This is a genomic window from Novosphingobium terrae (assembly GCF_017163935.1).
In the GTDB taxonomy this organism is placed as follows: Bacteria; Pseudomonadota; Alphaproteobacteria; order Sphingomonadales; family Sphingomonadaceae; genus Novosphingobium; species Novosphingobium terrae.
Map to the genome: position 1 here is coordinate 1,297,325 of NZ_JABVZR010000001.1, position 57,671 is coordinate 1,354,995.

The 57,671-nt window shown below is 64.7% G+C and carries 48 protein-coding genes (2 of these 48 running past the window's edge); 15 read left to right on the forward strand and 33 right to left on the reverse strand.

What is annotated here, in order from left to right:
• Both HGK27_RS06100 and HGK27_RS06105 read left to right on the forward strand, forming a co-directional pair.
• Nucleotides 1-656, forward strand: partial view of a squalene/phytoene synthase family protein gene (locus HGK27_RS06100; protein WP_241126872.1) — the 3' portion only. 1 nt of this gene lie to the left of the window's left edge; the window shows 656 of its 657 coding nt (coding positions 2-657); its start codon straddles the left edge of the window (only 2 of its three bases are visible, at nt 1-2); its stop codon occupies nt 654-656.
• A 35-nt stretch (nt 657-691) separates the two neighbouring features.
• A complete protein-coding gene (locus HGK27_RS06105; RefSeq protein WP_206239583.1) occupies nt 692-1,222 on the forward strand; it encodes an EF-hand domain-containing protein in 531 nt (176 codons plus the stop codon).
• Nucleotides 1,223-1,430: 208 nt separating this feature from the next.
• Here the strand turns inward: HGK27_RS06105 and trmFO are convergent, their stop codons facing one another.
• Genes trmFO through gyrA form a run of 3 tightly spaced genes read right to left on the reverse strand, consistent with a single transcriptional unit; the run spans nt 1,431 to nt 5,891 of the window.
• Nucleotides 1,431-2,771 carry a methylenetetrahydrofolate--tRNA-(uracil(54)-C(5))-methyltransferase (FADH(2)-oxidizing) TrmFO gene (gene trmFO, locus HGK27_RS06110; protein ID WP_206239584.1) on the reverse strand — a complete coding sequence of 447 codons (1,341 nt, stop codon included), beginning with the start codon at nt 2,769-2,771 and terminating at the stop codon, nt 1,431-1,433.
• Nucleotides 2,772-2,799: 28 nt separating this feature from the next.
• Nucleotides 2,800-3,168 (reverse strand): DUF952 domain-containing protein, encoded by a 369-nt coding sequence (locus HGK27_RS06115; RefSeq protein ID WP_206239587.1) that lies wholly within the window; start codon nt 3,166-3,168, stop codon nt 2,800-2,802.
• Nucleotides 3,165-5,891, reverse strand: coding sequence for a DNA gyrase subunit A (gyrA, locus tag HGK27_RS06120; RefSeq protein ID WP_206239588.1), 2,727 nt, complete (start codon nt 5,889-5,891; stop codon nt 3,165-3,167). The genes HGK27_RS06115 and gyrA overlap by 4 nt, the downstream gene beginning before the upstream one ends.
• A 363-nt stretch (nt 5,892-6,254) precedes the next feature.
• On the opposite strand from gyrA, the gene HGK27_RS06125 reads away from it, so the two are divergent.
• Nucleotides 6,255-7,556, forward strand: coding sequence for a hypothetical protein (locus HGK27_RS06125; RefSeq protein ID WP_206239590.1), 1,302 nt, complete (start codon nt 6,255-6,257; stop codon nt 7,554-7,556).
• A 325-nt stretch (nt 7,557-7,881) separates the two neighbouring features.
• Here the strand turns inward: HGK27_RS06125 and HGK27_RS06130 are convergent, their stop codons facing one another.
• Complete coding sequence (locus HGK27_RS06130; RefSeq protein ID WP_206239592.1) at nt 7,882-8,049, reverse strand: hypothetical protein; 168 nt, start codon at nt 8,047-8,049, stop codon at nt 7,882-7,884.
• 371 nt (nt 8,050-8,420) lie between these two features.
• On the opposite strand from HGK27_RS06130, the gene HGK27_RS06135 reads away from it, so the two are divergent.
• Entirely contained in the window at nt 8,421-9,785 is a 1,365-nt protein-coding gene (locus HGK27_RS06135) for a YeiH family protein (protein WP_206239594.1), read from the forward strand.
• 288 nt (nt 9,786-10,073) lie between these two features.
• Here HGK27_RS06135 and HGK27_RS06140 read toward each other — a convergent pair whose 3' ends face one another.
• From HGK27_RS06140 to HGK27_RS06150, 3 genes are all read right to left on the reverse strand, one after another.
• Complete coding sequence (locus tag HGK27_RS06140) at nt 10,074-10,889, reverse strand: ferredoxin--NADP reductase (protein WP_206239597.1); 816 nt, start codon at nt 10,887-10,889, stop codon at nt 10,074-10,076.
• Between the two features lie 16 nt (nt 10,890-10,905).
• On the reverse strand, nt 10,906-11,370 hold the full coding sequence (locus HGK27_RS06145; RefSeq protein WP_206239599.1) for a hypothetical protein: 465 nt from the start codon (nt 11,368-11,370) through the stop codon (nt 10,906-10,908).
• Nucleotides 11,371-11,448: 78 nt separating this feature from the next.
• Nucleotides 11,449-12,960: a glycoside hydrolase family 125 protein gene (locus tag HGK27_RS06150; RefSeq protein ID WP_206239601.1), complete on the reverse strand. Its 1,512-nt coding sequence runs from the start codon at nt 12,958-12,960 to the stop codon at nt 11,449-11,451.
• A gap of 537 nt (nt 12,961-13,497) precedes the next feature.
• On the opposite strand from HGK27_RS06150, the gene HGK27_RS06155 reads away from it, so the two are divergent.
• From HGK27_RS06155 to HGK27_RS06170, 4 genes are all read left to right on the forward strand, one after another.
• Nucleotides 13,498-14,670, forward strand: coding sequence for a PepSY-associated TM helix domain-containing protein (locus HGK27_RS06155; RefSeq protein ID WP_206239603.1), 1,173 nt, complete (start codon nt 13,498-13,500; stop codon nt 14,668-14,670).
• Nucleotides 14,667-14,870 (forward strand): hypothetical protein, encoded by a 204-nt coding sequence (locus tag HGK27_RS06160; RefSeq protein WP_206239605.1) that lies wholly within the window; start codon nt 14,667-14,669, stop codon nt 14,868-14,870. The genes HGK27_RS06155 and HGK27_RS06160 overlap by 4 nt, the downstream gene beginning before the upstream one ends.
• Nucleotides 14,870-15,670, forward strand: coding sequence for an energy transducer TonB family protein (locus tag HGK27_RS06165; protein WP_206239607.1), 801 nt, complete (start codon nt 14,870-14,872; stop codon nt 15,668-15,670). The genes HGK27_RS06160 and HGK27_RS06165 overlap by 1 nt, the downstream gene beginning before the upstream one ends.
• A gap of 187 nt (nt 15,671-15,857) precedes the next feature.
• Nucleotides 15,858-17,141, forward strand: a complete 1,284-nt coding sequence (locus HGK27_RS06170; RefSeq protein WP_206239608.1) for a cystathionine gamma-synthase family protein — start codon at nt 15,858-15,860, stop codon at nt 17,139-17,141.
• Here the strand turns inward: HGK27_RS06170 and HGK27_RS06175 are convergent.
• Nucleotides 17,138-17,992: an alpha/beta fold hydrolase gene (locus tag HGK27_RS06175; protein WP_206239610.1), complete on the reverse strand. Its 855-nt coding sequence runs from the start codon at nt 17,990-17,992 to the stop codon at nt 17,138-17,140. The genes HGK27_RS06170 and HGK27_RS06175 overlap by 4 nt on opposite strands.
• A gap of 368 nt (nt 17,993-18,360) precedes the next feature.
• On the opposite strand from HGK27_RS06175, the gene HGK27_RS06180 reads away from it, so the two are divergent.
• Nucleotides 18,361-21,267: a TonB-dependent receptor plug domain-containing protein gene (locus HGK27_RS06180; protein ID WP_206239612.1), complete on the forward strand. Its 2,907-nt coding sequence runs from the start codon at nt 18,361-18,363 to the stop codon at nt 21,265-21,267.
• A gap of 56 nt (nt 21,268-21,323) precedes the next feature.
• On the opposite strand, the gene HGK27_RS06185 is transcribed toward HGK27_RS06180, so the two are convergent.
• The 18 genes from HGK27_RS06185 to HGK27_RS06270 all read right to left on the reverse strand — a co-directional run bounded on the left by HGK27_RS06185 (nt 21,324) and on the right by HGK27_RS06270 (nt 43,708).
• Nucleotides 21,324-22,052: a DUF3142 domain-containing protein gene (locus HGK27_RS06185; protein ID WP_206239613.1), complete on the reverse strand. Its 729-nt coding sequence runs from the start codon at nt 22,050-22,052 to the stop codon at nt 21,324-21,326.
• Nucleotides 22,052-24,202: a hypothetical protein gene (locus HGK27_RS06190; RefSeq protein ID WP_241126873.1), complete on the reverse strand. Its 2,151-nt coding sequence runs from the start codon at nt 24,200-24,202 to the stop codon at nt 22,052-22,054. The genes HGK27_RS06185 and HGK27_RS06190 overlap by 1 nt, the downstream gene beginning before the upstream one ends.
• Before the next feature lie 90 nt (nt 24,203-24,292).
• Nucleotides 24,293-25,591 carry a cation:dicarboxylate symporter family transporter gene (locus HGK27_RS06195; RefSeq protein ID WP_206239615.1) on the reverse strand — a complete coding sequence of 433 codons (1,299 nt, stop codon included), beginning with the start codon at nt 25,589-25,591 and terminating at the stop codon, nt 24,293-24,295.
• 34 nt (nt 25,592-25,625) lie between these two features.
• Nucleotides 25,626-26,501: a type 2 periplasmic-binding domain-containing protein gene (locus tag HGK27_RS06200; RefSeq protein WP_206239617.1), complete on the reverse strand. Its 876-nt coding sequence runs from the start codon at nt 26,499-26,501 to the stop codon at nt 25,626-25,628.
• 6 nt (nt 26,502-26,507) lie between these two features.
• Entirely contained in the window at nt 26,508-27,365 is an 858-nt protein-coding gene (locus HGK27_RS06205; RefSeq protein WP_206239619.1) for an amidohydrolase family protein, read from the reverse strand.
• 129 nt (nt 27,366-27,494) lie between these two features.
• Nucleotides 27,495-28,763 (reverse strand): LysR substrate-binding domain-containing protein, encoded by a 1,269-nt coding sequence (locus HGK27_RS06210; RefSeq protein ID WP_206239621.1) that lies wholly within the window; start codon nt 28,761-28,763, stop codon nt 27,495-27,497.
• 31 nt (nt 28,764-28,794) lie between these two features.
• Nucleotides 28,795-29,334 carry a cupin domain-containing protein gene (locus HGK27_RS06215; protein ID WP_206239623.1) on the reverse strand — a complete coding sequence of 180 codons (540 nt, stop codon included), beginning with the start codon at nt 29,332-29,334 and terminating at the stop codon, nt 28,795-28,797.
• Between the two features lie 13 nt (nt 29,335-29,347).
• Nucleotides 29,348-30,244, reverse strand: a complete 897-nt coding sequence (locus HGK27_RS06220) for a hypothetical protein (RefSeq protein WP_206239624.1) — start codon at nt 30,242-30,244, stop codon at nt 29,348-29,350.
• A 3-nt stretch (nt 30,245-30,247) separates the two neighbouring features.
• On the reverse strand, nt 30,248-30,832 hold the full coding sequence (locus HGK27_RS06225; RefSeq protein ID WP_206239627.1) for a cytochrome b: 585 nt from the start codon (nt 30,830-30,832) through the stop codon (nt 30,248-30,250).
• A gap of 11 nt (nt 30,833-30,843) precedes the next feature.
• Entirely contained in the window at nt 30,844-32,502 is a 1,659-nt protein-coding gene (locus HGK27_RS06230) for an MFS transporter (RefSeq protein ID WP_241126875.1), read from the reverse strand.
• Between the two features lie 29 nt (nt 32,503-32,531).
• Entirely contained in the window at nt 32,532-33,623 is a 1,092-nt protein-coding gene (locus HGK27_RS06235; protein WP_206239630.1) for a peptidyl-alpha-hydroxyglycine alpha-amidating lyase family protein, read from the reverse strand.
• A 99-nt stretch (nt 33,624-33,722) separates the two neighbouring features.
• On the reverse strand, nt 33,723-34,190 hold the full coding sequence (locus HGK27_RS06240; protein WP_206239633.1) for a cupin domain-containing protein: 468 nt from the start codon (nt 34,188-34,190) through the stop codon (nt 33,723-33,725).
• 11 nt (nt 34,191-34,201) lie between these two features.
• Nucleotides 34,202-37,027: a TonB-dependent receptor domain-containing protein gene (locus tag HGK27_RS06245; protein WP_206239635.1), complete on the reverse strand. Its 2,826-nt coding sequence runs from the start codon at nt 37,025-37,027 to the stop codon at nt 34,202-34,204.
• Nucleotides 37,028-37,204: 177 nt separating this feature from the next.
• On the reverse strand, nt 37,205-37,501 hold the full coding sequence (locus HGK27_RS06250) for a putative quinol monooxygenase (protein WP_206239637.1): 297 nt from the start codon (nt 37,499-37,501) through the stop codon (nt 37,205-37,207).
• Nucleotides 37,502-37,573: 72 nt separating this feature from the next.
• Nucleotides 37,574-38,305, reverse strand: coding sequence for a COG4705 family protein (locus tag HGK27_RS06255; RefSeq protein WP_206239638.1), 732 nt, complete (start codon nt 38,303-38,305; stop codon nt 37,574-37,576).
• Nucleotides 38,302-41,334, reverse strand: a complete 3,033-nt coding sequence (locus HGK27_RS06260) for an efflux RND transporter permease subunit (protein ID WP_206239640.1) — start codon at nt 41,332-41,334, stop codon at nt 38,302-38,304. The genes HGK27_RS06255 and HGK27_RS06260 overlap by 4 nt, the downstream gene beginning before the upstream one ends.
• An 8-nt stretch (nt 41,335-41,342) precedes the next feature.
• The gene (locus HGK27_RS06265; protein ID WP_206239642.1) at nt 41,343-42,362 is read right to left on the reverse strand and encodes an efflux RND transporter periplasmic adaptor subunit; all 1,020 of its coding nucleotides are present in this window, start codon (nt 42,360-42,362) and stop codon (nt 41,343-41,345) included.
• On the reverse strand, nt 42,359-43,708 hold the full coding sequence (locus HGK27_RS06270; RefSeq protein WP_241126877.1) for a TolC family protein: 1,350 nt from the start codon (nt 43,706-43,708) through the stop codon (nt 42,359-42,361). Before HGK27_RS06270 ends, HGK27_RS06265 begins: the two co-directional genes overlap by 4 nt.
• A gap of 127 nt (nt 43,709-43,835) precedes the next feature.
• Between HGK27_RS06270 and HGK27_RS06275 the strand changes: the two genes are divergently transcribed.
• Together HGK27_RS06275 and HGK27_RS06280 are read left to right on the forward strand one after the other, a co-directional pair.
• Entirely contained in the window at nt 43,836-44,516 is a 681-nt protein-coding gene (locus HGK27_RS06275) for a winged helix-turn-helix domain-containing protein (RefSeq protein ID WP_206239645.1), read from the forward strand.
• A complete protein-coding gene (locus HGK27_RS06280) occupies nt 44,516-45,883 on the forward strand; it encodes a sensor histidine kinase (RefSeq protein ID WP_206239647.1) in 1,368 nt (455 codons plus the stop codon). The genes HGK27_RS06275 and HGK27_RS06280 overlap by 1 nt, the downstream gene beginning before the upstream one ends.
• A 77-nt stretch (nt 45,884-45,960) precedes the next feature.
• Here HGK27_RS06280 and HGK27_RS06285 read toward each other — a convergent pair whose 3' ends face one another.
• The 4 genes from HGK27_RS06285 to HGK27_RS06300 all read right to left on the reverse strand — a co-directional run bounded on the left by HGK27_RS06285 (nt 45,961) and on the right by HGK27_RS06300 (nt 51,457).
• Complete coding sequence (locus HGK27_RS06285) at nt 45,961-48,333, reverse strand: TonB-dependent receptor (protein ID WP_206239649.1); 2,373 nt, start codon at nt 48,331-48,333, stop codon at nt 45,961-45,963.
• Nucleotides 48,334-48,359: 26 nt separating this feature from the next.
• On the reverse strand, nt 48,360-49,076 hold the full coding sequence (locus HGK27_RS06290) for a phosphatase PAP2 family protein (RefSeq protein WP_206239650.1): 717 nt from the start codon (nt 49,074-49,076) through the stop codon (nt 48,360-48,362).
• 312 nt (nt 49,077-49,388) lie between these two features.
• Nucleotides 49,389-50,750: a sensor histidine kinase gene (locus tag HGK27_RS06295; RefSeq protein ID WP_206239652.1), complete on the reverse strand. Its 1,362-nt coding sequence runs from the start codon at nt 50,748-50,750 to the stop codon at nt 49,389-49,391.
• Entirely contained in the window at nt 50,741-51,457 is a 717-nt protein-coding gene (locus HGK27_RS06300; RefSeq protein ID WP_241126879.1) for a response regulator transcription factor, read from the reverse strand. Before HGK27_RS06300 ends, HGK27_RS06295 begins: the two co-directional genes overlap by 10 nt.
• A 128-nt stretch (nt 51,458-51,585) precedes the next feature.
• On the opposite strand from HGK27_RS06300, the gene HGK27_RS06305 reads away from it, so the two are divergent.
• Together HGK27_RS06305 and HGK27_RS06310 are read left to right on the forward strand one after the other, a co-directional pair.
• The gene (locus HGK27_RS06305; RefSeq protein WP_206239654.1) at nt 51,586-52,125 is read left to right on the forward strand and encodes a DedA family protein; all 540 of its coding nucleotides are present in this window, start codon (nt 51,586-51,588) and stop codon (nt 52,123-52,125) included.
• Between the two features lie 71 nt (nt 52,126-52,196).
• Nucleotides 52,197-52,868 carry a LamG domain-containing protein gene (locus HGK27_RS06310; protein WP_206239656.1) on the forward strand — a complete coding sequence of 224 codons (672 nt, stop codon included), beginning with the start codon at nt 52,197-52,199 and terminating at the stop codon, nt 52,866-52,868.
• 9 nt (nt 52,869-52,877) lie between these two features.
• Here HGK27_RS06310 and HGK27_RS06315 read toward each other — a convergent pair whose 3' ends face one another.
• Nucleotides 52,878-54,233 carry an anti-phage deoxyguanosine triphosphatase gene (locus HGK27_RS06315; protein ID WP_206239657.1) on the reverse strand — a complete coding sequence of 452 codons (1,356 nt, stop codon included), beginning with the start codon at nt 54,231-54,233 and terminating at the stop codon, nt 52,878-52,880.
• Nucleotides 54,234-54,418: 185 nt separating this feature from the next.
• On the opposite strand from HGK27_RS06315, the gene HGK27_RS06320 reads away from it, so the two are divergent.
• Nucleotides 54,419-55,852 (forward strand): sensor domain-containing diguanylate cyclase, encoded by a 1,434-nt coding sequence (locus HGK27_RS06320; RefSeq protein WP_206239663.1) that lies wholly within the window; start codon nt 54,419-54,421, stop codon nt 55,850-55,852.
• Nucleotides 55,853-55,901: 49 nt separating this feature from the next.
• Here the strand turns inward: HGK27_RS06320 and HGK27_RS06325 are convergent, their stop codons facing one another.
• Together HGK27_RS06325 and HGK27_RS06330 are read right to left on the reverse strand one after the other, a co-directional pair.
• A complete protein-coding gene (locus HGK27_RS06325) occupies nt 55,902-56,669 on the reverse strand; it encodes a hypothetical protein (protein ID WP_206239665.1) in 768 nt (255 codons plus the stop codon).
• A gap of 31 nt (nt 56,670-56,700) precedes the next feature.
• Complete coding sequence (locus HGK27_RS06330; RefSeq protein ID WP_206239667.1) at nt 56,701-57,144, reverse strand: MerR family transcriptional regulator; 444 nt, start codon at nt 57,142-57,144, stop codon at nt 56,701-56,703.
• A gap of 68 nt (nt 57,145-57,212) precedes the next feature.
• Between HGK27_RS06330 and HGK27_RS06335 the strand changes: the two genes are divergently transcribed.
• Nucleotides 57,213-57,671, forward strand: the 5' portion of a protein-coding gene (locus tag HGK27_RS06335) for a MauE/DoxX family redox-associated membrane protein (protein ID WP_206239669.1). It continues 282 nt past the right edge of the window; 459 of the gene's 741 nt are visible here — the first part of the coding sequence; it begins with the start codon at nt 57,213-57,215; its stop codon lies off the right edge, out of view.

Sequence of the window (57,671 nt, forward strand, 5' to 3'; positions counted from 1 at the left end):
TGAGCGATATATCCCAGCTTGATACGCAGCTTGAGACACTGCCGCCGCCATGGCGTCTGGCGCTTGCCTATGCCCCGCGCGAGGCGCGTGAGGCTTGGCTCTCCTTCCTGGCGCTGGATGTGCGTCTGGCGGGCGTGGTGCGCGCCGCTCGCGAGCCGATGCTGGGCCAGATGAAGCTGGCCTGGTGGCGCGACCGCCTCAACGCCGACCCCGCGACATGGCCCAAGGGCGAGCCTCTGCTGGCGATGCTGAAAAGCTGGGGCGAGCATGCCAGGGGTCTCGTCCCGCTGGTAGATGGCTGGGAAGTGCTGCTGGACGAATGGGACGGCGGCGCGGCGCTGGAGAGTTTGACGCAAGGCCGGGTTGCGGGCGTGGAGGCTCTGGCGCGCGTTCTGGGTGTAAGCCATGACCGCATCGCCCCCATGACCCGCTGCTGGGCCGCGATGGATCTGGCCAGCCATCTGGGCGATCCCGCCGAACGTGAGGCCGCCATGGCCAAGGTTACGGCGCTAGACTGGCGGGCAGGGCGTCTGCCCAAGGCGATGCGTCCGCTGACCGTGCTGCATGGTCTGGCGTGGCGCGAGAGCAAGGGCGGTGATGCGGCGTCTCCGATGGCGCTGCTTTCTGCCATGCGGCTTGGCATTTTCGGTATGTAAGCTAGGCTGGCCTCTCTGGTTGAAGAGGGGCTGGGATGAACCGGATCGCTTTGGGGGCGGTGTCTGCGCTGTTGCTGGCGGGCGCGGGCTTTTTCTGGTGGCAAGGCCGCGCCGAGGTCGAGCGCGGCGCGCCGCCGCCCGATCTCTCCGGAAGCCATGCCGAAGCGCCTCTGGAACTGCCCAGCGCCGATTCGCATGGTCGCGGGCCGGGGCTGCCCGATCTGAAGACCAAGAAGCGCCCCAAGCAATCACCCGAGGAGCGGCGTTTCAACCGTTTCGACCGCAACCGCGATGGCAAGATCACCCGCGTCGAGATGCTCTCCACCCGCGTAAAGGCTTTCCAGAAGTTGGACACCAACCACGACAATCTGCTGACCTTCGAGGAATGGGCGGTGAAGACCTCGGAGCGGTTCAAGGCGGTGGATCGCGATGGGGACGGGATTGTTACCCGCGATGAGTTGAACGCGTTTTATGCCGCGCAGGAGGCGGCCAAGGCGCAGCGGGCTCAGGCCAAGGCGATGCAGTGTTCTTGCAGCAGTGCGCCTTCGGCGGAGGAAGAAGATTAAGAGAGAAACTTGAGGGCGTTACGCCCTCAAACTCCCATAACGTCTCCCGACGAAAGGGCAGTGGCGCCCGATCCTGGCGCGTGACCTCTCCGCCCCGCAGGGAAGGAAAGCCTGCGGCGCCGCGACCTTGCTCCATGGCCGAACCCGAAGCGCAACGAAGACATTTATGGGAGCGCGAGGGGGTAACCCCCTCGCATTTCTTCTTTTCTTAAACCCCGGACCCCGGCAACCAAGAAGCCAGATCCTCCTTGGCCCGCTCCGTATAAGCCACCTTGCGCTCAGGCTTCTTGCGCTTACGGCCCTCGGCATTCTTGGGATCGACGGGCGGGAACAGGCCGAAGTTGATGTTCATCGGCTGATAGGTTTCGGCCTCGGCGTCGCCGGTGATATGGGCCAGCAGTGCGCCCAGAGCGGTCGTCGCGGGCGGGCTGACAAACTCACGACCGGCCAGTTCGCAGGCGGTCATGATGCCCACCAGCATGCCGACGCTGGCGCTCTCCACATAGCCCTCGCAGCCGGTGATCTGACCGGCAAAGCGGATATGCGGCGCGGACTTCAAACGCATCTGGCGGTCCAGCAGCGTGGGCGAGTTCAGGAAGGTGTTGCGATGCAGCCCGCCGAAGCGCGCGAATTCGGCGTTTTCAAGGCCGGGGATCATGCGGAAGATGCGCTGCTGCTCGGCGTATTTCAGCTTGGTCTGGAAGCCGACGATGTTCCACAGCGTGCCCAGCACATTGTCCTGACGTAGTTGGACCACGGCATAGGGCCAGCGGCCGGTGCGGGGGTTGTCGAGCCCGACGGGCTTCATCGGGCCGAAGCGGAGCGTGTCCTCGCCGCGTTCGGCCATCACCTCGATGGGCATGCAGCCGTCGAAATAGGGGGTGTTGGCCTCCCATTCCTTGAAGACGGTCTTGTCGCCGGCCAGCAGCTCCTCGCGGAAGGCGAGGTACTGGTCCTTGTCCATCGGGCAGTTCACGTAATCCTTGCCGCCCTTGTCCCAGCGAGCGGCCATCCAGGCCACGTCCATATCGATGGACTCATGGTAGACGATGGGGGCGATGGCATCGAAGAAGGCGAGGGAGTCCGCGCCGGTTGCGCCGCCGATGCTGGTGGCAAGGGAGGCTGCGGTGAGGGGGCCGGTGGCGACGATCGTCAGACCTGCCTCAGGCAGCGTATCGATGCGTTCGCGCACCAAGGTCAGCGTGGGCTGGCTGGTCAGCGCTTCCTCGATCGCGTGGGAGAAGACCTCGCGGTCCACGGCCAGCGCGCTGCCGGCGGGGACGCGGGCCTTGTCGGCGGCGGCCATGATCAGCGAGTCGCATGCGCGCATCTCGTGATGCAGCAGGCCGACGGCGTTCGACGTGTCATCGTCGGAGCGCAGCGAGTTGGAGCAGACCAGTTCGGCCAGATTGTCGGTCTGATGGGCGGGGCTACGTTCGCCCGTTCCGCGCATTTCGGAGAGGCGCACCCGGATGCCGCGCTTGGCGAGCTGCCATGCCGCCTCGCTGCCCGCGAGGCCGCCGCCGATGATGTGAACGTCATAAGTCATGGCGGGGGCCTTTGCCCCAAGCCGGGGCTCAGGGCAAGTTTGTCGAGGGGAGGGCTGGCAGGTTCGGTTCGCCTTCAGCGGCCCATGTCAGGGGCCCGTGCGCCACCACGGCAGAAAGAGGCAGGTCGGCATAGATATGCGGGAAAAGGGCGCCGCCGCGCGCCTCTTCCCACTTCACCGCATCGCCCAGCGCCGTCAGATCGACAGCGGCCAGATAGAGATCATCCTGCCCGGCGAACCATTTGGCGAGCGTACCCGCTACCTGATCCTGCGCCGAGAGATGGATATACCCATCGGCCAGATCGACCGGCGCCCCGGCGAAGCTGCCCTTTTCAGACAGCTCCGCCCATTGGGGGCCGGTCAGGATCTTCCAGGCGATGGTCGGCAAGGTGCTCACGCTTCGGTTTCGCCTTCGGGGGCAGTCGAGGGTGCTTCACCCTCATCGCCCTCTTCTTCCTCGGCGAGGCGGACGGCGGAAACGACATGCTCCTGATCGGCCACGTTGAACAGGCGGACGCCCGCGCTGCCGCGACCGATGACGCGTAGGGTCGTCAGCGGCAGGCGGATCAGCTTGGCCTGATCGGTCACCATCATCAGCTGCTCGGCCTGAACGGTCGGGAAGCTGGCCACCACAAGGCCGTTGCGGGCGATGTTGTCGATGTTGGTGATGCCCTGACCACCGCGACCGGTGCGGCGATACTCATAGGCCGAGGACATCTTGCCATAGCCATTGGCGCAGACGGTCAGGATGAACTGCTCGTGCTCGGCCAGATAGGCGTAGCGCTCGGCGTCCAGCGTGGGTTCGCCTTCCTTCTCGCCCTTCCACGGGGCGAAGCGCAGGTAATCCTCGCGCTCTTCCGGCGTGGCGTTGCTGCCCTTCAGCACCGAGAGCGAGATCACTTCGTCCTCGCCCTTCAGCGTCATGCCGCGCACGCCGGTCGAGGTGCGTGAGGTGAATTCGCGCACTTCGTCAGCGGCAAAGCGGATCGCCTTGCCCTGACGTGAGGCCAGCAGCACATCGTCACCCGCGTCGAGCAGGGCCACACCGATCAGGCGATCCTCGTCCTCCTCATCGAACTTCATGGCGAATTTGCCGTTCGAGGGGATGTTGGCGAAGGCATCCATGCTGTTGCGGCGCACATTGCCCTTGGCGGTGGCGAAGACGACCGAGAGGTCACCCCAAGCGGCCTCATCCTCGGGCAGGGGCAGCACGGTCTGGATCGTTTCGCCCTGATCCAGCGCGGGCAGCAGGTTGACGATCGGGCGACCGCGCGTGGCCGGGCCACCCTCGGGCAGGCGATAGACCTTCAGGCGGTACACCTTGCCGGCGGTCGAGAAGAACAGCACCGGATTGTGCGTGGTGGTGACGAACATTGTCGCCACGGCATCCTCATCCTTGGTGGCCATGCCCGCACGGCCCTTGCCGCCACGCGCCTGCGCGCGGAAGGTGCTGAGCGGCGTGCGCTTGATGTAGCCATCCATGGTGACCGTCACGACCATCTCGTCGCGCTCGATCAGGTCTTCATCGTCGATGCTGTCGCCAGCGGGGACGATTTCCGAGACACGCGGCGTGGCGAATTGCGCCTTCACCGCTTCCAGCTCGGTGCGCATCACGCCGTACAGCTTCACGCGATCGGCCAGGATCGAGAGATACTCGCTGATCGCCTTGGCCAGACCTTCCAGCTCGTCGCCGATCTCGTCGCGGCCCAGAGCGGTCAGGCGGTGCAGGCGCAGGTCCAGAATGGCCTTCACCTGCACTTCGGACATGCGATAGGTCGGCGCCGACAGCTCGTCCGCGCCTTCCTCGATGGCTTCGACCAGACGGATGTAGGGCGCGATCTCGCCCATCGGCCATTCGCGGGCCAGCAGGGCAGCGCGGGCAGCGGCCGGATTGGGCGCGCCGCGGATGATCTTGACCACCTCGTCCAGATTGGTGACGGCGATCACCAGACCCAGCAAGATATGCGCCCGGTCACGCGCCTTGTTCAGCTCGAACTTGGTGCGGCGGGTGATGACCTCTTCACGGAAGCTGATGAAGCTGGTGATGATGTCCTTCAGGCCCAGCACTTCCGGACGACCGCCACGGATCGCCAGCATGTTGGCCGGGAAGGACGACTGCGCCGGCGTGTTGCGCCAGATCTGGTTGAGCACCACTTCGGGCGTGGCATCGCGCTTCAGGTCCACGACCACGCGCACGCCTTCGCGGTTCGATTCGTCGCGGATGTCGCTGATGCCCTCGATCCGCTTGTCCTTGGCGGCCTCGGCGATCTTTTCGACCAGGCCGCTCTTGCCGACCTGATAGGGGATGGAGGTCAGCACGATCGAGCGGCGATCGTTGCGGCCCGTCTCGATCACATGGCGGCAGCGCATGATGATCGATCCGCGCCCGGTGTTGTAGGCGTTGCGCGCCCCGCCCATGCCCAGAATGAGCGGCGCGGTGGGGAAATCGGGGCCGGGGACGATCTGGATCAGCTCATCGGTGGTGATCGCCGGATTGTCCATCGTGGCGAAACAGGCGTCGATCACCTCGCCCAGATTGTGCGGCGGAATGTTGGTGGCCATGCCCACGGCAATGCCGCCCGCGCCATTGACCAGCAGGTTGGGGAAGCGGGCCGGAACCACCGAAGGCTCCTGACGGCTGCCGTCATAGTTGTCGACGAAATCGACAGTGTCCTTGTCGAGATCATCGAGCAGGCTGTTGGCCACGCGGGCCAGACGCGCTTCGGTGTAACGCATCGAGGCCGGCGGATCGGGGTCCATCGAGCCGAAGTTGCCCTGACCGTCGATCAGCGGCAGGCGCATCGACCACGGCTGGGTCATGCGCGCCAGCGCGTCATAGATCGCCGCGTCGCCATGGGGGTGATAGTTACCCATCACGTCGCCGACGATCTTGGCCGATTTACGGTAAGGCCGCCCAGCGACCATGCCGCCTTCCTGCGCCGCGAAAAGGATGCGGCGATGCACGGGCTTCAACCCGTCGCGCACATCGGGGAGGGCGCGCGCCACGATCACGCTCATCGCGTAGTCGAGGTAGCTGGTCTTCATCTCGTCGACGATGTCGACGCGGGTGAATTCGCCCATGGGGCTCGCGGGGTCGGTCAGGGAGGTTTCGTCGCTCACGCGGGATATGTCGCTTTGTTTGCAGAAAGGTCGATGGTCCGCTCTAGGGCAGGATGCGGGCCATGGCCAGCACTGGTGGTGCCCAGCCCCCTGCTAAGTGACGTTTTTCCACAAGGGTGTGGGGCTCATAGGCCCATATGCTCCACCCATGCGGCGGGGTGATGGCGCTGTGCGATGGGGCGGGTTCAAATGGGGTTCAGTCGTCATGGTCGACATATTCCCCGGTTGCCAATCTGGCGAATCCCTTGCACTAAAACGGAACAGGCAAGGTCTCTGAAGCTTTGCATCAAGGATTTCGCCGTTACCAAATTCTGCCTGGCCGCGCAGGGTGCGCAAGCCGGGGGCATAACAGGAGTTGAATGCATGAACCGGACCAGCTCGCGCCAGCGCGGACCGCTCCTCGCGCGTGTCGCCATGGCCGCTGCCCTGTCGCTGGGCGTGGTGTCCTCGCTCGGCGTTTCCTCGCCCGCCTTCGCGGCGGACAAGAACAAGGGCGCCAGCAGCAGCGCACCGAAGTATTCGCCCGGCTTCCTGGCCGTGGCCAGCCCGCTGCAGACCGCTGTGAACAAGGCCAAGGACAATCCTGCTTCGGTGCCCGATCTGGTCAAGCAGGTCGATCCGCTGATCGCCGCCGCCACCTCGCCCGATGACAAGTTCGGCGCCGGTGGTCTGGTCGTGGCGATCGGTCTGGCCGCCAAGGACACCGCCCTGCAGCGCAAGGGCATCCTGCTTGAGCTGGACAGCGGCAAGGCCCCTGCCGACATGATCGGTAAGCTGAACGTCTATGCCGCCCAGTTCGCCTATGACGCCAAGGATTACGCCGATGTGCGCGCCCGCGTCGCCGCGGCTCAGGCCGCCGGTTACAAGGATGTGCAGCTGGAGATCCTGGCCGCCGACACCTATTTCCAGGAAAAGAACATCCCGCAGGGTCTGGCTGCTCTGAAGACCGTGATCGAGCATGCCCGCGCCAGCGGCGTGAAGGTGGATGAGGCCTGGTATCGCCGTGGTCTGGGCGGTTCGGAAGACACCACCAACCCTGAATATGGCACTTTCTTTGCCGCCGGTCTGGCTCAGGACTATGGCACGCCCGCCAATTGGGCGCTGGCCGCCGCCGTGGTGCGTGACACGCACAAGTATGGCCTGCCCGAGACGCTGGATATCCTGCGCCTGCAGTCGCGTCTGGACGCGCTGCAGACCGAGCGTGACTATCTCGACTACATCGAGGCCGCTGACCCCATCCGCAACCCTGCCGAGGTCAAGGCCGCTGCCGACAAGGGCATTGCCGCTGGCAAGCTGAAGGCGGCGACGCCTTTCGTGGCTGACGCGGTGCGCATCGCCTCGGGCCGTATGGCCGCGGACAAGGCGGCTCTGCCCGAGCTGGAGAAGAGCGCGCGCGGCGCCAACGCCAAGACCACGCTGATCGCGGGCACGGGCGATGCCTATCTCGGCTTCTCGGAGCCGGCCAAGGCTGCCGAAATCTACAAGCTGGCGCTGGCCCGGCCCGATGTCGACAAGGCGCTGGTCAACACGCGTCTGGGCATCGCCCTGTATGACGCTGGGGATTATGCCGGTGCCAAGGCTGCCTTCACCGCCGTGGAAGGGCCGCGCACGGGCGTGGCTCAGCTGTGGCTGGTGCAGGTCGCCAACAAGGCCGGCGGCAAGTAAGGGTTGGAGTGAGAGGTTCCTGCCGGGCGCATGCCGTTGGAGGCATGGCCCGGCGCCTCTCGCACTGGCTTTAAAGCCGATGAATCAACAAAGCCCCGTTCCGGATGAATGTCCGGGGCGGGGCTTTGTTTTTGGGCACCGGGTGGGCGTGACAAGGGCATGATCAGCCCCTTGGCGGTGCCTTAGGCGTCCTGCCGAGTGCGATCTTTCCAAGATACGAAACGTCAGCCAACATCAGCGGCTTTGAAAATCGGCCTGCAGGAGAAGGACGCAGAAAAGCTTTCGCAATTCTGCGTCATCGCTTCCCCATGTGCCGATCGAAGCGTCAGTAGCGACCGTAACCCGTGACCAGCAGGGCCGGATGCAGCACCGGCTTGCGCTCCGAATCGACCAGCAGTCTGAAACCGGTCCCCCACGACCAGCAGACCAGCGTTACAGCCAGCACGCGGCACAGGCCGACGATGTTTTCTGAAACAAGCGCTTGCAAGACCATGACAGCCTTCCTTTCCCCAGCTTGCGCGTGCTGTCTTTGTGACAGCTCCGGCAAACTCTCCCGAATGGATACGTATGAAATGCCTTGTCTGTTCCCTTGTCAATCGATTCTCTTTCCGCATGTGAGCGCGGTTTGAAGCGGTTTGCGGCGATGCCTGAGGGGTGGTGATCGGTTCGACAAAAAATCCGCTTTGGCTCAACCGCTTGAAGTCTTGTTGCGTTGCGGAATGTTCTATTCGAACATTCAATATTCTGTGGCTCGAATTGTGTCATAAAACTGCCGAATGTCGGCGGTTATCGCCTGTCGATCGGGCTTGATATCCAAGCTCTCCAATCTGAATATGGATCGATTCGAGCCGGGAGTGGAAATTCATGAGCGCATCAAGTGCCCCGCCAGCCACCTTCCGCCTGAAAGAGGATTGGTGGGCCATCCTGATCGGGCTGGGGCTGGTGATCGCGGCCACCCTGCTTTTCGTGAATGGCGGTACTTTGCGCTGGCTGGCTGTGCTGCCGCCGCGCTGGAAGGAATTCGCTCAGGTCACCGCCGATCTGGGCGCGAACTGGCAGCGCTATCTGGCGCAGTTCCTGTTCTGGCTGGTGAGCTTTTCCATCGCCTTGCGGGCTTTGGGTTACAGGCTGGTCGAGGTGATCCCGGCCTTTGTCGCGCTCTATCTGGCCGCCTATGCGATTTTCGTTGTCGGCCAATGGGATCGCGCGGTGGTCTACAATCTGGAGCCGCCGCTGGTGGCGCTGTTCGCCGGGCTGGTGATCGCCAACACGGTGGGCCTGCCTCAGCGTCTGGCAGCGGGCTTTCGCGGTGAGCTTTACGTCAAGACCGGCATCATCCTGCTGGGCGCGACGGTGCCTTTCACGCTGATCGCTCTGGCCGGGCCGGTGGCGATCCTGCAGGCCTCGATCGTTTCCATCGTCACCTTTCTGGTGATCTACTGGGTGGCGGTGAAGCTGGGCCTTGATCGCCGCTTTGCCGCCACTTTGGGGGTGGGCGGCGCGGTCTGCGGCGTTTCGGCGGCGATTGCCGTGGCGGGCGCGGTGGGCGCGAAAAAGGAGGATGCCTCGGTCACCATTTCCTCGGTGGTGGTCTGGGCCATCGTGATGATCTTCGTGCTGCCGCTGGCCGGGCGAGCGCTGGGCCTGCCGACAGGTGTGGCCGGGGCGTGGATTGGCACGTCGGAGTTCGCCGATGCGGCGGGGATCGCAGCGGCTCAGGCCTATGGCGGCTATGCGGGCAAGGTGGCGGGCATCGCGGGCACATCCGAGCAGGCCTTGCAGGCCTTCACGCTGATGAAGGTGGTGGGCCGCGATGTGTGGATCGGCATCTGGGCGGTGGTGCTGGCGGTGATCTCGGTGACGCGCTGGGAGGGGGAGGCCAACGGCAGCGCGCCGGATCTGCGCGAAATCTGGCGCCGCTTTCCCAAATTCGTGCTGGGCTTTCTGGCGGCTTCGGTGATCGTCTCGCTGGTGACGGCGCAGGATACGCTGGCCGATTACAACAAGGTGGCGGTGGTCAAGCTGATCGCGCCGCTCAAGGATCTGCGCAGCTGGGCCTTTATCTTCTGCTTTTTCAGCATCGGTCTGACGACGCGCTTCAAGGATCTGGCGAGGGCCGGGCGCAAGCCGTTTACGGCTCTCACCGCTGGTGTGGTGGTGAATGTGGCGCTGGGCTTTGTGCTCTCGGTGCTGGTGTTCGGCAGCTATTGGGCGCGGCTGGGGCAGTGAGCTGGCTTTCCCTTTTGCGAAGGGCGCCTGAGCCAGCCGCTTGCCAGACCTGCCAGCATTTCGCGACAGATGCGCTGCTGGCCGAAGCCGCTTTGCCGGGCATGGCCAGCCTGTCCTCCGCGCATGCCTCGGTACGGGCTGGGGACGGGCTTTGCCTGCTGCATGACCGGCTGATCAACGGGCAGGGAGGCTGCGCCGGCTTTAGACCTGCATAAACGAAAACGGAGGGATGGCAGTGCCACCCCTCCGCTCTTTGGTCAGTCGAACCGGGGCATGGGTCCCAGCGCATCAGTCAACGAATGCGCGTTCGATCACATAGCTGCCCATCTTGGCGTTCGAGCCTTCCTCGAAGCCCTGCTCATCGAGCATCTTGGCGAAATCGCGGATCATCTCGGTGCTGCCGCAGAGCATCACGCGGTCATTCTCGGGATCCAGCTTGGCCGGGCCGGTCAGCGGTGCGGCAAACAGGCTGCCATCGTCGATCATCGTGTTGATGCGGCCGGTGTTGCGGAAGGGCTCGCGCGTCACGGTCGGCACATAGTGGAACTGCAGCAGCGCCTGATCGGCCACCAGCGGATCGTCGGCCAGCTGGGCGGTCAGCTCGTCATGATAGGCCAGATCGCTGACGCGGCGCACCGAGTGAACCAGCACGATCTGCGAGAAGCGGTCATAGACCTCGGGGTCGCGCACCAGGCTCAGGAAGGGCGCCAGGCCCGTGCCGGTGGAGAAGAGGAACAGGCGCTTGCCGGGTAGCAACGCGTCGAACACCAGGGTGCCGGTGGGCTTGCGCGAGAGATAGACCTGATCGCCCTCGCGGATGTTCTGCAGGCGCGAGGTTAGCGGGCCGTCCTGCACCTTGATCGAGAGGAACTCCAGCTCCTCGGCATAGGCCGGGCTGGCGATCGAATAGGCGCGCATCAGCGGGCGCGGGCCATTGTCGAGCCCGACCATCACGAACTCACCCGAGCGGAAGCGCAGCGAGGCGGGACGCTCAATGCCGAAGCTGAAGAGGTGCTCGTTCCAGTGGCGGACCCAGCGCACGGTGGCGGTGTGGAAATTGGGCAGATCTTCAAGAAGGCGCGGCTGCTGGACCTGGACATTCATGGTACGACAATTCCGTTCAGTCGAATCGGGTAGAAACATGGGTAGCGGCGATGTGCGCGGCGGTAACGGAGACTGATTGCATCAGCCGCGCCATGGCCGGTTCCTCGACCAGGGTTGCCGCGAGCTGTTGCAGCCGGTAACCATCGCCGTCCGCCGCGCTCTGAAACAGAGCGAGCAGCCGCGCTTCATCGTCCCTTACGGCCAGACAGCCCGGTTTTGCAAGTTGCAGCTGTTGCAACCCATCGCCATTGAGGGTGAAGAGCGCCATGCCGAAATCCTCGGCGATGCTTTCCAGCCCGACTGTGGCGAAATTGCGTGCGGTTGTCCGGCAGGGGCAGCGCCCGGCTTGCACCGAACTGACCCATTCGCGAATTTCCCTTAGCAGAAAGAGGGATGCGGCGTCCAGTTCATCGAGTTTGCGATCGAGGAATTGGTACATAAAGCCTCCGGCGCCTGTGGGAAGGGCCGTGCTGACGGCCATCCCGACTGCCTAAAGGGGATTTATTTGCGAGTCAATCGCATTAGCAAAATCGTTTTCCTGAGGGTCCGGCAAGACATTCTATCCCAGTTTTTGCGTCAACAGAGCGGGATAGCGCCGCGCGACATCCAGAATCAGCTCGCCAAACAGGCTGTTGGCCCAGGCAAACCACGAGCGGGTGTACTGCCTGGGATCATCCTTGTTGAAGGCCTCATGCATGAAGCCCGTGCCGGCATGGGTGGCGCGCAGGCTGCGCAGCAGGCCGAGGATTTCGGCGGGACTGTCGCTGGAGAGGGCGCGGATGATCAGAGACATCGGCCAGATCATGCCCAGACCGGCATGCGGCCCGCCGATCCCGGATGCGGCCTTGCCCTTGAAGAAATAGGGATCGCGCGTGGACCAACACAGGGCCTGCGTGCGGCGGAACAGCGCATCGTTACGCGGGGTGCAGCCCAGATAGGCCAGCGAGGCGAGGCCCGGCACATTGGCATCATCCATAAAGAAGCCATTGCCGAAGCCATCGACCTCATAGGCCCAGACCGGCGAGCCGTTGGGCCCCGCCATCCGCCCGTAACGCAAGAGCGCCCGGTCCAGCTGCGCGGCCAGTGCCGAGGCATCGCGGGCCAGCGCCATATCGCCGCGCGCTTCGGCAGCCACCTTGGCCAGCCCTTTGAGAGCGCTGGCGGCAAAGAGGTTGGACGGGATCAGAAAGGGAAAGGTGCAGGCGTCATCAGACGGGCGGAACATCGAATGGATCAGTCCCACCTTGCGGCTCGCCGCGCCATAGCCGCCGAGCATCAGCGTTTCGGTGGCGCTGCCGTTGGCGCGCTGGAAGCTGTAGGGGCCATTGTCATGCAGCCGCTGCTGCTCGCGCATGGTGCGCAGAACGGCGCGGGCGCCATCGGCCCAGAGTTTGTCGAAGGGGCGCTTGTCCTGCGTGGCCTGCCAATAGCCGCTCGCCAGACGCAAGGTCCAGCACAGCGAATCCAGCTCCCATTTGCGCTCGGCGACGCCCGGTTTCATGTCGGTACGGTCACCTTGCGCCCATGAGAGATTGGTGCGCGCCGATGGGTCCTGCATAAAGGCATTGGCGTAAGGATCGATCAGCAGGCAGCGGGCCTGACGGGCGATCAACCCGTTGAACAGCATCTGAAGCTGCTGATCGCCCTTGGCCAAAGGCAGATAGGGCCAGACCTGAGCGCTGCTGTCCCGCAGCCACAGGCAGGGGATGTCTCCGGTGATGACAAAGGCATCGGGCTTGCCGTCCACCGTGCCCATGCGCACCGTGGTGTCGAGCGTATTGGGATAGCAATTGGCAAACATCCACGCGAGTTCAGGATCGGCAATCTGCGCCGAAACCTGCTTGATGCGCTCCTCGACAGCCGGGCTGGTGAACTTGCGGTCCCCGGGTGCGGGGCGGCGCGAGTTGAGGTCGGTGGTGTGCCCCGGCCCGGGCGGAACCGGAATGGGGGTGGCAGGGCCGGTCGGCGTGGGCAGGGGAGCAGGCTGGCCCGCCAGCGCCCGGCCGGACGTCAGCGCTCCGGCCAGCAAGGTGGCGCTGGAGGTCAGGAAAGAACGGCGCTGGGTGTTCATTGAGCGTGTGTGCCTTGTGTCATGTGCATAAGAGATAGGGGAAGTTAAGAAAGATGCGAGGGGGAAGCCTTTGTTGGCCACGCCCTCGCGCTTCCATACCACCTTCTGAGGAAGCAACCGTGGCTCCCGATTGTTGCGCCCGGCTGCCCAAGGCTAAAGCGCCGCAGGCAGCCATTCTTTGAACGCGAGGTTGTGCTGGCAAATCCCGCCTGCGACGCAGCGACATGGCTCCAGGGCCGAACCCGATACGCAACGCAGACAAGAAAGGGAGCGCGAGGGTGATGACCCTCGCTTTTGCTTTTCCCTTATTTTTCTGGAGGTTCTGCTCACCTCTGGTCGCGCTGAAACCACGCCATGACGAATTTCCTGAAAATTGCCTCCGCTCAAACGTCTGAGTGTTGAATGGCTAATGCGAGGCGATCTCATTCATGATATGCCGCGCGGGCCGGGCCCTGATGGAACCTCTGAGATGATCTTTTGCATTGCCATGGCTGGATATGCGCTGGCCCCTTCCATGCGGCGGGCGGGCTGAAACTGATGCGGTCAACCCAACTGGCGCGCTGGAAGGCGGTGCACACCTGGTCCAGCCTGATCTGCACCCTCTTTCTGCTGATCATCTGCGTGACGGGCCTGCCGCTGATCTTCTCCGAGGAGATCGATGGCTGGCTCGAACCCAGGCATTATGCCGCTCTGCCTGCTGATGCGCCGCATGCCTCGCTCGATGGGCTGAAGGCGCGGGCGCTGGCGGCCTATCCGGGGCAGGTCGTCACCTCGATCTTTGTCGATGATGACGAGCCGCAGGTCTATGTCTGGATCGCGCCAAGCTTCGCGGCGGTGGAGGCCAATCCCAAAGTCGCGCATTTTATGCGCTTCGATGCGCGCAGTGGAGAGATGCTGGAGCGTTCCGGCGCGCTTGGGGCGCGGCCGGCCAGCTTTATGACCATCATGCTGCGGCTGCATAGGGATCTGTTCGCGGGCCTGCCGGGTGAACTCTTCATGGGCGTGATGGGCGCGCTGTTTGTGGCGGCGGTGGTCTCCGGCATCGTGCTGTACGGGCCGTTTACCCGCAAGCTGGACTTCGGCGCGGTGCGGACCGAGCGTGCGCGCCGCACCCGCTGGCTCGATCTGCACAATCTGTTGGGCGTGGTCACTCTGGCCTGGGCCGGCGTTGTGGGCGCGACGGGCGTGATGAACGAACTCTCCACCCCGCTGTTCGCCCTGTGGCGCGGCACGGAGGTGGCGACGATGCTGGCCCCCTGGAAGGACAAGCCGCCGCTGCAGGCGCGCGAGATCTCATCGCCTCAGGCTGCCTTCGATACGGCGGTGCATGCGCTGCCCGGCATGGTGGTGACCAGCATCACCTTCCCGGGCGATCGCAACGGCACGCCTTTCCATTACGTGCTCTGGGCGAAGGGCAGGTCGCATCTCACCGCCCAGCTGTTCAACCCGGTGCTGGTGGACGCGCGCACGGGCATGCTGACGGCGGTGGTGAAGATGCCCTGGTATCTGCGTGCGCTGGAACTCTCACGCCCGCTGCATTTCGGCAATTATGGCGGAATGCCGCTGAAGATCCTCTGGGCGCTGCTCGATCTGGTGACCATCGTGGTGCTGGGCAGCGGGCTCTATCTCTGGCTGGCCCGGCGCCGTCGTGACCGCGTGGCCGCGCCCCGGTTTACCCTCTCAACCCCCGCTCTGGAGCCTGCTGAATGAGCCGCCGCACATCCGCTTTCGCCCGCCAATGGAGCTGGCCGATCGCTCTGGCCGTGCTGACCTGCTTCGGCCTGCTCTCCGCGCTGATCGGCGAGGGCGGCCTGTGGTGGGGCCTCTCATGGATCGCGCTGGCCATGCCCTTGCTGGTGATCCTGCGCTATTGGCCGCTGCGACGGTTGCTGATGCGAAAGACACGCTGATGACGTCTTCCCCCGGATTGCGCCTTGTCGATGATCTGCTGACCGCCGAGCGAGAGCCCCCGCGTGCTGCCCGCGCAGACGCCGCGCCGGACATTTTCTACACCCCCGCGCCGCGCCGGGACTACCGCGCCGCAGACAGCCGGTTGAAAAGCCTTGGCGCCACAGTCTCGATCTATGGCGTGGTCGCGGCTGTGCTGCTGCTTTCGATCTCGGTGTCTTTTGTGAAGCCCGTGCCGCCTCAGGCGCTGACGGTGATGAACACGCAAGCCGCCGCCTCGCCGCCCGAAACGCCGCCCAAGGAAAAGGATGCGCCCAAGCCGGTCGAGAAGAAGGAGGTCATCCAGCAGCCGGTCAAGACCGAGCCTCTGCCGCCGATGAAGGTGTCGATCTCGCCGATCGTCGCGCCGGTGCCGGTGATCGTGCCCAAGCAGGCCGAGCCCGCCCCCAGGGAGCCCGAAACCGCCGCCCCCAAGACGGCTCCTGCGCCGCCAGCGCCCCGTATCGCCAGCAATGGGCCGGACACATGGGAAGGCCGCGTGCTGATGCAGCTCAGCAAAAAGCGCCACTATCCCATGGGCGCCATGGCCCGGCATGAGCAGGGCGTGCCCTATATCCGCTTCGTAATGGACCGGCAGGGCAAGGTGTTGTCGGTCAGTCTGGAGCGCTCCAGCGGGGTTTCCGAACTGGACCGGGAGGCACTGAGCCTGCCCAAACGCGCTCAGCCGCTGCCCAAGCCTCCTGAAGACAGGCCGGGCGAAACCCTCGAACTGGTCGTGCCGGTCGAGTTCTTTATCCGCTGAACACCGGCGACTCGGATGATCCGGCAAGATGCCGCGCGCGGTAGGCTGTGCTGCATTCTTACGTCTGGATGCGCTGAAGGGTAACGTTTTTTCAAAACGGAGAAATTTTCGCAACAACCTGCTGCGCGATTGCTGTTAGGCTCGGCCCCGGAGACGGATGACAAAACCGTATAAAGGGAGAACCCGGATGACCGCGCCCCGTGACAGCAAGACCCATATCGGCAGCCATCAGCTGCACCCTGAAACGCAGATGCTCAATTACGGCTATGATCCGGCGCTTTCGGAAGGGGCGGTCAAGCCGCCGGTGTTTCTCACCTCCACCTTCGTGTTCCCGACCGCCGAGGATGGGCGCGACTTCTTCGACTATGCATCCGGCCGCAAGGAGCCGCCTCCCGGTCAGGGCCGGGGGCTGGTCTATTCGCGCTTCAACCACCCCAATGCCGAGATCGTCGAGGACCGCCTCGCCATCCATGAGGGCGCGGAGGCGGCGGTGGTCTTTTCCTCGGGCATGGCGGCGATCACCACGGCGCTGCTGGCTTTTGTGCGCCCGGGCGATGTGATCCTGCATTCGCAGCCGCTCTATGGCGGCACGGAGACCTTGCTGGCCAAGACCTTCGCCAATTTCGGCATCAAGGCCGTGGGTTTCGCCGATGGGCTGAGCGAAGAAGCGGTGAGAGCCGCTGCTCAGCAGGCTGCCGCTCTGGGGCGGGTGTCGATGGTGCTGGTGGAAACCCCGGCCAACCCCACCAACAGCCTTGTCGATATCGCGATGATCCGCCGGGTCTGTGATGAGCTGGAAAAGCAGCAGGGCAGCCGCGCCTTGCTGGCGGTGGACAACACCTTGCTGGGGCCGGTGTTCCAGCATCCGTTGCGGCATGGGGCCGATATCTCGCTCTATTCGCTCACCAAATATGTCGGCGGCCATTCGGATCTGGTGGCAGGGGCCGCCTTGGGCTCGACGAAGGTGATCGGTGAGATCCGCATGCTGCGCGGTGCTTTCGGCACGCATCTCGATCCGCATAGCTGCTGGATGCTCAGCCGCTCGCTGGAAACCTTGGGTCTGCGCATGGAGCGGGCCAACACCAATGCCACTGCCGTCGCCGCCTTCCTGAGGGACCATCCCAAGGTCGAGCGTGTGGCGTATCCGGCCTTCTTCCCGGAAGGTTCGGCCGCGCAGCGAGTTTACGCGGCGCAATGCAGCGGGGCAGGTTCGACCTTCTCCTTCGACATCGCGGGCGGGCTGGAGGCGGCGTTCCGCTTCCTCAACGCCTTGCAGATCTTCAAGCTGGCGGTCAGCCTTGGCGGCACGGAAAGTCTGGCCAGCCATCCGGCCACCAACACCCATTCCGGCGTGCCGGTGGAGGTGCGTGAGCGGATGGGCGTGCTGGCCTCCACCGTGCGCCTCTCGATCGGCATCGAGCATCCCGACGATATCATCGCCGATCTGGCTCAGGCGCTGGAAGCAGCCTAGCCCAGATGAACGTGAAGCACCCGCCGTATCTCCTCGGGCGCCGAGAGATGCGGCAGGTGCCCGCGCGCCGCGATCCACACCAGTCGGCTGTCCTTGATCGCGCGGTTGAGATAATGCGCCACCGCATCGGGCACCACAATATCGCCATGTGAGTGGATCAGCACGGTGGGCACCTTCAGTCTGCCCAGTTTCGAGCGCACATCCGAGAGAAAGATGGTGCGCGCGATCTGCACCGTCACATCGGGGCGCATCGCCAGCAGGCCTGCCGTGAAATCGCGCACCGCTTCAGGCATGTCCTCGGCCACGGCCAGCGGGGCGAAGCCTTCCACCCAGCCCTGGTAATGCGCAGCCATGCGTGAGAGCAGGGCGTCGATGTCCTCGGGCTCCATGCCGCCGACATAGTCATTGTCGTTGATGTAATGCGGCGAGGCGTTGAGGAAGACCAGCTGCTCGAAGAGCTGCGGCGCGCGGATCGCGGCCAGCGCGCCGATCATCCCCGAAACCGAATGGCCGATGTAGCGGCAGCGGGTGATCCCCACCTCGGCGAAGAGGGCCAGCAGATCGTCGGCAAAGCGGTCGAGCGTGTCATAGGCCTTGGGATCGAAATCATCGGGCAACAGCGGCCCGGCGCCGGGCAGGTCGAAGAGCACGGCGCGATAGCGTTCGGGCAGGCCCTCCAGCATCGGGTTCCAGATGCTCTGGTCGGTGCCTAATCCGTGGGAGAAGACCAGCAGATCGGGCCCTTCGCCCACCACCCGCAGGCGATGCCGCTGCGCCAGCGGGCCATCGAGCTGCAATTCACTGGATTGGGGGACGGGGCGGGAGCCAGTCAATCGACGCAAGATGCTCATAGTCTTGTCAATTCCCCTGCTGTGGTGGCCGGCAAAACCTGTCGCTTCAACTAAGGCCAAGGGATGTCAAAAAGATGAATTTTCCCTTGCCGCCGGGCCTTGCTGCGACCGGTGGAAGGCATGGCGCGCTGATCGCCTTCCGATGGACTGGTGATGTACAAGTTCTCTGGCTGGGTGTGAACACGAAGCAATCAAGCTTATGAAATTGAAGTATAATGCTTGAACGGTTCCGGCCTGTTCAAGTCATTGGGGCATGGTCTGGGCGAATTTGGCGGCTAGGATAAAGGCCAGAAACCAGACAAGCGCGACCGGGTGAGGGGCACTCTCAAACAAGCGGTCGGCGACTGGGCCAGAGGGGGAGTGAGACCATGTCGATCAAGGGGCATATCAAGGGTTCTGGCATGATCTGGGGGGCATCGGTTCTTGCCGTTGTTTCGGTGCTGACTGTGCCGGGGGCAGCAATGGCGCAAGATACGCCGCAGGCCGATGCCGCAAAGCCCGAAGCGCCCCCGGTCGCCGCGCCTTCGGCAGGCCTGCCCGCCAACGCCAACACCGCCCCCGCCGATACCGAGCAGCAGAACCGCGAGATCGTCGTGACGGGCACCGCCATTCGCGGCGTGGCGCCGGTGGGGTCGGCCACGGTCAACATCGGGCGGGAGAACATCGTGCAGTCCGGCGTGCGCGATGCCGGATCGTTGATTTCCAACATGCCGCAGGGGTCTTCGCAGGGCACAACCCTGGCCAACACCGGCGGGCGCTCGGGCGGCGTCAATCTGCGCGGGCTGGGCAACAACGCCACGCTGCTGCTGTTCGATGGGCATCGCACCGTCACGCAGGGCGTGCAGAATTTGATTCCCGATCCCAACACCATCCCCTTCGGTGCGATCGAGCGTGTGGAGGTCGTCACCGATGGCGCCTCGGCAGTCTATGGGTCGGATGCGGTGGCCGGCGTGGTCAATTACATCTTCCGCCGCCCCTTCAATGGCGCGGAGCTGACCTATCACTACACCCATACCATCTATGACGAGCAGGCTGTCGATGGCGTGTTCGGGCGCAAATGGGATGGTGGCGGCATTGTGGTGGCGGCCAGCTACAAGGGCAACACGCCGGTCATTCAGGGCACGATCCCGCAGCTGCGCGCTGATCTGAGCCAATATGGCGGGCTCGACAGCCGCTTGCAGGGCACGACTTTCAACTCGGTGGGGGCCAATGGCGCGCTGATCGTGGGCAACACGGTCTATGGCCTGCCTGCCAACCTCAATGGCCGCACGCCGACCACGGCGGAGGTGCTGGCGCTGAAGGGCAATCCGCAGCTGACGGATCTGTCCGATTACACCGATTACTACACGGCCCGAGCGCAATACAGCGTGGTGGTGCGCGCCCAGCAGGACTTCGGCACATACGGCGATCTGACGCTGACCGGCATGTTCAACCGCCGCACCAATGATGCCATCGGCTCGGGCGATGGCGCCTTTCAGAGCATCGCCGTCGCCATTCCCACCACCAGCCCTTACTATGTGGCGGGGCTGGGCACCGGCAGTGAATCGGTGGTCTACAATTTCCGCCTGAACAATCCGGGCCGCGCTTTGGACCGCCATGATTTCGAGAACACGCGCAATATGCTCTTCGACTATCATCTCGGCCTTGTGGGTGATCTGCGCTTTACCGCTTCGGGCGGGATGGGCACCTCTACGGGCTGCGCGGTCTGTCAGCCCCAGCCCAACACCATCCTGACCAGCACCATCGGCGGGGCCAGCACCGCCTCGCTGTTCAACCCCTATCAGCAGGGCGCGCAGGCGGGGGCCAATGGCATCTTCGGCGTGTTCATCCAGAACAGCCACAATGAGATGTATGACTTCCTGCCCAAGATCGACGGCAGCCTGTTCCGCCTGCCCGGCGGCAAGGTGCGCATCGCCATCGGCGGTGAATGGACGCGCACCTATTATCAGCAGGAATCCGATTATACGCTCAACCCCACCACCACGCTGACGACCTTCCGCTACACTTCCACACACCGCAACGTCTATTCGCTGTTCGGTGAGGCCTATGTGCCGATCTTCGGGCCGGACAATGCGATCCCCGGCTTCAAGCGGCTCGATCTGTCAGGCGCGGTGCGTTACGACAAATATTCCGACTTCGGCTCGACCTTGAACCCCAAGTTCGGCCTGACCTGGAAGCCGATCGACGATCTGCAGCTGCGCGGCTCCTACGGCACATCCTTCCGCGCGCCCACTTTGGCGGAATCGAGCTTCAATGTGGTGGGCGCGGCCAACCGCACCTTCATCGCCAACAATTTGAACGATCCGACCATCCCGGTGAGCAATGCATCGAATGGCACCTCGCTGGTGCTGGTCTCCACCTTCCGCTTCACGCCTCTGAAGCCTGAGCGGGCCAATGTCTTCTCGCTGGGGGCGGACTATGCGCCGCATTATGTGCCGGGGCTGAAATTCGGCGTCACCTTCTACAGCGTGAACTATCGTGACCGCATCTCGACGCTGCCCAATTCCTCGGTGGCACTGTCCAGCGCGGCCAATTACGCGCTGTATAAAAGCTTCTTCACCGTGGCGCCCCAGCCTGCGGGTTGCGTCAACGGGTCGGTCAACGGCAATCCGGGCACGCCGCAATATGCCACCTACAATCCGGCCTATCTGCCCTATCTGAACGCGCCGGGCAGCTACCCTCCGACCACGGCGAATGACTGCCAGCTGGTGGGCATCCTCAACGCCGCCACGCTGAACCTTGGCCGGGTGGAGCAGAGCGGGCTCGATTTCACGCTGAACTACCGGCATGATCTCAACTTCGCGATTGTGAGCGTGGATGGGGCTTTCACCGACATCCTAAAATTGAAGCGCAATCTGCTGCCCGGCGCGCCGATGTATGACGCGCTCGACACCATCGGCGAGCAGGTGAGCAAGCGTGGCCGCTTCTCGCTGGGGCTGGAAAAGGGGGCCTTCAACGGCAACATCGCGGCCAATTACATCGGCGGCTATCTCAACAATCAGACTCCCACGGTGAATGGCGTGAAGCTGCCCAACCAGCAGGTGCCTTCGTGGACGACCTTCGATCTCAACCTCAGCTTCACGCCGAAGGTCGATGGCACCAGCATGTTCGCGGGCACCCGCCTGACGCTGAGCGCGCGCAACTTTACCGACAAGGCGCCGCCCATCGTGCTCAACAGCCTGAACACGCAGAACGGGCTGCCCACGGCGGTGGATTTGAACACCCACAACATTCTGGGCCGCATTTTTACGGTTGAGGTTTCGAAGAAATTCTGATCTTTCAAAGGTCCAACCTGCCTGGGGCCGGGCGGCACTGTTCGCCCGGCCTCTCTTTACCGGCCGGAAGGTTTGAACAGAAACACCACATAGCCGCGAAACCTGGGGTGATGCTTCAGCGCAGGCGGCGCCTGCCATGCCCCATGCTCCACCAGCGCGACGCGGAAGGGGATGGGAAAATGCTCCATCCGGCGGAAATAGGTTTCATAGCCCGGAATGGTGCTGCGGCCCTGATAGGTCTGGACGACCACCTCATCCACCGTCCCCGCCAGCGAGGTCAGCGTCTGCGGATCGCCATGCGCGCTCCAGTCCATCAGCCCGGTGACGGAGAGGCGGTATGCCTTGGGCAGGCGATGGCGCAGATCGCTGAGGAACGCAGCATAGCCGGAGATGCCCTTTGTCGCCGCATCGAAATCCACCTGCAGGCCGACAACCCCGTTGCCTGCCTTCCGCCATGTTTCCAGATCAGCGAAGATGGCATCGCGCGTCGCCTCGTTCCAGTCGAGCCGGTCGGCGCGCACCACCAGCCAGACTGCCTGATCGGGCAGATGCGGCGTGCCCATACGCAGCCTTTCCATACGCGCCGCGCCGCCGCGCCGCACCTCGCCATCGAGCAGATAGAGCGTGCGCGGGTGAAGGGTCTCGGCAGGGCGCACCCCCGGCCAGAGATAGAAGGCATCATAGGCGGAAGCTTCGACCGGGGGCCCATCCGCGCTCTGCTGCTGCCTGCATCCCGGCAGCAGGCAGAGCGCCAGCAGCAGGGCGCCCGAAAACCGCTTCGGCATCACCAGTAATAGCGCAAGGATTTGGCCCATGTGCTGGCCGGATAGCGCTGTTTCAGCTCATTGTACCAGGCCTTGCGCTGCTCCTTGGGCACCTCGGGCGGCAGCGAGTCCGTCGCCAGCGAGGCACTGCAACCATTGTAGCCCGAGGGCGCATAGCACATCACTGCGCGATAGAGCGCATAGGCGCGCTCATCGGGCAGGGCCTTGGGATCGGCGATCACTGCGGCATAGATATCCCCGCGCGACAGCAGCCTGCCGGAGAAGCCCTCCGGCCCGCTGCCCAGTCCCGGATGTTTGGGATCGGGCCGGTACAGCGAGAAACCGTCAAAGCCGTTGAGGCGATAGAATTCACCCAGACACAGCTGCGCCTTGCGATCCACCGGGGAGCGGGCCAGCGCCGCAGCCGTCTGGCTCAGGGGCCCGCAGGCGATGCTGCCGTCCGACCATTTGCCCTTGCTGAACAGCCCGACGGGGATCGTCTCCTGCATCGAGAAATTCCAGAGATGATCCTCGGAGGAAGCATTGGCGGGCACCAGCGAGAGATCGCCGCCGAAATCGCCATAGGCGCCTTTGGCCAGATCCTTGTAGAGCAGGGTGAAGCGGGCGATATCGCGCTCATGCGCCGGGCGTGAGGCATCCCGGGCACTGCCGCGCAGGATCGCCGGAGTGGCCATGGTCTGCAGCAGGATTTCGCGCGTCATGCTGTCCGTGATGGGCGATCCCGGCGCGAAGACCTGCGCCAGCCTGCCGTCGCGCTGCCAGCGCAGCACCAGACCCATCTGCACCAGCGGCCGCTGGTAGAAGGGGCTCGCGCCGCTCAGCAGCTCCTGCCAGAAACCCGCCTCGTTGGGATCGCGGGCCTTGGCCAGCGCCATGCCGCGCAGCATCTGGCGGCTGAAGGCAATGGGTGTGAAGCTTTTCGCCCGCGCCGCATCGGGCAGGATGCTGAGGATCTCGCGCGGATTGTCGGTCGAGTAAAAGGCGTGGGTTGCTTCCAGCAGGCCGTAAAGATCGGGATGCTGGGCAAATTGCGCTTTTTGCGCCGCCAGTTGGGTGCCGGGCAAGCCGTCTTTGGTGCTTTGCGTGCCATCGCTGTCGCGGCGCATGCGCTTGAAATCGGCGACGGCCAGCAGCAGCGGGGCATTGTCCAGCTTGTCGAAAACGGCATCGGCATCCTGACGCTCGAACAGCTTGATGTCGATTTCCTCGGCGATGTCGGCGGCGGCTTCACTGTCGCCCGAGGTGGTGGCGAGCAGCTTTTCATAGCTCTGCACCAAGCCTGCATCATCACCGCTCAGCCATGCCACACGCCGCAGCAGTCCTGTGGCCGAGGCAGCATAGCGCCCTTGCGGCCAGGCCTTGAGATAGGCCGCGATGGCATCACGCGCCGCAGCCACGGCGGCGGTGTCGACCTTCTCCGTCCCGGCGAAATCGCCATATTTATCGACGGCGCCGGCGATAGCCGCGCGCAGGGCGATACGGATCGGCATATAGGCGGCGGTTTCGGCGATCCAGCGGCTTCTGGATCGCGTCAGCGGCGCAAAGCCTTGCCGGGCTCCGGCCCAGTTACCGGTGTAGAAGGCCTGAGAGGCTTTCAGATAGGCCAGATAATCGCGCCCCGCAGGGCTGGTGATGGCGGGGCCATCCCATGCAACATCGCCGCATCCCACCTTTGCGCGCCATTGGCCCAAAGCCTTGCGTTCGGCCTCGGGCACGCCCTTGTCGGCGGCCAGCGCCTCGTTGAAGGCCGGGACAGCTGTGGCGAAAGTCTCGCAGGAGGAGGCTGGCTGGGTGTCATCCGCAGGCTTGCCCTCGGGCGCGGGCCACAAGGCAGAGCGCAGGCCCCGCCATGACAGCCAGGTCTGCCCGAACTGCCGCTCATCGGAAGAGGTCGGGGCAGGGCCGCGCGGCGCGGTCTCGCTCAGGCTGCGCATCAGCCAGAGCATGTTGACGCGTGTATCATTGCCGGGGCTCAGCATGGCCTGACTGGCACAGTCGTAAGAGGCCAGATTGAACCGCCAGTCGGGATAGCAGGAGGAATCGGCGCAGGCCCAGACCACACCGCCGGCAAGACAACCGGCACCGGCCAGCGTGGCCGCGCCCAAAGCCAGCCGACGCTTGCGCTCCATCCGCGCCAACCTCTTGATCATCTGATCCTGCCCCAAGATATTTCCCGGCGAATTTCTGGCAGGTTTCTTATGAAAACAAAAGAGATCGGCGCGTGTTTTACTGTTGATCCTTTATCCCAGCCTTGCGCGCATCTGCTCTGTGTCCAGCGCCTTGTCCCATTTGGCGATGCCCATGGTCGCCGCCGCATTGGTGATGATGAAGGTGGGCGTAAAGCCCTGAGACATCAGGCGGTGAATGCCCAGCAGCAGCGCCACGCTGCCCACCGGAATGGTGTGATCCATCGAGATGGTCGCCGCCAGCACCACAAAGGCCGCGCCCGGAATGCCCGCCGCGCCCTTGGAGGTGACGGTCATCAGCAGCACCAGACCAAGCTGATGGGCAAAGCTGAGCGGCGTGTTCGTCGCCTGCGCCAGAAAGATCGTCGCCATGCCCAGATAGAGGCAGGCCCCGGTCAGGTTGAAGGAATAGCCCGCAGGCACGGTGAAGCCCGCCAGACCTTTCTCACAGCCAGCCTCGGTCAGCTTGGTGATGATGCGGGGCAGCACCGCTTCTGAAGAGGTGGTGGCGATGCTGATCAGCAGTTCGTCGCGGAACAGGCGCAGGAATTTGAAGGGGCTGAAGCCGCACCACAGGGCAATCGGCACGATGGCGCAGAGGATGAAGGCAAGGCAGGCCAGATAGAACTCGCCGATCAGCGTGCCCAGCGACGCCAGCGATGCCACGCCGAACTTGCCCACCGTAAAGGCGATCGCGCCGAAAGCGCCGACGGGCGCCACCCACATCACCATGCCCACGATGCGGAAGATCATTTGCAACCCGGCATCCAGCACATCGAGCAGCGGCTGGGCCCGCGCACCCATCCAGATCAGGGCAAAGCCGCTCAGCACCGCCAGAAACAGCACCTGAAGCACATTGCCTTCCACAAAGGCGCCGAAGAAGCTCTTGGGGATGATGTTGAGGATAAAGGCCATCGGCGTGATCTGTTCGGCGCGGTTGAGGTAATCGGCCAGATTGGTGCTGTGCAGGGCGGCAGGATCGACATTCATCCCCACGCCCGGCTGCAGGATGTTGGCCGCCAGCAGTGCGATCACGATGGCCAGCAAAGTCATCGCATAGAAGACCGCCAGCGTCTTGATCGCGATGCGCCCCACCCGCGACATATCGGCCATATTGGCGATGCCGCTCACGATGGTGCAGAAGATCAGCGGCGCGATCACCATGGAGATCAGCCGGATAAAGGCATCGCCCAGCGGCTGCATCAGCAAGCCCGTATGGGGCGCCTCCATGCCCAGCACCACGCCCAGCACCATGGCCAGCAGCACCCAGAGCCACAGCTGCTTCCAGATGCGGGGCCGCGCCGGGGCGGGATGCGCGCGGGCCGGGTCCATGGTGTGCGACAGAACAGTCATCCTCTACCCCTTCTTGTTGCGTGCCGCTTTGCGGTCAGGCCAGCAGATCTTCGGACACGCCCGCGAAGAGTTCATCCAGGCTCAGGCGGCGCGGGATGATCTTCTGCTCCAGCGCCAGATCGATCGCCGCCTCGATGCCCTTGCGGTTGGCCTCCAGCCCCACGGGAGGCAGCTTGGCGGTGACGCTTTCAGGCGCGGCTTCGCGCGATTCCTTCAGCATGCGGAAGATTTCGCGCTGCACCTCGGGGCTGGCCACATCCTTGTGCAGCACGAACATATGGTTGATCGGGATGTAACCCTCACGCGCGGCCCAGCGCGCGCCTTCCGCCATGGCATCGGGGATCAGCGTGGCGACGCGCTCATCCTTGGGCATTTCATTGCCCATCAGCGCGGCGGTGATCTCGCCGCTGAACATCATCTCTGCCAGATCGGCGCCGGCGGGCAGGCGGGTGCAATTGGCCGGATCGTCATATTCGGCCAGATGCGATGTGCCGATGGTCAGCCACTCCACCTTGCTCAAATCGACGCCATACTCGCGGCTCAGAATGCCGCGCACCCACAGGCCGGTGGTCTGGGCATAGGTGCGTACGCCCACCTTGCGGCCCTCGATATCCTTGGGGCTGAGCGGCCCCAGCTCGCGGTTGTAGCCGATGCAGTGATGCTGCGTGCGGCCCGAGACGGCGAAAGGCAGCAGCACATAGGGCTTGTCGTAGATCTTCGCCTGAAGAAAGGTGACGATGGCCAGCTCGCCCGCCTGATAGCGGTTGTTGCGGATCATGTCCTTGAAGCCGCTGGAGGCCGATTTGGGCCCCTGAAAATCCAGCGTGACGCGGGGGGAGGTGATCCGCCCCTCCTTCAGCGCCAGCGTCGAGGGATAATCGGCAAGGTTGGTGGGAAGGATGAGGGTCATGGCCGCTTAGTCCTTCAGTGCGGGATAGAGGGTCTGGGCGGTCCCGGCGAAGATCCAGTGCCGGTCCTCCTCCGACAGGGTGCCGAGCGCCTGTCTGGCGATCTCCAGATTGCCCGAAAGCGTCCCTTCAGAGGCCGGGAAGTTCGACCCCCAGGCCAGACGATGCGCGCCAAATTCCGCCACCAGACGCGGGAAGAGGGTTTCGGCGCTGGCCTCGCCCTTCAGATCGTCGATGAAGGTGCGGGGGGTCAGCTTGAAATGGATGTTCTCGAAAGGCGCGAGGCCGAAATGGGCCGAGGCCTTCTTGTAAGGCGCGCCATCGCTGAGATCCGGGCGCCCGAAATGGTCGATCAGGATCTTCACCTGAGGAAAGCGCCTGGCCAGCCCCGCCACCTGCGCCAGCCCGCCCGCATCGGTCTGCAGGCAGATCGAGAGGCCCAGCTCGCCCGCCAGCTCCCACGCCGGGAAGGAGCGCTTGTCATCGATCCAGCTGGGATCGAAAGCCGCGGTGGAGCCGCCGGTGAACAGGCGCAGGCCGGTGAGGCCGCGCTCTGTCCAGTAACGGATTTTTTGCGCGGCATCCTGCGCCAGAACATCGACCGAGCCGACCACGGTGAAGCGCCCCGGATGGGCCGCCGCCGCATCGCAGACATAGCTCATATCATAGCCATAGCAGGTGGAGGCCTGCACGATGGCGGCCTTGTCGACCCCGGCCTCATCCATGGCGGCGATCAGCTGCTCGATGGTGATCGGGCGGTCCTTCGACCAGCCCGACTGCTTGCCGAACAGCGGCGCCAGCGGATAGGTTTCCAGATCGGGCGAGACGATATGGGGATGAACGTCGATAAAGCGCGAGGTGGTCATGATGCTCTTTCGAAAAGGGCGAAGAAGGAGGGCGTGGCGGCCAAGTTGCGGGGCGCCTTCACCGATGTCTTTTGTCTAGGTTGGTTGGGCCGGTGGCGGGAAATTGGAAGTCGCCGCGCCAGCATAACTTCAGGCGCCGGGCCCGGCCTCGCGCGCATGGTCATGCAGACAGCGGGCGAAGGCGGCCTGCAGGCGGGTGGGCAGCCAGCCCCGCCGCGTGGTCACCGCAATGCGTGAGGGTGTTTCCAGCGGCCCGAACTCCAGCGCCACCAGACGGCCACCCAGCTGCTGCTCCAGAAACAGCTCCGAGCGGGTCATAATGGCCAGCGCATCGCTGCCGCCCAGCAGCGAGAGGATGGTGATGATCGAATGGGTTTCCACCCGCGCGGTGGGGCGGGTCTGGCCGGCGAAGAGCGTCTCGAAGGCCGCGCGGCGCACTGCGCCGGGGCGGGCCAGAACCCAGTCATATTGCGCCAGATCGGTGGTGCGGATCGCCGCGCGCGCGGCCAGCGGATGATCGCGCCTTGCCGCCAGCACAAAGGGGTCTTCGGCGATGACCTGTTCCAGCACATTGTCCGCCGGGGAGGGGTGATGCTGCAGCCCCACCGCGAAATCGATCGAGCCGCGTTTCAACCCGTCGAGCAGCACGTCGGAGGTGGCATTCATCACCGAGACCCGCGCCTGCGGATGCTGCGCGGTAAAGCGCTGCAGCACCGAATTGAGCAGATGATTGCCCGCCAGCATCATCGCGCCGATCAGAATGCGTCCGTTCTCGATGCCGAAACCGGCGTTGATCTCCTCGCGCGCGGATTCCAGCTCGCGCATCGCCAGGCGCAGCCTTGTGGCCAGTACCTTTCCCTGCATATTGGTGGTGATGCCATGGGCCTCGCGCTTGAAGAGGCGCATGTCCAGCTCGGCTTCCAGACTGCTGGCGGCCTTGCGCAGGGTGGTCTCGCGCTGGTCGAGCAGACGCGCGGCATCGGCCAGCGATCCGAATTCGTCGATCAGCAGCAGCGCGGTGGTCAGCGAGCGCGTCAGCCGGTGGACGATCCCGTTGGCTTGCGCACTGGTCCAGCCGCGATCCGCGCCGCATTCCAGCACCGCGCCGCGCATCTCTGAGAAATAGCGCCTGACGCGATTGTCGAGGATCAGCCCGGCATCGGTCAGCACCAGACCGGCGCGCTGGCGGATGAACAGCGGCGCGCCCAGCGCGGCCTCCAGCATGGCAATGGCTTGCGTAACGGCAGGCTGCGACCGGGCCAGGTCCGCCGCCCCGCGCGAAATGCTGCGCGATTGCGCCACCGCGGCAAAGGCGCGCAACTGCGACTGGCTGGGCAGATTGTCATAGAAGGCCTTGTTGGTGCCATCGAAGGTGAGCGAGGTCAGCACGCTGTCCACAAGCCTTATTCCTTGCCTGCGGGCGCGGGGATCACCGGCTCTTTTCGTAACCGGGGTTCATCCGCACCACCATATAGGTGACGTGGCCATCGAGCCGGGTGAAGCCATGCACCACGCCGGGCGGGATCATCACCACATCGCCCGCCTCCACATGATGCGCCGTGCCGCCTTCCACGCGTGAGCCCTTCAGGCTGGGGCCGATGCTGGCCGGATTGCTTGGCTTGCCATTCATCATCATCGGCTTGGGATCGACCAGCGTGCCACCCGTGGCAAAATCGCCGCCGCCTTCGAGGATGGTGTAGATCTCGGTGACCTTTTCGTGGATCACCGGGCCTTCGTCGGGGGTGTCGCGGCGCAGCACATCGAGGCTGACGCGGTCGTCGCCCGCGCGCACCGCGCCCACCACGCCCAGACCCTTGCCGTTGGCGCGCGCCGCCAGCGCCTTGGCGAAATCGCCCTTGGCGACAAACACCGCATCGCTTTGCGCGGGCAGAGGCGCGGCCTGCGCCAGAGCCATGCCGGGGGCCAGCATCAGCGCCAGAGCGGCGAGGGCAAGCTCGATCCTTCTCATCACGAATATCCCTTCAGAAATTGGGCTTGTTGGGGGAGCGGTCATAGGCATCCTTCAGCTGGGCCATCCACGGATACCATTCGCGCCAATGCGTCTTGAGGCCGTCGCCATCGATGCGTTTGAACTCGATGCGGTAGTAATGGATCGGCGCCTTGCCGGTGTTGTGCGTCACCTCGGGCCCTGTGGGAGCGGTGGCGGCGCAGCCCAGATGCTCGAAACCGGGCAGCGGCGCGCTGGCATGGCTGCCTCTGGTTTGGGGCAGCGGCGTTGCGCTGTCGAAGGCCAGCACGGCGGGGTAGGGGCTGGCGGGTGCGCGGCGGACCTCGCCGGGGCGGATCAGCACCTCGATCAGCCGGATATGATCGTCCTCGAAGAGTTGGCGCGTGCCGCTGCCCGGCCAGCGCTTCCGGAGATCCGCGCCATCACCGGGGAGGAATTCCAGCCGCAGGAAATGATGCGGATAGCTGTCGAGATTGCTTTCGTGATGCGGGTTCTGCGGGCTGGCCGCGCGGCAGAAGGGATAGGCCAGCCCATCGGGCGGCGGGGTGACCACGGCCTTCATGTTATGCGCCGGATCGAACATGGTGTTGGTGCTCTTGGGCACCGGCGCATCCACCGCGAAGACCGAAGGGAAGGGGTGGCCATGCATATTGCCCACCACGCCGGGGAAATAGGCCACCTCCACCAGCCGCACATGGCTGTCGATGTAGCGGACATGATGAACCTCGGGCGCGGCGACTGCGGCCTCGGTCTCATCGGCGAAGGGATAATGGGCGGGCCATTCGCCGGGGTTGAGCGTGTGGGGGCCCTGAACCGGCTGATAGCCGGGGGATTGCGCGGCAACAGGCGCAAGGAGGCCCGTTCCCGCAAGCGCTGCCGCTGCGAGGAGACATCTGTACTGACTGATCATGGTTCAGACCTTTGAGGAGGACCCTGAGAACCACATCCGCGCAAATTGCGGCCTGCGGTCGATGAACTGGTGTTTCAGCGCGCCCGCCACATGGCCCGCCAGCAGCGCCAGCAAGATCCAGGCGCCGATCTGATGGGCCGAGACGGCACTGTCATGCGCGGCCACCTTCTGCGGCAGCGGCAGGGCGTCGAGCAGGCCGATCTTGGGCAGCGGCATCAGCAGCCAGAGCGCCGCCCCGGCACCTTTGCGCGTGCTGGCCGAGCTGATCGCCCAGCCCGCCAGCGGCACGGCCAGCATCAGCACATAGAGCAAGCCATGCACGCCCTCGGCCAGCAGGCGCTCCAGACGGCTGAGATGCGCGTCAAGCGGGGGCGGCCTGTGGCTCAGCCGCCAGACGATGCGCAGCAGGCTGAGTGCCAGAACCGTCAGCCCCGAGGAGGCGTGAAGGCTGACCACCACATGCTTGGCCTCGCCCTTCAGCCCTTCCATGAAGAAGCCGGTGGCAAGGTTGAACAGGATGCAGGCCGCGATCCCCCAGTGCAGCAGCACGGCCACGCTGGTGTAACGCTGGTCGGTGGTCAGGCTCACGGTTTCTTTCCTTAGAAGTCCAGCGAGCGCCCGCTGGTTTCCGGTAGGAAAAACAGCGTGGAGACAAAGCTGATGGCGGTGAAGACAAAGGGATACCAAAGCCCGGCGAAGAGATCGCCCGTGCCCGTCACTATGGCGAAGACCGAAAAGGGCAGGAAGCCGCCGACCCAGCCCACGCCCACATGATAGGGCACGGACAGCGCGGTATAGCGGATGCGGGTGGGAAACAGTTCGACAGCGGCGGTGGAGAGCGGGCCGTAAAGCAGCGCCGCGCTGATCCCGAAGATCAGCATCAGGCCGAAAAGGGCGGGCTTGTTGACCTGCGCGGGATCGGCCTTGTCAGGATAACCCGCCCTGGCCAGCGCGCGCTTGGCCTGCTTCGCGAAATCGGCCTTGATCGTTGTGGCGGCAGGCGTGCTCAGCCCTTTCGCGCTGGGGGCAGGGATGGTGACCGCGCCCACTGCGATGCTGGCGAGCGATCCTTGCGGGGCCGGGCGCTGGCTGTAAGGCACGCCCTCATTGGCCAGAAAGCTCTTGGCGATGTTGCAGGAGCTGTTGAACTGCGCCTTGCCGATGGGGTCGAACTGGGTGTCGCAATCGGCGGGATCGGCGACCACCACCACCGGGGCTTCGGCCGAGGCGCGGGTCTGCGCCGGATTGCCCGCCGCCTGCATGCCATGGAAACCGGGGAAATAGGCCACCAGCGCGATCAGCATGCCGGCCAGCATCACCTTCTTGCGCCCGTACCGGTCCGAGAGATAGCCGGCCAGCACGAAGACGGGGGCGCTCAGCGCGACCACGCCCATCAACAGGGCGCCGGTCAGCTTCGGATCGAGCCGCAGTGACTTTTCCAGAAAGACCTGCACGTAGAAATAGGCGGTGTAGAAAACCGCGCCCTGCGCGCACATCATGCTGAAGAAGGCCAGCACGATCAGCCGCAGGTTCTTCGGATTGCCGAAGGTCTCGCGATAGACGGAGGGCGGCGGGCCATCACCCTCGCTCTCGATCTTGGCGAAAAGCGGGCTCTCGGTCATCTTCATGCGCATGAAGACCGAGATCGCCAGCAGCCCGACCGAGGCGAGGAAGCACAGACGCCAACCCCAGGCATCGAAGGCCACCGGGCCGAGCGCGGTACGCAGCCCCAGCACCACCAGCAGCGCCACCAGCAGACCGATCGGCGCCGAGGTCTGGACATAGGAGCCCAGATAGCCACGCCGGTTGGCGGGCGCATGCTCGGCCACGGAGATCGCCGCGCCGCCATAGACGCCGCCCAGCGCGGTGCCCTGAATGATCCGCATCAGGATGACCAGCGCCGAGGCCGTCAGCCCCAGTTGCTGGTAGGTGGGCAGCAGGCCGATGGCGAAGGTGGCGCCGCCCATCATCAGCACGGTGATGAGGAAAGCGCTCTTGCGGCCCAGCCGGTCGCCCAGACGGCCGAAGATCAGCGCGCCCAGCGGGCGAAAGGCAAATCCCGCGCCGAACAGCGCCAGCGCCGCAATATAGGCGGCGGTGGGCGCCAGCCCGGCAAAGAACTTGGCCGAAATGACCGGCGCCAGCGTGCCGAAAATATAGAAATCATACCATTCGAAGGCGCTGGCTGCCGCCGAAGCGCCCACCACCAGCCCCATATGCGCGGGGACCGGTTCGGATAGCGAGGAAGGTTGGGTCACGGTGAATCCCCGGAGGTTTGAGCGATACATCAACGCACCGGGTGTAACGTTAATTTCTGGACGCGCCAGTTCAGGACTTCCGCGACGAAAAGCTGGTTCTGCGTGGGGCAGGCGATTTCATGAATCCAGCCAAACTGCTTGAGCTGCTTGCCAGCGCCCCCCAGCCAGCCCAGCACATGGCCTTCCAGATCCAGCTTGTAGATCCGCCCGGGCCAGACATCGGCCACGAACAGCGCCTGCGGTCCTGCCTCTTTGGGCGTGATGCACAGGGCCCATGGCGCGCCGGGCAGAAAATAGCCGGGGCTGGCTGCCGTGGGCCGGTTGCCGATGGGCACCGGCGCATTGTCAGGGAAGGGCACCTGGATCCTGATGATGTTGAGCAGCTTGCCCTCGGTATCGAAGACCTGGATGCGCCGGTTGATGCGGTCGGCCACGAAGACGCGGTCCTGCCCGTCCACCGCAATGGAATGGACCTGATTGAACTGCCCCGGCTGTGCGCCATAGGAGCCCCAGCTCTTCAGCCACTGACCATCGGGCGCCACCTTGGCGACGCGGGAATTGATATAGCCGTCAGAGATATAGGTGTTGCCCCTGGAGTCCCACGCCATATCCGTCACCTGCCGGAAATAGCCGTCGATGGGGGGCAGGGGCGGATCGGGATGGTCGAGCGGATGGGCTTGTGGGGCGCTGGCCTCCACCTTGCGGCCGATCAACATCTTCACCTTGCCGGCAGGATCGAACTTCACCACCATGTCAGAGCCCTTGTCGGCGGCCCAGATGTTGCCCTGAGCATCGATCCGCACCGCATGGGCGAAGGACCAGGCATAGAGCCCCTTGCCGATCTCGCGCAGCAGCTTGCCCTGAGCGTCGAATTCCAGAAGCTGGGCGGCGGCGGCGCCATAGGCCGGGCCGCTGGTGTTGCCGCGCTGGAACACGAAGACATGGCCCGCCTTGTTGACCGCCACCCCCGCGATTTCGCCCATGTTGACGCCGGGCGGGGGCTTGAGGAAATCCTCCGCATCGAAGGCGATTTCCGGCACCTGGCTTTCGGAAGCGGCGGGCTGCGCCGCCACCGGCAGCGGGGCCAGCAGCAGGGCGGCCAGTGCCGGGATGATCTTCACTCTACCCATTCTTGTTCTCCGGCCTCTTGCCCGGGCCCATCCTAGCGGGCGCAGGGCCTGGCTCCCCATTCGTTCTTGCCGCGGCAGAATAGGAGTTTGTCAGCGGGCGCTTTCCGTCGGGCGCGGCAGCATCACAGAGATCATGACCAGATGCCCCTCGACCTTGCTGAACCAATGCGGCACGCCCTCGGGCACGATAAAGACATCGCCCGCCGCGACGGTCCGCGCCGTGCCGCCGGAGATCACCGCGCTGGTGGCTGTCTTGACGATGGTGCCTCCGGTGATCAGCGTGCCGCTGCCCTCCAGCGCCTGAAACAGCTCGGCCTGCTGGGGGTGGGCATTGGCGATGTTGGGGCCGACATGATATTCCAGCTTGGCCGTATAGGCCTCCAGTGCCAGCAGCGGCGTGCTGGATGTGCCGTGGCCCGGCTGGATGTTGGCCCGGGCTCTGGCCATGGCCGCCGCAATATCCGCCTTTGCAGCAAAGGGCAGGGCCACATTGTCTGCATGGGCGGCGGTGACCGGCAGGGACAAAGCCAGCCCTGCGCAGAGGATATGTCTGAGCATGATCACCCTCCTCACATCTTCAGCTTCACGCCCACGGTGAAATAGCGGCCCACCACATCGTCGGAGGCGGCAAAGCCGTTCCACTGGCCGGGCGTGCCGCTCGAACCGGTGAGGTTGCCCGGAGGCGGCGCGGCATCGAAGATGTTCTGGATGTTGATGTAGAATTCGGCCTGCGGGTTCACATCCACCGCCACATTGAGTGAGGTGGTGCCATAGGCGGGCATCGTGCCATTGCCCGGCGCGAAGGTGACCGTGGGATCGCCCGACATCTTCATCGCATTGCGCCAGCGCTCCAGAACATCGATGCGCAGCTTGTCGATGGGCATATAGCTGAGCATGCCGGTCAGCCGCCAGGATGGGCTGGCGGTCAGGCCGTTGGCGCCAAAGGCCACATCGCCCTGATCGATGGTGGGCACATTGGGCTGGATGTAGCGGATATGCGGCTGATAGGCCGCCAGCCCGCGCAGCGAGAGCGGGTGCCCGGCCACCCGGCCCTGATAATTGGCCTCCACATCCACGCCATAGGTCTGGATCTGCGCCAGATTGATCGGCACCTGAATGTAGTGATCCACCGCGCCCGCGCTGTTGCGGATGATCAGGCTGCAATAGAGCGCCACATTGGCCGTGTTGCAGGCCGATTGCGTCTGCGCCGCCGTGCCCTGCACCGTGGCGATGGCGTTGGAAATGTTGATGCGATAGTAATCCACCGCCAGGCTGAAGCCGCGCATGTAATGCGGCTTCCACACCACGCCGATCGTCTTGGTATGGCCGATTTCCGCCGTCAGATTGGGGTTGGAGAGATTGTATTGCGGCACGAAGCTGGAGGTGCCGGTCTTGATGTCGGTGTAATTGCTGTAGCTGGTGGTGGTCGGCGCGAAGAGGTCGAAGAGGGTGGGCGCGCGGATGTCGCGGCTGATCGTGCCGCGCAGGCGCAGATCGCTGTCGATCTCCCAGTTGAAGCCCGCCTTCCAGGTGGCATAGCCGCCCACCGTGTCATATTTGGTGTAGCGCGCGGCACCCGTCAGATCGAAGGCGCGGAAGAAACGCACATCCTTGAGCAGCGGCACGGTCGCTTCCACGGCGCCCTCCCAGACCGACATCGAGATATGCGGGCTGGGCGCAAAGGTGTTGAGCAGCAACTGCTGGCCGCCCCCGGTGGTGATGCAATTGTAGCGCAGATTGGTGCAGTCGGCGGTCTGGCTGGGGGTGCCGTTGCTGGTCGAGATGAAGGTCTGGCGCCGCCATTCGCCTGACAGCGCCACCTGCGCCGCGCCCGCCCATGTCGAGAAGGGCGATTTGCTGATGCTGGCCGTCACATCGTCCTGCCGCGTGGTGGCGACCGAGCGGGTGGTGTCGAAAATATAGCTCACCGCCGCCGGGCTGGCCGCGCTGGGTCCGAAGACGTTCAGGGGAACGCAATTGGCATAGGCCGCTGCCGTTGCCGCCTGCGTCGAGGCATAGCAGACCGGCGTGCCATTGGGCCCCACCACCGCATCGAGCGCGGCGGAGAGTTTCTGATAGTTGAGGTTGTTCTGAAGCGTGGTCGTCAGGCGGCTGTCGCCATGGGTGTAGTCCACATTCCATGCCGCGCCCGCCAGCGTGCCCTTGAAGCCGCCCGCGAACATCAGCTGGCGGGAATCCGCCTCCTGCGTCAGCCGCGCGTTCTGGTTGAACATCTGGTTGTAGGTGAAGGTGGCCGTGGGGATCTGCGCGGTATAGGCCGCGGGCAGAAAGGCGTTGTTGCGGTTGAGCGTGATCCCTGAAAGCAGCACATCATTGCCGTAGAAGCCATTGGTCTTGAAGGTGCCGCTGGCCAGCACATAGGCCGAGATGCTGTCGCTCAGATCGGTGTCGAAGCGGGCATAGACCTGATGCATCTTGAGCGATGCTTTCAGCGAGTCATCGTAATAGCCGCCTGCGCCCCCGCTCTGGGTGGTGGAGCCGGTGTAGGTCGTGCCGTTGACGAAGGGCGAGAGCACGCCATTGCTGGCAAAATACTGCCCATTCAGCGCGCAGCCCGTGCCGCAGGTGATCCGCCCGCCAAAGGGCTGGGCCGACAGCGTGGAATTGGGGATCTGGTAATAGGGGATCGTGGAGCCATTGCCGCCGATCGTCGTGCGGTTCAGCCAGTCGCGGCTGGAGCGGCGGTCGATGCCGCCGTCATAGCGATATTCATAGCTGACCTCGAAGTGGCTGCTGTCGCCCAGCTTCTTGCCCCAGGCCAGCCCCACATCGGCGGTGGGATCGTCATGACGGCTGGAAATGCCGCCGCTGGCCTGCGCCTTGAAGCCGGTGAAGGTGGTGTCGGTGATGAAGTTCACCACGCCGCTGACCGCATCCGAACCATAGACCGCCGAAACGCCGCCCGTCACCAGATCGACGCGCTTGATCAGCAATTGCGGGATGACATCGGCATCCACGATGTTGGTGAAGGAGGTGGGCGGCACGCGCTTGCCATCCATCAGCACCAGCGTGCGGTTGGCGCCCACATTGCGCAGGTTCATCTGCGCCGCTGAGCCATTGCCGCCGCCGGTGGTGCCGGTCGCCGTGGGGTTGGAGCTGAGCCCGCGCGAACCGGAAAAGACCGGCATCACCTGGATGGAATCGGTCAGGCTGGTGGGGCGGACATTGCTCAGCGCATCGGTGGTGACCACGGTGACGGGCGTGGGGCTGTCATTGCCGTTCTTGACCGTGCGCGAACCGGTGACGATGATGTCCTTATCGCCGGGAGAATTCGTGGCGGCAGGCGCAGATACGCTTTCGACTGCCGGAGCCGCGGGCGCACTATCCTGAGCGAAGACGGGCGCCGCCATGGCGCCCAGACTTGCACTTGTCAAAAGCGCAGCCGAAATCCTGCAATAATGCCTCATGGTGATCCTCCCGAATGCTGACTATATCTGTCGTTTCAGCCAGATATGCCGTGGGAGTGCCTGAGGTATAATTGGAACTTCTCGCCCAGCATTGATTCCGGTGCGAAGCGGTCGCCGGGGGCAGGAGGTATCGCGAAACCCGCGTCAGGTGACTGCAAGCGGATCGAGCACAAAGGCGCTGCGTTCCGCCACATCGCCAATGCGCGAGAGATAGTCCTGGAAATGCGGCGTGGCGCGATGGGCGGTCACCGCCGCCTGATCGACATAGAGTTCATCCAGCACAAAACGCGCGGGATCGGCCTGATCCTGCCACAGATCGTAACGCAGATTGCCTGCCTCGGCCCGGCTGGGGGTGAGCATGCCATCCAGCAGGGCTTTGAGGGCCTGAACCTGTCCCGGCAAAGCGGTCAGCACGGCAACGATCTTGACGGGGTGAGGCATGAAGCTGCTTCCTGAAGGCGGAGGTGGAAAGCAGCTTCTGCCTTTTGCAGAGGGCGTGGTCCAGCCTGTCCTTCAGGCCGTTGCTGCGGCCAGCGCGCGCTGGCGCTTGGCCACCGCCAGCGTGCAGAGCACAAACGCCGCCCCGGTCAGCGCCGTGGACAGCGGCAGGCCGATGTTGAGCAGATCGTTTTCGGCCACCCAGTCGCCCATCGATGTGCCTGCGGTGCGGGCCACGGCCACCACCACCCAATAGAGCATGAAGCGCAGCGGACCGCTGACCTGCCAGATGGCCACCAGCAGCACCAGCACGGCGCCCAGCCCCAGCGAGGCCAGCCCCTGGCCCACGGCATGCGAGCAGTAATCGCCCAGCACCGTGCCGAAGATGCCCGCCATCAGCATGGCGATCCAATAGGCCACGCCGGTGCTGGGCAAGGTGGTGTCATCCCCCTGAGCGCTCTTGCCCTTCAGCGACAGCGCCCCGAAGACTGCGATGATCGCGGCCAGACCAAGGCACACCAGCAGCTCGGGCCAGCGGATATGGTGGCGTTCATAATCGGCGATGTTGGTGGCGCCGGTGCGGATGATCACGATCACCAGCCAGTAATAGAGCAGGCGCGGTGCGGCATCGCGCTTCTCGGCCACAAAGACCACAGCGGCCAGCGCGGCCAGCACGGCGACGCCCGCCACAATGCCCAGCTTCAGCTCATGGGCATAGAGGTCGCCCATATTGGTGCCAAACAGGCTGGCCATGGTGATCGTCAGCCAATAGCGCAGGGATACGCGCGGCATATGCAAGGCGTTCATGAGGGTTCTCCGGAAGGGGGATTGTTTGTCGATTGGCCCAGCGCCAGCAGCAGCGGCAGCAGGCCCAGCACCAGCGGCGCGCCAATGGCGAGCCCGGCGATGATGGCGGTGGCGAGCGGCGCCTGAAGCCCGGCCCCCCGGCTGAGCCCCAGCGCCAGCGGCAGCAGGGTGAGGATGGCGATCAGCGCCGACATCACGATGGGCCGCAGCCGCGCCTGCCCCGCCGCCAGCAGATCGGCTTTGGTGAGGGCGCGGCCTTCAGGCAGTTCGGCCAGCAGGAAGATGGCCAGCTCGGTCATCATGCCCGCCACCATGGTCAGGCCCATCATTGCCGAGATGTCGAGCTGGGTGCCCGTCAGCCACAGGCCCATAAAGACCGCGCCGGTGGAGAGCAGCACCGTGGCCAGCACCGCCAGCGTGTAGCTCCAGCGCTCGAACATCAGCGTCAGCAGCAGGGCGCAGAGCAGCAGGGCCGCCACAAAGACCGTCGCCAGATCGTGGAAGGACTGCTGCTGCTGCGCATAAAGCCCGCCGTAATCGACGCGCACCCCGGCAGGCAGATGCAGCCCGGCGACGGTGGAACGCACCTCGCTCATCGCCGAGCCCAGATCCTTGCCCTCCAGCCGCGCCGTGACGGCGATAAAGGGCGCAAGGTTCTCACGCGTGATCTGCCGCTGCCCGGCCAGAATGCCGACCTGAGCGATGCTGCCCAAGGTGATCACCCGCCCATCGGCAGAGCGCAAACTCAGCCGCGCCAGAGCATCGGCCCGCCCGCGCAGATCCTGAGGCAGGCGCGCGCGCACATCGATCACCTGCTCATTGACCAGCAGATGGGTGGCGATCGTGCCATCGACCGCGCCGCCCAATTGCTGGGCCACCGCATCGGGCGTCAGCCCGGCCATGGCGGCCTTGCCGGGATCGACGCGGATATCGATGGCGTCACCCGCCACGCGCAGCCCGTCGACCACCTCGACCACGCCGTCGATCTTGCCGATGGCCTGCGCCACCTGCTTGGCCGATCCGGCCAGCTCCTCGGCATTGTCGCCATAGAGCTTGACCTCGATGGGCTGGGGCACGGCGGTGAGGTCGCCGATCAGATCCTCCATCAGCTGCGCGGTTTCGATCTCCAGACCGGGCACCTGCGTCTGAATTTTGCCGCGGATTTCGGCCATCACCTCATCGATGGGGCGGCGGCTGCCGCTTTTGAGGCGCACAAAGAAATCGCCCTCATCGGCCTCGCTCAGACCGCCGCCCAATTGCGCGCCGGTGCGGCGGGAATAGCTGGCGACTTCCGGCGTCTGGCGGATGATCGTCTCGACCTCGCGCAGCAGATGATCGGTGTCGGACAGGGCAACGCCGGGATGCGCCTTGTAGTCGATGATAAAGCCGCCCTCATCCATGGCGGGCATAAAGCCGCTGGGCAGATGCGCCCAGGCCAGTGCGCCCCCTGCCACCAGCAGCGCGGCCACCAGACCGGCCACCAGAGCAGGCCGTCCCATGGCTTTCGTGCCAAGGCGCAGATAGCCGCGCCCCAGAGCATCGGTCATGCGACCTGCGCGGTCGGCGGCGTGGGCGTCCTTGAGCGTCAGCCAGCGGTCGGCCAGCAGCGGCAGGGCATAGCGCGCATAGATCAGCGAGACGCCCAGCGAGGCCACCATGGTGACGGCCAGCGCCTGAAAGAAGCCGCCGGTGACGCCCGAAATAAAGCCCAGCGGAAGGAAGACCACCACCGTCGCCATGGTGGAGCCCAGCAGGGGGCGCCCCATTTCGCGCGCGGCTTCCAGCATGGAGGGGCGTTGCGCTTCGCCCTCGGCTTCCTGCAGGCGGCGCATCAGATGCTCCAGCATCACCACCGCGTCATCGACCACAAGGCCGACGGCGGCGGCCATGCCGCCCAGCGTCATCATGTTGAAGCTCATGCCAAGGCACAGCAGCGCCAGACAGCTGGCGGCCAGCACGGCGGGCAGCAGCAGCGCCGTCATCACCATCAGCCGCCATGAGCGCAGGAAGAGGAACAGCACCACGCCCGCCAGCACCGCGCCCAACAGGATCGCGTCGCGCACGGCATTGGCGGCGCCGGTCACCAGTTCAGACTGGTCGTAGAAGGTGGAGACCTGCACATCGGCAGGCAGACCGGCGGCCTTCATCCGCTCTTCCACCTGCTGCACCAGCTTGACGGCATCGGCATTGGGCGTCTGGCGGATGTTCACCAGCACGGCCTGCGTGCCATTTGCCGTCACGCGGGTCCAAACGGGCGCAGGGGCGCGGCGGATGGTGGCGATCTGGCCCAAGGTGACCACGCCCGAGGCGGCTTTCACCGGAATGGCGGCCAGTTCGGCCTCGCTGGAAATCTTGTTGTCGACCAGCGCCAGATAGAGGCGATGGCGGTCCTCGATCCGCCCGGCGGCGGCCACGGTGTTGGCAGCGGTAACGGCGCTGGCCACATCGCTCATCGTCAGGCCCAGCGCGGTGAGGCGCGCGGGATCGGGTTCGACCTCGACTTCAGGCGCGGCGCCGCCCAGCACATCCACACCGGCCACGCCGGGCACGGAGGCCAGCAGGGGACGCAAACGCAAGGTGGCCAGCTGCGCCAGCGACACCCCATCCATCTTGCGCGAGGTGAGCGAGAGACCCATCACCGGGAAGATCGTCGGGTCCGAGCGGCGCACGCGGAAGCGGGTGCCGGCGGGCAGATCGGGCTGGATCGTGGCCAGCGCGCCTTGGGTGGCCAGCAGCGCGGCGGGCATATCCTGCCCCCAGCCAAAGCCCAGCGCGATCTCGGCGCCGCCCCGGCTGGTGGTGGAGCGCAATGTGGTGACGCCGGGGATCTCGCGCAGCGCCACTTCGGCGGGGCGGGTGGTGTCGGCGGCCATTTGCGCGGCATCGCGCTCGCCCGCGTCGATGGAGATGACGATGCGCGGATAGTCGATATGCGGGAACAGCGCGACGGGCAGCTTCAGCGCCGCCGCAAGGCCTGCCAGCGTGACCAGCATCGCCGCCAGCCAGATGGAGCGGCGATGGATTTCCATCCAGCTACTCACTGCTCGCGCACCTTCATGCCATCATCGAGGCCCGAGGCGCCTTCGATCACCAGCCGGTCGCCCGGTGCGATGCCTTTGATGATCTGGATGGTCTCGCCCGAGGAATTGCCCGGCAGCACATCCTGCCGATGCGCCAGCCCGCCGCGCACCACGAAGACATAGCTCTTGCCGCCATCGTCCAGCAGCGCAGCATAGGGGATGCTGACGCCCTGCGCGGCATGCCCAAGCCCCAGCGCGGCCGTGATGGCCTGACCGGACACCAGCGCAAGGCCCGCAGGCACGCGGGCATAGAGCGAGACCTGATGGGTGGCCGGATCGGGCTGGCTGTCCACACCGCTGACGGTCAGATTAGCCTTGGGATCGGCAAGGCTGAGCGTCTGGCCCGGATGGATCTGGCGGGCCAGCGCGGGATCGACACCGAAACGCGCCTGAAGATCATGCCCGGTCGCCACGCTGGCCAGCAGGGCACCAGCGGCAAGCTGGTCGCCCGCGCGGGCGGTGAGTTTTTGCACCACGCCTGCATGCGGCGCGCGCAGCGTCAGACCGCTCGTGCCCATGCCGAAACGCGCCAGTGCGGCTTGGGCAGCCTGCGCGGCGGCACGCGCGGTTTCCACATCGGCATCGCTGGCCAATCCCTGAGCGCGTAGCCTTTGCGCGCGCTGGTACGCCGCGCTGCTGGCGGCGGCATCGCTGGAGGCCTTGGCCAGATCGCCCGCGCTGGCCCGGCTGGGCTTGAGCGTCACAATGGCCTGACCTGCCGCAACCTGCGTGCCGTTGGGGGCGAGAATGCGCTCCACCACCGCCTCGGCGGGGGTGACCAGCGAAAACTCGCCGCCCGGGCTGGGTTCCACCGTGCCATAGATCGGGGTCTGGGCGCCGATGCTGCCCATGCCCGCCACGGCGGTACGAACGGTGGCGGTGGGGTCTTCCTTCTTGGCGCCTGCCTCGTCATCGGCGGCGGCGCCTCCGCAGGCGGCCAGCAGGGCCAGCGGGATCAGGGCGAAAATCTGTTTCATGCTTGCCATTCCCGGCTAATTCCGCCCGACAGCAGTTCGAGGGCGATGGTCTGTTCGGCGATCTGTTGGTCGATCTGTGCCAGCGACATTTGCCGGTCGCGCAGGGTCTGAAGGGCCGTCAGCGCGGTGGCGCGGGCCAGATCGCCATGGCTGGCGGCAATTTCCGAGCTTTGCGCGAAAGAGGCGATGGCGGGCATGCGGGCCAGCAGATCGGCCTTCTGGCGGCGCAGATTGGCGAGGGATCGCACGGCGGCGGTGATCTCGGCGCGGGTCTGGAACTGGCGCGCTTCATATTCGGCCTGAAGCTGGGCGCGGGTGGCTTTCGCAATGGCGATGCCGCCGCGATTGCGGTTCCACACCGGCAGCGTGAAGCCTACGGACGGCCCCAGCGTGGTGTTGGCGCTGGTATCGCGCGATGCGCTCATGCTCAGGGACAGGTTGGGGAACTGGTCCAGCACGGCCTTGTGGACGCTGGCCTCGGCGCTGTCGTAACCGGCGCGCAGGGCGGCCAGATCGAGGCGTTGCTCCAGAGCCTTGGCCACCAGCGCATCGGCATCGGGGGCGGCGCGGGGATCACTCACCGGCGCCAGCTTCAGCACCACATGCGGCGGCAGGCCGAGCAGGCGGTTCAACTCTCCGCGCGCGGTCAGCAGATCGCCCTGCATGGTGCGCAGCTTGCTGCCCGCATCCAGCGCTGCCTGACGCCGTGTGTCGACATCCGCGCCCCCCAGATCGCCGCGCGATGCGGCTTGCATGGCGCTGGTCAGCAGAGCCTCGGCGGATTGGGCGCTTTGCTCGGCGAGGGTGAGCTGCGCTTCCAGAGCCGCGATACGCACGCCTTGCAGCCGCGCTTGACCTGCCACCTGCCACTCGGCCCAGGCCAGATCGAGCCGCACCTGTCGCTTGCTCGCCTCGCCCTGCTGGCGGATCACGCGGGTGCTGCGCAGCTGGCTGAGGTCCAGCGCGAATTGCGTGCCATAGGCGTTGTAGGGGTCGGGGCCGGCGATCAGCTTGTCGATGCTGCCCTGCACCTGCGGATCGGGCAGCAGCCTTGCGGCAAAGGCCTGCGCATCGGTGACACCCACCGCCACGCGCTGGGCTTTGAGGTCAGGATTTTCCAGCAGCGCGATCAGCGCCAGCGCATCGGGGGTGAGGGGCGCCTCCAGATCGATGCTCTGCGGGGTGAGATAGGGCCGCTTCAACGCCGCCGCATCGGCGGAAAGCACCGCGCGGTCGGGATCGGCCAGCACGGCCTCGGCCTTGCGCAGCGGCGCCGGGTGATAGCTGGCGCAAGCAGAGGTCAGCAGCGCCAGCCCGAGGAGGGCCAGCAAAGGATATCGTGACACGGGTCTTCCTTTCGGGGGCCTTATGGCGGGCTCCACATTGCCTGCCAGTTGGGCCAACATTGGGAATCGCCAACTTGCGCGGAACAGGGCACAAGAGGCATGGGCACAGGCCTGACATGAGGCCCCGATGAAACTGCTGCTGCTGGAAGATGACGATGCCACCCGCACTCAGGCCGCGCGCCAGCTGGCCGCCGCGGGCCATGTGGTGGAGGAGTGCCGCAACGGCCCCGACGCGATCTTTCTGGCCACCCAGGGCGATTACGGCGTGCTGATCCTCGACCGCATGGTGCCGGGGATCGATGGGCTTTCAGTGTTGAAAGCCTTGCGCGCGGCGGGGGTGCGCACGCCCGCTCTGCTGCTGACCGCGATGGATGGCATCGATGACCGGGTGGAGGGGCTGGAAGCGGGCGCCGACGATTATCTGGTCAAGCCCTTCGCCTCTGCCGAGCTGCTGGCTCGCGTCACGGCGCTGTCGCGCCGCCCGCCGATCGCTCAGGAGTTGGTGGTCAGCACCATCGGCGATCTCACGCTGGACCGGGTGAAGCGTACCGTCACCCGCGCAGGCAAACGCATCGATCTGCAAGCGCAGGAGTTCAAGCTGCTCGACTATCTGATGCGCCATGAAGGCAAGGTGGTCACCCGCGCCATGCTGCTGGAAAACGTGTGGTCCTTCCATTTCGATCCGCGCACCAATGTCATCGAAAGCCATATGAGCCGATTGCGTGCCAAGGTGGATCGCGGCTTCGGGCAGGAGCTGATCCAGACCGTGCGCGGTGCGGGCTATCGTATCGATGATCTGGCGCGCTGATGGGATTAGGCCGCAGGTTCCGCTCCTTTAACAGCGCGGCCTTCCGCTTCGCGCTGATCATTGCCGGGGTTTTCGCGCTGGCCTCCACGCTGCTGCTGGGCATGGTGAGGCATCAGGTCGGCCATTACGCCCATGAGGCCATGGCCGGATCGCTGACCGCCGAAACCCGCACATTGCTGGCCCATAAAAACGATCTGGCCGAGGAAATCCGTCGCCGCATCGCCGCCGACAGCGGGGGCACCTTTTCCTATCTGCTGCTCGATCCGCAGGGGCGGGTGGTGGCGGGGACGATTTTGCCTGCCGCCGCTCATGCCGGATGGGGCAAGGTGACGATGGTCGAGCGCGGACCTTTGGGCCGCCGCGTGGCCGAGCCTGAAGAGCTGCATATGCTGGGTACTCGGCTGAGCGACGGCTCGCTGCTGGTGGTCGCCACCGATGCTTTCGACGTGGACAAATTGAGCGGCCATATGGCGCGCTTCACCAAGCTGTGGGCCGCCAGCGTGACGGTGCTGGCGCTGCTGGGTGGCTGGGTGGCGGGCTGGTTCTTCCTCGCGCGCCTTGCCGATGCCAATGCCGCCATCGCACGGATCATGGCCGGGCGCACCGAGCAGCGCCTGCCGATGATCGGCTTCGCGCCCGAGCTGGACGATCTGGCCCGCAACCTCAACCGCATGCTGGACCGCATCGACGGGCTGATGGCGGGGTTGCGTCAGGTCTCGACCGATGTGGCGCATGATCTGCGCACGCCGCTCACCCGTTTGCGCCAGCATCTGGAGGGCCTGCAGGAGGAGGCGCGGGGCACACCCGGCATGGAATCCGGGCTGGAGGATGCTCTGGCCCAGACCGATCAGGTGCTGGGCACCTTCCGCGCGATCCTGCGTCTGGCGCAGGTCGAGGGCGGGGGCAGCCGCGCGCCTTTTGCCCCGGTCGATCTGGGGCGGCTTGCTGCGGCGCTGGTGGAAACCTATGAGCCGGTCGCCAGCGACAGCGATCATACGCTGGTCGCCCGGATCGGGGCAGGGCAGGCCATGGTGCTGGGCGATGGCGATCTGCTCGCCCAATTGCTGGCCAATGTGATCGAGAATGCCATCATCCACACCCCCGCCGGAACGCGGGTGAGCGTGGCGGTCAGTACGCAAGGCGGGCATGTTGCGCTGACCATCGCCGACAATGGCCCCGGCGTCACCGCGGACCATCGCCCTCATCTGGTGCGCCGCTTCTATCAGGCCGATCCCAGCCGCAGCGCGGGCAGTGCCGGTCTGGGGCTGGCCATGGCGCATGCGATTGCTCATCTCCATGGCGTGGAGCTGGAGATCGGCGATGCCCGGCCCGGCCTCACGGTCAGCGTGACATTTCCTCTGGCCTGATCCTGCGCCAACAAAAAAAGGGCCGGGATTGCTCCCGGCCCTCCTCCTTCGCGGCAAGGGCACGCCCGCGAAGGTGATCAGATCCGGACCTTGAGCGAAGCCTGATAGCTGCGCCGCGTTTGGAAGATGTAGAGCGTGGCAGCCCCGCTGCCCGACTGAGCCACGACGGGCTGGTTGTTGAGCAGATTGTTGACCGTGATCCCCGCCGTCAGATTGCCGTGGGTGAAGCTGGCCGACAGCACGCCGAAGCTGTAGGGAGCGATGCGCGTGGTGTTGGCGGCATCGGCCCACTGGCGACCGGTGAACTTGTGGAGATAGCTCAGCTTGAAGGGGCCATCGCCGAAGATCATGCCGGCCATGGCGGTGTAATTGGGCGCCTTGGTCAGCCACAGATGCGTCACGTCATCCAGCGAGGACATCACCGTGCCGTTGACGATGCCGGTCAGCCCCTTGGCCAGCACATAGCTGACCTGACCTTCAAGGCCCTTGTAGGTGGCCGGATTGGCGCTGACGGTCACCAGATTGGTGGTGGGGTCCATCGTGGTCGAGTTGCTGGCCTGAATGTAATAGCCGTCAGCATCGATGTTCAGGCGATCACGCGCGAAGACGAAACCGGTCTGATAGTTGGTGGTCTTGGTGGGCTGCGGGTTGAGCGGCACGGCGGCATTGGTGGCGCCGGCGGTCTCAAGGCTGGCCGAGAGCGATGGGATGATGAAGCCCTTGGCATATTGGAAATAGACCGAGAAGTCAGGCTTGATCAGATAGTTCGCCGTCGCATAGGGCAGCACGGGCTTGTAGCTCTGCTGGGTGGCGATGCCCTGACGGCTGCTCTGCGCGGCGATGGGCGTGTTGATCTTGCGGGTGAAGTCCATCGCCTTGACGCCCGGGGTCAGCGTCAGCTTGTCGTCGAACAGCTTGAAGGCATATTCGGCAAAGCCCTGGATCTGGTCCCAGCTCGTGTATTCGTCATATTTGATATAGGCCGGAACATACTGGCCGTTCAGCATGGTGTTGGCGGCCTTGTCGGTTTCCTTGTAGTTCCAGTTGGAACCATTGTTCATGATGTTGAAATTGAACGTGTAATCGCTGATCCCGCCCGCGCGGCTGGCGGTGGTGAAATCATAGTCGTAGCGATAGCGGTGCGACTGCGAATGCTCGTACCAGAAGCCGCCCTTCAGAATGCCCAGCGCATTCTTCCAGCTGACGGTGAAGATATCGCCCGTGTTGCGATACTGGTTGACCTTCGTATAGCCCGGGATGTCACCCGTGACGGTCTTGCCGCCACCGCCGCCCGCGCCGGTGCCGATGGCCTTCACATTGGTATAGCCCGTGCCGGTGCACTGATCCAGCGTGGAAAGCGTGGTGCAGGGCGTGCTGGCGTCTTCGGTGGAAAGGGTGAAGTTCTTGTAGAAATAGGTGTAGGCCTTGTTGTCGATGGTGATGTTGGGGCCCAGATCCCATTGCAGACGCGCGATTTCGAAATCGGTGGTCTTGATCGCCCAGTTCCAGTCAGAGCGGGCATTGGTGTAGCCCGAGCCGGCAGCCTGAGCCGGGCTGATCGCGCCGTAATTCTTGCCATAGGCCGCGATCTGCGCCGCCGTGGCGCCACCGGCGGAGTCCGCCGAGTGGAAGGGGCTCTTGTTGAAGCTGGAGAGCACCGAGAACTTCGCATTGTTGCCGATGGGCAGCTCGGCCTTCACAAAGCCGTTCACCCACCAGCCGCCCTGGTTGGTCAGCGCGCCATCGGTCTGCTTGTATTCGCCGACGCCGATGATCTTGAGGCCGCCCAGCTTGTCGATACGGCCCGAATTGACGGTGAAGCGGTCCATGAAAGTGTTGAAGCTGCCATAGACGAACTGGTCTTCGAGGAAGAATTTGTCGCTCAGTTCACGGCTGACGATATGAACCTGACCGCCATAGCTGGCCTGACCCAGATCGGTGGCGCCGCCCGGGCCGCGATCGACGATGATGCGTTCATAGGTGCCATTGGGGAAGTAGGAGGTCGAGTGGTGGGTGGGGTCGTTGGAGTCGGCGAAGGGCACGCCGTCGAAGGTGATGTTGTACTGGCCGTCCTGGAAACCGCGCAGCACGATCTTGGTGTCGGCCAGGCCCACGCCATTGCCGCTGCTGGGCGTGATCGAGGCGCCGGGCGTCAGCATCACCACCTGCGAGATGTCGGCGGTGGGCGCGACGCTGTTCTCGATGATCGAGCGCGAGACGATGGCCTGCGGCTCGAAGGTGTGGACCGAGGCGGTGATCGGCGTGCTGGTGTTCACCTTGGTGGCGGTGACCAGAATGTCGTCGGTGTTGCGGATCGGGCCTTCAGCCGGATCTTCGGCGGCAGGAGCAGCCGGAGCGGCAGGCACGGTGGCGGCATAAGCGGTGGTGCCAAGGCTCAGCGTGAAGGCGCAGGCGCCCAGCAGCAGAGCGCGGCGATAGGACGTGTTCATCAAGGTATCCCCCGGATTGGATAAGGTCACAGTTTGGAGAGTTCGGCCCGCGCGGCAGCGATCTTGCTGGCCAGACGCGGATCGTTGAACAGCTGCTCGGCGGCCAGCGTGCCGATCACATGGCTGGCCTCGGTGTCGCTGGCGAAATGGGCGCCGCAATATTGGCGGCTCAGCGCGTAATCATGGGCGCGTGCCAGAATGGCATCGGCCTTGTTCGGCATCAGCCGCGCCAGCATCCAGCCCACCGAATAGGCCAGCATCGAATGGCCCGAAGGATAGGCGCGGTCGGCAGGCTTGGCGCTGTCGGTCTTCTGGCCGCAGACGGCCAGGGTGGCGTCGATGCGGTAGGGGCGCGTGCGGTGGAAGTAGGTCTTGCCTTCGTCGGTCAGCACTTCGCCTTCGCTCTGCACCGTGGTCAGAAGCTCCCAGGTGGCAGGCAGGGTTTTGAGATCGACGCCGACAGCATCATTGTAGAGCGACGGGTTTTCATTCTTGCCATCGGCCCTGGCGCGGGCGAGGCGCTCGGGGCTGGCGCCGGCGATCAGGCGGTGCAGGGCGTCCAGCTCGCGCTTTTCCTCCGCCGAGCCGCGCGCAGGCGGGGCAGGCACGTTGAGGCCGGGCGCGAACAGTGCCGGGTCGAGATAGGTCAGATGATCGGCTTCCGTCTTGGCGGAAAGCGCGGGTCCGTAGGTTGCAAGGCAACAGGCCGCAAAAGCAGCCGTCGCCAACAGTCTGGCACGCATCGTGATGAAACCCCATTCGGTTTTCCGGGCCTTTATGGCCTGCGGAACGTTGAGTGGCGGGTAGGAAGCGCGTGTGACGGCTGTGTTACGATGGCCTTGGGAAGGCCCAACATTGCATGTTTAGAATGTTGGGCGGGCTAGCCGCGCAATGTGAGGCGATCCTGTTTGCATGGAGCTTGGCGATTCAATCGCACTCTTTCACCCACAGGTGGAGAGTTCTGGCGCAAGGGCAGGGCGCCTTTGCCCTATCGTCGGAAGACGGAATGGGAGCGCGAGGGGGTAACCCCCTCGCATTTCTCTTTTCCTGACCTTCTAACTGCTAACAGGAAACCGCAGCCGCACCATCAGCCCGGGGCGATTATCGACTAATTCCAGCGCACCATTGTGAAAGCGCATGATCGCCTGAGCGATGGCCAGACCCAGCCCGCTGCCCATGCTTTTATCACGCCGCGTGGCCCCGCCGCTTTCATAGGGGCGCACCACGCGCTCGCGCTCAGGCGGGAGGATGCCGGGGCCGTTGTCGGCGATGGTGATGGTGGCCTCATGACGCTCCACCGCGAGGGCGACGCTGGCCTGCGTTCCGGCGGGCGTGTGCAGCGCGATGTTGTCGAGCAGATTGACCAGCAGCTGCTGCACCAACCCGGCATCGGCCAGCACGGTGGCGGGCGGCAGAGGCGCCAGCGCCAGACGGCTGCCCGCGTCGGCGATCACCGGCTCCATGGTTTCGGCGACATCGAGGATCGCTTCGTCCAGCGCGAGGGGCGCCATGGCGGTGGGACGGCGCCCGGCCTCGATTTCAGACAGGCGCAGCAAAGAGTCGAAAATGGCGATGATAGAGCGGCATTCGCGCTCGGCCTTGTCGAGCAGGGGCCGGTCGGCGGCATGGGCTTCGGCCTCGGCCTGCAGCAGGCCGCGCAGGCGGGTGAGGGGCGTGCGCAGATCATGGGCGAGATGGCTGGCGAATTGGCGCTGGCTGCGCACCATCTGTTCCATCCGGTCGAGCATATGGTTGAGGCTGCCCGCCTGCGTCGCGAAAATGCCGTCGAGCCCGTCGAGCGAGATGCGGCGCGAGAGATCGCCCTGAGCGATGGCATCGGCCGCGCCCACGCTCAGGTCCAGCCGCTGGGCGATCTGGCGGGTCAGCACCCATGCGGCGGTGACCCCGGCCAGCCCGCCGACCACGATCAGCGCGATCAGGCCGATCAGCATCATCTCGCGCATGGTCGCATCGACTTCGCTGTGCTCGACGATCACCAGTCGACCGCCATCGGGCAGGCGCAGGCTGAGCGCGCGGCCCTGATGCCATTTGCGCGAATGGTCGCGGTAGATGGTTTCGGCATAGCCATCGGGCAGCGGCGGAATGTCCAGCCCATCGGCCAGCAGGCGGCCATCGGGGCCGTAGACAATGTGCCCCCGGCTCGCGAGGATCTTCTGGGCGCGGCGGTCGATCACCCGTTTGGCCAGCGTGGCGCTGTCATTGGGATAGCCCTTGAGGATCAGCTTGCGGCTTTCATGGGCCAGTGCGTCATCGGCCTCCTGCATCAGCTGATAGCGCGCGGCGAGGAAAGCGATGCCGCCTGCCACCCCCATCGCCAGAGCAAAGGCGAGGCCGACCTGCACCGCCAAACGGCCGATGCGGGGCGGGGTTGCGGGGAGGGCGGTGCTTACTTGCACAGGTCGGCGCGCAGCACATAGCCTTCGCCGCGCCTTGTCTCGATGGGGTCGCAGCCTAGCACCTGCAGCCTCGTGCGCAGGCGGGAGAGATTGCTTTCCACGATGTTGGTGGCCGGATCGAAGCTGTAGGCCCAGACATTCTCGATCAGCATGGCGCGGGTGACGATCTTGTCGGCATGGCGCATCAGATAGGCCATGAGCGAGAATTGCTTGCGGTTGAGTTCGATCGCCTCGGTGCCGAAGGTGGCGCGGTGGCTGGCGCTTTCCAGACGCAGGCGGCCTACGGTGAGGTCGCCCCCAAGCTCGCTGTTGTCTTCGGCCTTGTCTTCGGTTTTGCGTCCGCCGCGACGGCAGATGGCCACCAGACGGGCGCTGAGTTCGCTCATATCGAAGGGCTTGGCGAGATAATCGTCGGCCCCCGCCACCAGACCCTCGACCCGGTCCTCCACCGAGCCCAGCGCGGAGAGCATCAGCACGGCGGGCACCGGGCCTGCTTCGCGCAACCGGCCCAGCAATTCCACGCCATGGGTATCGGGCAGCATGCGGTCCAGCACGATGGCATCGAACTGCCCGCCGGTGCAGGCCTTGAAGGCAGCCTCGCCAGAGGCGGCCAGATCGGTGGCATAGCCGCGTGCCATCAGGCCGTGGCAGATCTGCCCGGCAATGGCTGGGTCGTCCTCGACCACAAGAACCCTGATTGCGCTCATGACAGGCGCGATCCTCTCACACCGTGGTGTGACGGTTTCGTGACGGTGAAACATCGCACGGCCCGTCGATCCGCGCTTCGCAGGCGCAGCATCTGATGCTAACGGCCCTTTTCCCGCAGGAGATGTGCTTGGAAGCCTTGATCGCCCGTTATGGCCTGATCGCGATCTGTCTTGGATCGGGAATCGAGGGAGAGCCCTTCGCTCTGGCGGGCGGGGTGCTGGCGCATCGGCGCTGGCTTTCGCCCTATGCGGTGATGGCGGCGGCGATTGCGGGATCGTTTCTGGTGGACCAGTTCTGGTTTCACCTCAGCCGCAATGCGCAGCGCAGCGGCGTGGTGCGCGCCATCGTCGAGCGGCCCGCCTTCCGCCGTGCTCTGGGACTGATCGAGCGGCATCCGGCGCGCTTCGTGTTGCTGTTCCGCTTTGCCTATGGGCTGCGCGCGATCACGGCGGTGGCGGTGGGCAGTTCGCGCATGCCGGCGCGGCATTTCGTGGCGCTCAACATTGTGGCGGCCACGGTCTGGGGTTCGCTGTTCAGCCTTCTGGGCTATGCGCTGGGGCCCGTGCTGGAACAGGCGGCGGCGCGTTACGGGGTTGGCGCGACGGCGCTGGCGCTGGGGCTCTCGATTGTGGTGGTGGCACTGGTGCTGCGGTTCAGTCGGCGCTGAAAGACTGGATCGGCAAGCGGTTTTGCGCCATGCTGTCTACCGGTGTCTATAAAAGATCAGGGAGAGGCAATGTGCGCGTGAACCGTCGCAATCTGGTGCTTGGGGGCGCAGCTTTGGGGTTGATGCCCGGTGTGGCACAGGCTCTGGCGGCGCCTGCTTCTCAGGAATGGCGGTTCGACAATCTGGAGCGCATCGGCGGCCATGCGGTGACACCGGTTGGTCAGCCGGGCCTGACCTCCAGCCCCTGGGGTCAGGCTGTGCTGTTCGACGGCGTGAAGGATGCTCTGCTGATCGACAATCACCCGCTGGCGGGCGCGAAAAATTTCACCTTCGAGGCGCTGTTCCGCCCCGATGGCGGCGCTTTTGCCCAGCGCTGGTTTCATCTGGAAAGCCTGACCGAACCGGAGCTGAAACCCGGCAGCGGCACCACGCGGATGCTGTTCGAGATTCGCGTGACCGATGGGGGCTGGTATCTCGATGCCTTCGCCACCGGGCCGGGCTACAAGCAGACGCTGATCGTGCCGACGAAGCTCTATCCGCTGGGGCAATGGCACCATGTCGCCCAGAGCTTCGACGGGCAGCATTACCGCAGCTTCGTCAATGGCGAGCTGCAGATGGAAACAGCGCTGCCTTTTGCGCCGCAAGGGCCGGGGCGCTGCAGCGTGGGGGCGCGGCTGAACAATGTCGATCATTTCCATGGCGCGGTGGCCATGGCGCGGTTTTCGCCTAGGGCTTTGCTGTAAGGGGCGCTGTTATAATTTGTCGAACACCGAACCCATGCGGGGGGCGAAAAGGCGCTCATAGGTGCGCAGCAGATGGGCGTCGGTCATGCCCGAGACATAATCGCAGATCACGCGCAGCGGGTCCGGCGCATTCTCCAGCTTCTTCTGCGTATCGAGCGGCAGGAAGGCCGAGGGTTCGGATTTCATCACCTCGAAGACGGCGATCACCATCTGCTGGCCCTTGAACTCCAGATGCTGGACGCTGGGGCTGCGGATCACCGTCTGATAGACAAAGGCCGTCACCGCATGGAGGAACTCGGCCACCGGGCGGGGCAGGGCGGCGCGGTAGCGCAGGCGCGGTTCGTCGAAGGCTTGATCCTCGGCGAAGCAGACCTTGGGGATCACGAAATTGAGGATGCGGTTGATCTGGTGCTTGCGGGTGCCGCCATCGCCGAACAGCTTTTTGCTCAGCGCCTTGTAGACATCATTGCCATATTGCCCGGGATATTGCGTCGCGAGGTAATCGAGCAGGCCCCGGCAGCGTTCGGGCGGCAGATGTTGGCGGAATTGCGCGGCATCCACCAGTTTCAGCGCCAGAGCATCCTCCAGATCATGGATGCCGAAGCTGATATCGTCGGCCAGATCCATGATCGAGCAGGCCAGCGATTTGTGGCGCGCGCGGCCATGCTTGCCCTCACGCGGATCGAAGCCGGTGAAGCGCTCGCGATCGGCGGGGGACAGCGGCGACAGCACCCAATCCACAACATCAGCTTCGCCATCCAGATAGCACTTGGGCGGCACGCTGGCATCGCGGTTCAGCAGGGGTGTGCCACTGGTGTTCTCCTGCATCGCCGGGCGCAGCGCCGGATTGGCCACCACGCTGTAGGCCACCGGATATTTCAGCACCCCCAGCATGGTCTCACGCGTCAGGTTCGAACCATGCTGCGCGGAAAACTTCTCCAGCCGGGAGAGGATGCGCAGGGTCTGCCCATTGCCCTCGAAACCACCATGCCCGCGCATGCAATAGTTGAGCGCCACCTCCCCGCCATGGCCGAAGGGCGGGTGGCCCAGATCATGGGTGCAGGCAATCGCCTGGATCAGCGCATGTTCGGGCAGATGCTCCAGCGCGGGGTGGCCGGGATGGTTGTGGCAGAGCTGCTTGATGAGCCCGCCCGCGATCTGCGCCACCTCCAGCGAATGGGTCAGCCGCGTGCGGTAGAAGTCGCTGTCGCCCAGATTGAGGATCTGCGTCTTGCCCTGCAGCCGCCGGAACGAGGCGGAATGCACCACCCGCCCGTAATCGACATCGCCTGCCGAGCGCGCATCGAAGCTCTTGGGTGTTTCGGGGGTTCTGCGTTCCAGCCACACGCCTTCCGGTGACACCATAACCCAAGCCTTCTTTCTGCGTGATCGCGTTGCCTCGCTGCTGTGGGGGATCGGCGCGCGCGGCGCAAGTGGCTGATCCGGCATCTCTTGTCCGTCATCCTTGCCAGCCTGTTAAACACATTTCAATCATCGATTTTAACCACTTAACAGGCATGGACCCGCGTGGAGGGATATGGAGTAAACAGGTGAAAGACTGGCAAGACCAGATCGACCGCCTGCTGGATGCCCATGCCTCGATCATCGCTGTGGCGGATCAGATCGATGCGGCATTTGAAGCGGTGGTCAAAGGCTCTTTTGTGGCGATGCCACAGGCCTCGGGTGCGGTGATCGAGATGCGCGACGGTGACGAGATCGTCTATCGCGCGGCCAGCGGCGCCATGCTGAAAGACAAGATCGGGCTGCGGCTGAAGCTGGCGGGCAGCCTTTCGGGCACCTGCCTGACCAGCGGCGAGCCGCAATTGTGCCATGACAGCGAGACCGACAACCGCGTCAACCGCGATGCCTGCCGGGCCACGCATGTCCGCTCGATGGTGGTGGTGCCGATCCCGTTTCAGGGCGAGAATGTCGCCGTGCTGAAGGTGTTTTCCGGCGCGCCCGAAGCTTTCTCGCAGGATGATGTGCGGGTGGCCTGCATGCTGGTGGCGCCCATCGCCTGCAGCATCGCCAGCGCGGCTCAGCTTGAAACCGCGCAGAGCCACAAGGCGCTGGCCCGTCGTTTCGAGGCGACCTTTGATCAGGCCGCGGTGGGCATGGTGCATGTCGATACCGCGGGGCGCTTTCTGCGCGTGAACGACCGCTTCTGCGCGGTGACGGGTCGCAGCGCGGAAGAACTCTACGCCTGCAATTTCCGCGACATCACGCACCCTGATGATCTGGCCATCGACCTTGAACAACAGGCCGCGCTGACGGCGGGCGAGATCGACCACTATCAGCTGGAAAAGCGCTATCTGCTGCCCGATGGCGGCGCGATCTGGACGTATCTCACGGTCTCGATGGTGGCGCTGGAGGATGGCACGCCCGATTTCTACCTCGCGGTGGTGGAGGATATTTCCCAGCGCAAGGAGGCGGAAAACCTTGCCCTGCGCGATGCGCTGACCGGCCTGCCCAACCGCCGTGCCATGCTTCAGCGGCTGGCGACCGAGATGGGCGGTCTGCCCGATGCGCCGCGCAGTCTGGCGGTGGCCTATCTCGATCTCGATCACTTCAAGCAGGTCAATGACCGGCTGGGCCATGCGGTGGGCGATGAATGTCTGATCGAGGTGGCCAAGGGCATTCAGGGCGCGATCCGCACGGGCGATACGCTGTATCGGATCGCGGGGGATGAGTTCGTGCTGCTGCTGCCCGGCGCCGGGATGGAGGATGTCGATGGCATTCTGCGCCGTCTGAACGATGCGATCGCCGCGCGCATCGCCCATGCCGACTGGCGTGTTGGGGTGAGTTCAGGCGCGGTGGTGCTGATGCCGGGCACCAGCGCCTCGGTGGAAGAGGTGATCAACGCCGCTGACCGGATGATGTATGAAATCAAGAAGTTCCGCGATCAGCTCGGCCATGATATCGAGGTCGACAAGCGCCATAAGGTACGCGCCTTCGATGAGATCGCGGCGGCGCCCCTCGGTTAGCTGATCAGCACCACGTTCATCAGCACCACGTTCATCAGTACCACGTCCATCAGCACCACAGGGCCTGCGCCTTGAGGTGCGGATTGGCGCATTTGGCAGGCGTCGGCAGTTTCTGACCCGCATGCCACAGGCCCAGCCTGCCCATCAGATTGGGCATTTCGGAATCGATCACCGCCAGCGGGTTGCCGTCGCCATAGCGGGTGGCGCTGCGATAGCGCAGCGCCTGCACATAGGTGCCCGTCGGCCCCGGCTTGCTGACGGTGATCCAGAAGCCGAAGGGGGCGTTGGAGGTCGGCTCGGCCCAGATGATGGCGCCGCGCAGGGGGCCGCTCTCGATATAGCGGATTTCCTGATTGTTGTTGTGCCCGGTGTTGGCGCGATAAGCCAAAGTGAAGCCATCCTTCGCCTTGTCATAGGTGAGGGCGGCGAAACCGATCCGCGCGTCATTGTTGACGGCCCGCGTGCTGGCCACGCCCACCAGCAGCAGCGGACTGCCTTCGCGTGGATAAACGATCCGGGAGTCGAAGAGGGAATGCGGCTCGTTGTAGATATCGTCCTTGTCGGCGGAGATTTTCAGCAGATCGGGCAAAGCGGGGGAGCAATGATGCCCGCCATCCTTGCTGAGGCAGAGCTTGATCACACCGGGCACAGGATCGCCATCCATCACCGGATCGGGCACATCGGGGCCCTGCGTCGCGGTGAAGCGCCATGCCGAGCCGGGCCAGTTCAGCGAGGCGATCACGCCCTGTTTCGCCATGGCCGCAGAGCCTGTGCAAAGCATGGCCGCCATGGCCAGCGCCGAACTCAGCTTAAGCATGCTCATCCCCTTACTTTTCATGGCTTTTCTATCAGCGGACTTGATGTTCGCCAAGCGGTGTATCGCAGGGGCGCGTCTCGAAGGCGGCGATGATCGGGCAGGGGCCTGCGCCCCCGTGCTCGCAATCGTGCGCCAGCCTTGAAAGCGCATCACGCGCCGCCGTCAGCTGAGCGATCTGGGCATCGAGCGCGGCAATCCGCCCCTGCGCCATGCTGCGCGCCCGGGCGCGATCCTGCGTGCTGTCCAGCGCGATCAGCTCGCCGATCTCCTCCAGCGTAAAACCCGCCGCCTGCGCCTGACGGATGAAACGCAGCCGCCGTGCATCCGCTGCGCCATAGCGGCGGATGCTGCCGCCATGGCCATGCGCCGGGCCTTGCTCCGGCACCTCCAGCAGGCCCTTGCGCTGGTAGAAGCGCACGGTTTCCACGCCGACGCCGCCCGCGCGGGCGAGGGTTGAAATCGTCATGTCACTCATGCGCTTGACTCCGTACCATGGTACGGAGCGTATAAGGCGGGCCTGTCCAACTGGAAAGACCCCGTGCCATGCCTTCATCTGCCCCTACTGCCACGCTCTACCGCATGGTGATGCCCGGCCATATGTGCCCCTTCGGCCTGAAGGCGCGCCATCTGCTGCGCAGCAAGGGCTATGTGGTGGAGGACAAATGGCTCACCACCCGCGAAGAGACTGATGCCTTCAAAGCCGCGTATGATGTGAAGACCACGCCGCAGATCTTTATCGGTGGCCAGCGCATCGGCGGGCATGACGATCTGCGCCGCCATCTGGGTCTTGCCGTGGCCGATCCCAAGGCGACCAGCTATCGGCCTGTTATGGCGCTGTTTGCGATCACGGCCTTGATGGCGCTGAGTGTCAGTCAGGCGGTCTCGGGCACGCCCTTCACCATGCAGGCGGCGCAGTGGTTTATCGGCTTTTCGATGTGCGTGCTGGCGCTGCTGAAGCTGCAGGATATCGAGCGCTTTTCCACCATGTTCCTCAATTACGAC

Bases quoted from the DNA above. Each gene is read 5' to 3' on its own strand.
- HGK27_RS06105 (WP_206239583.1), top strand. From the start codon at position 692: ATGAACCGGATCGCTTTGGGGGCGGTGTCTGCGCTGTTGCTGGCGGGC.
- trmFO (WP_206239584.1), bottom strand. From the start codon at position 2,771: ATGACTTATGACGTTCACATCATCGGCGGCGGCCTCGCGGGCAGCGAG.
- HGK27_RS06125 (WP_206239590.1), top strand. From the start codon at position 6,255: ATGAACCGGACCAGCTCGCGCCAGCGCGGACCGCTCCTCGCGCGTGTC.
- HGK27_RS06130 (WP_206239592.1), bottom strand. From the start codon at position 8,049: ATGGTCTTGCAAGCGCTTGTTTCAGAAAACATCGTCGGCCTGTGCCGC.
- HGK27_RS06135 (WP_206239594.1), top strand. From the start codon at position 8,421: ATGAGCGCATCAAGTGCCCCGCCAGCCACCTTCCGCCTGAAAGAGGAT.
- HGK27_RS06140 (WP_206239597.1), bottom strand. From the start codon at position 10,889: ATGAATGTCCAGGTCCAGCAGCCGCGCCTTCTTGAAGATCTGCCCAAT.
- HGK27_RS06145 (WP_206239599.1), bottom strand. From the start codon at position 11,370: ATGGCCGTCAGCACGGCCCTTCCCACAGGCGCCGGAGGCTTTATGTAC.
- HGK27_RS06150 (WP_206239601.1), bottom strand. From the start codon at position 12,960: ATGAACACCCAGCGCCGTTCTTTCCTGACCTCCAGCGCCACCTTGCTG.
- HGK27_RS06155 (WP_206239603.1), top strand. From the start codon at position 13,498: ATGCGGTCAACCCAACTGGCGCGCTGGAAGGCGGTGCACACCTGGTCC.
- HGK27_RS06160 (WP_206239605.1), top strand. From the start codon at position 14,667: ATGAGCCGCCGCACATCCGCTTTCGCCCGCCAATGGAGCTGGCCGATC.
- HGK27_RS06165 (WP_206239607.1), top strand. From the start codon at position 14,870: ATGACGTCTTCCCCCGGATTGCGCCTTGTCGATGATCTGCTGACCGCC.
- HGK27_RS06170 (WP_206239608.1), top strand. From the start codon at position 15,858: ATGACCGCGCCCCGTGACAGCAAGACCCATATCGGCAGCCATCAGCTG.
- HGK27_RS06175 (WP_206239610.1), bottom strand. From the start codon at position 17,992: ATGAGCATCTTGCGTCGATTGACTGGCTCCCGCCCCGTCCCCCAATCC.
- HGK27_RS06180 (WP_206239612.1), top strand. From the start codon at position 18,361: ATGTCGATCAAGGGGCATATCAAGGGTTCTGGCATGATCTGGGGGGCA.
- HGK27_RS06185 (WP_206239613.1), bottom strand. From the start codon at position 22,052: ATGCCGAAGCGGTTTTCGGGCGCCCTGCTGCTGGCGCTCTGCCTGCTG.
- HGK27_RS06190 (WP_241126873.1), bottom strand. From the start codon at position 24,202: ATGATCAAGAGGTTGGCGCGGATGGAGCGCAAGCGTCGGCTGGCTTTG.
- HGK27_RS06195 (WP_206239615.1), bottom strand. From the start codon at position 25,591: ATGACTGTTCTGTCGCACACCATGGACCCGGCCCGCGCGCATCCCGCC.
- HGK27_RS06200 (WP_206239617.1), bottom strand. From the start codon at position 26,501: ATGACCCTCATCCTTCCCACCAACCTTGCCGATTATCCCTCGACGCTG.
- HGK27_RS06205 (WP_206239619.1), bottom strand. From the start codon at position 27,365: ATGACCACCTCGCGCTTTATCGACGTTCATCCCCATATCGTCTCGCCC.
- HGK27_RS06215 (WP_206239623.1), bottom strand. From the start codon at position 29,334: ATGAGAAGGATCGAGCTTGCCCTCGCCGCTCTGGCGCTGATGCTGGCC.
- HGK27_RS06220 (WP_206239624.1), bottom strand. From the start codon at position 30,244: ATGATCAGTCAGTACAGATGTCTCCTCGCAGCGGCAGCGCTTGCGGGA.
- HGK27_RS06240 (WP_206239633.1), bottom strand. From the start codon at position 34,190: ATGCTCAGACATATCCTCTGCGCAGGGCTGGCTTTGTCCCTGCCGGTC.
- HGK27_RS06250 (WP_206239637.1), bottom strand. From the start codon at position 37,501: ATGCCTCACCCCGTCAAGATCGTTGCCGTGCTGACCGCTTTGCCGGGA.
- HGK27_RS06255 (WP_206239638.1), bottom strand. From the start codon at position 38,305: ATGAACGCCTTGCATATGCCGCGCGTATCCCTGCGCTATTGGCTGACG.
- HGK27_RS06260 (WP_206239640.1), bottom strand. From the start codon at position 41,334: ATGGAAATCCATCGCCGCTCCATCTGGCTGGCGGCGATGCTGGTCACG.
- HGK27_RS06265 (WP_206239642.1), bottom strand. From the start codon at position 42,362: ATGAAACAGATTTTCGCCCTGATCCCGCTGGCCCTGCTGGCCGCCTGC.
- HGK27_RS06275 (WP_206239645.1), top strand. From the start codon at position 43,836: ATGAAACTGCTGCTGCTGGAAGATGACGATGCCACCCGCACTCAGGCC.
- HGK27_RS06280 (WP_206239647.1), top strand. From the start codon at position 44,516: ATGGGATTAGGCCGCAGGTTCCGCTCCTTTAACAGCGCGGCCTTCCGC.
- HGK27_RS06285 (WP_206239649.1), bottom strand. From the start codon at position 48,333: ATGAACACGTCCTATCGCCGCGCTCTGCTGCTGGGCGCCTGCGCCTTC.
- HGK27_RS06290 (WP_206239650.1), bottom strand. From the start codon at position 49,076: ATGCGTGCCAGACTGTTGGCGACGGCTGCTTTTGCGGCCTGTTGCCTT.
- HGK27_RS06300 (WP_241126879.1), bottom strand. From the start codon at position 51,457: ATGAGCGCAATCAGGGTTCTTGTGGTCGAGGACGACCCAGCCATTGCC.
- HGK27_RS06315 (WP_206239657.1), bottom strand. From the start codon at position 54,233: ATGGTGTCACCGGAAGGCGTGTGGCTGGAACGCAGAACCCCCGAAACA.
- HGK27_RS06325 (WP_206239665.1), bottom strand. From the start codon at position 56,669: ATGCTTAAGCTGAGTTCGGCGCTGGCCATGGCGGCCATGCTTTGCACA.
- HGK27_RS06330 (WP_206239667.1), bottom strand. From the start codon at position 57,144: ATGAGTGACATGACGATTTCAACCCTCGCCCGCGCGGGCGGCGTCGGC.